The sequence below is a fragment of the Streptomyces sp. WG7 genome (assembly GCF_049975785.1).
Lineage (GTDB): Bacteria > Actinomycetota > Actinomycetes > Streptomycetales > Streptomycetaceae > Streptomyces.
Window position 1 is genome coordinate 111,464 of record NZ_JBNGGE010000011.1, and the last position, 57,671, is coordinate 169,134.

At 70.6% G+C, this 57,671-nt stretch carries 47 protein-coding genes and 1 pseudogene (2 of these 48 running past the window's edge); 25 read left to right on the top strand and 23 right to left on the bottom strand.

Annotation, left to right across the window (positions count from 1 at the left end; all coding sequences use genetic code 11):
- The 4 genes from ACP4J0_RS14550 to ACP4J0_RS14565 form a co-directional block, all read left to right on the top strand.
- Positions 1–293, top strand: partial view of an ABC transporter substrate-binding protein gene (locus ACP4J0_RS14550; protein WP_426599083.1) — the final stretch only. The gene continues 1,018 nt to the left of window position 1, outside the view; the window shows 293 of its 1,311 coding nt (coding positions 1,019–1,311); its start codon lies off the left edge, out of view; it ends in the stop codon at positions 291–293.
- 90 nt (positions 294–383) lie between these two features.
- A complete protein-coding gene (locus ACP4J0_RS14555) occupies positions 384–1,379 on the top strand; it encodes a carbohydrate ABC transporter permease (protein WP_426599084.1) in 996 nt (331 codons plus the stop codon).
- Between the two features lie 12 nt (positions 1,380–1,391).
- On the top strand, positions 1,392–2,315 hold the full coding sequence (locus tag ACP4J0_RS14560) for a carbohydrate ABC transporter permease (protein ID WP_426520276.1): 924 nt from the start codon (positions 1,392–1,394) through the stop codon (positions 2,313–2,315).
- Positions 2,316–2,422: 107 nt separating this feature from the next.
- Positions 2,423–3,862, top strand: coding sequence for a GH1 family beta-glucosidase (locus tag ACP4J0_RS14565; protein ID WP_426599085.1), 1,440 nt, complete (start codon positions 2,423–2,425; stop codon positions 3,860–3,862).
- A gap of 114 nt (positions 3,863–3,976) precedes the next feature.
- On the opposite strand, the gene ACP4J0_RS14570 is transcribed toward ACP4J0_RS14565, so the two are convergent.
- The 9 genes from ACP4J0_RS14570 to ACP4J0_RS14610 form a co-directional block, all read right to left on the bottom strand.
- Complete coding sequence (locus ACP4J0_RS14570) at positions 3,977–5,173, bottom strand: glycoside hydrolase family 64 protein (protein WP_426599086.1); 1,197 nt, start codon at positions 5,171–5,173, stop codon at positions 3,977–3,979.
- Positions 5,174–5,446: 273 nt separating this feature from the next.
- The gene (locus tag ACP4J0_RS14575; RefSeq protein ID WP_426599087.1) at positions 5,447–7,420 is read right to left on the bottom strand and encodes a TOMM precursor leader peptide-binding protein; all 1,974 of its coding nucleotides are present in this window, start codon (positions 7,418–7,420) and stop codon (positions 5,447–5,449) included.
- Entirely contained in the window at positions 7,413–9,317 is a 1,905-nt protein-coding gene (locus tag ACP4J0_RS14580) for a hypothetical protein (protein ID WP_426599088.1), read from the bottom strand. The genes ACP4J0_RS14575 and ACP4J0_RS14580 overlap by 8 nt, the downstream gene beginning before the upstream one ends.
- The gene (locus ACP4J0_RS14585; protein WP_426599089.1) at positions 9,314–10,693 is read right to left on the bottom strand and encodes a SagB family peptide dehydrogenase; all 1,380 of its coding nucleotides are present in this window, start codon (positions 10,691–10,693) and stop codon (positions 9,314–9,316) included. Before ACP4J0_RS14585 ends, ACP4J0_RS14580 begins: the two co-directional genes overlap by 4 nt.
- Positions 10,690–11,808, bottom strand: coding sequence for a thiopeptide maturation pyridine synthase (locus ACP4J0_RS14590; RefSeq protein WP_426599090.1), 1,119 nt, complete (start codon positions 11,806–11,808; stop codon positions 10,690–10,692). The genes ACP4J0_RS14585 and ACP4J0_RS14590 overlap by 4 nt, the downstream gene beginning before the upstream one ends.
- Positions 11,805–12,710: a thiopeptide-type bacteriocin biosynthesis protein gene (locus tag ACP4J0_RS14595; RefSeq protein WP_426599091.1), complete on the bottom strand. Its 906-nt coding sequence runs from the start codon at positions 12,708–12,710 to the stop codon at positions 11,805–11,807. Before ACP4J0_RS14595 ends, ACP4J0_RS14590 begins: the two co-directional genes overlap by 4 nt.
- Entirely contained in the window at positions 12,707–15,211 is a 2,505-nt protein-coding gene (locus tag ACP4J0_RS14600) for a lantibiotic dehydratase (protein ID WP_426599092.1), read from the bottom strand. Before ACP4J0_RS14600 ends, ACP4J0_RS14595 begins: the two co-directional genes overlap by 4 nt.
- Before the next feature lie 222 nt (positions 15,212–15,433).
- Positions 15,434–15,589 carry a thiomuracin/GE37468 family thiazolyl RiPP peptide gene (locus ACP4J0_RS14605; protein ID WP_426599093.1) on the bottom strand — a complete coding sequence of 52 codons (156 nt, stop codon included), beginning with the start codon at positions 15,587–15,589 and terminating at the stop codon, positions 15,434–15,436.
- An 806-nt stretch (positions 15,590–16,395) separates the two neighbouring features.
- Positions 16,396–16,902: a nucleotide triphosphate diphosphatase NUDT15 gene (locus ACP4J0_RS14610; protein WP_426599094.1), complete on the bottom strand. Its 507-nt coding sequence runs from the start codon at positions 16,900–16,902 to the stop codon at positions 16,396–16,398.
- 122 nt (positions 16,903–17,024) lie between these two features.
- Here ACP4J0_RS14610 and ACP4J0_RS14615 point away from each other — a divergent pair, with 122 nt between their 5' ends.
- From ACP4J0_RS14615 to ACP4J0_RS14625, 3 genes and pseudogenes are all read left to right on the top strand, one after another.
- Positions 17,025–18,098 carry a MerR family transcriptional regulator gene (locus ACP4J0_RS14615; RefSeq protein ID WP_426599095.1) on the top strand — a complete coding sequence of 358 codons (1,074 nt, stop codon included), beginning with the start codon at positions 17,025–17,027 and terminating at the stop codon, positions 18,096–18,098.
- Positions 18,099–18,119: 21 nt separating this feature from the next.
- Complete coding sequence (locus ACP4J0_RS14620) at positions 18,120–18,629, top strand: hypothetical protein (protein ID WP_426599096.1); 510 nt, start codon at positions 18,120–18,122, stop codon at positions 18,627–18,629.
- Positions 18,630–18,703: 74 nt separating this feature from the next.
- Positions 18,704–19,121: pseudogene (locus ACP4J0_RS14625) on the top strand (integrase core domain-containing protein); the annotation flags it as partial.
- Here the strand turns inward: ACP4J0_RS14625 and ACP4J0_RS14630 are convergent.
- The 3 genes from ACP4J0_RS14630 to ACP4J0_RS14640 all read right to left on the bottom strand — a co-directional run bounded on the left by ACP4J0_RS14630 (position 19,118) and on the right by ACP4J0_RS14640 (position 23,089).
- The gene (locus ACP4J0_RS14630) at positions 19,118–21,163 is read right to left on the bottom strand and encodes a CocE/NonD family hydrolase (protein ID WP_426599097.1); all 2,046 of its coding nucleotides are present in this window, start codon (positions 21,161–21,163) and stop codon (positions 19,118–19,120) included. The pseudogene ACP4J0_RS14625 and the gene ACP4J0_RS14630 overlap by 4 nt on opposite strands.
- A gap of 12 nt (positions 21,164–21,175) precedes the next feature.
- Positions 21,176–22,480 (bottom strand): ATP-grasp domain-containing protein, encoded by a 1,305-nt coding sequence (locus ACP4J0_RS14635; protein ID WP_426599098.1) that lies wholly within the window; start codon positions 22,478–22,480, stop codon positions 21,176–21,178.
- 138 nt (positions 22,481–22,618) lie between these two features.
- Entirely contained in the window at positions 22,619–23,089 is a 471-nt protein-coding gene (locus ACP4J0_RS14640) for a hypothetical protein (RefSeq protein ID WP_426599099.1), read from the bottom strand.
- A gap of 349 nt (positions 23,090–23,438) precedes the next feature.
- Between ACP4J0_RS14640 and ACP4J0_RS14645 the strand changes: the two genes are divergently transcribed.
- Both ACP4J0_RS14645 and ACP4J0_RS14650 read left to right on the top strand, forming a co-directional pair.
- The gene (locus ACP4J0_RS14645; protein WP_426599100.1) at positions 23,439–24,314 is read left to right on the top strand and encodes a helix-turn-helix domain-containing protein; all 876 of its coding nucleotides are present in this window, start codon (positions 23,439–23,441) and stop codon (positions 24,312–24,314) included.
- Between the two features lie 41 nt (positions 24,315–24,355).
- Positions 24,356–25,171 (top strand): SAM-dependent methyltransferase, encoded by an 816-nt coding sequence (locus ACP4J0_RS14650; protein WP_426599101.1) that lies wholly within the window; start codon positions 24,356–24,358, stop codon positions 25,169–25,171.
- Positions 25,172–25,264: 93 nt separating this feature from the next.
- Here ACP4J0_RS14650 and ACP4J0_RS14655 read toward each other — a convergent pair whose 3' ends face one another.
- From ACP4J0_RS14655 to ACP4J0_RS14675, 5 genes are all read right to left on the bottom strand, one after another.
- A complete protein-coding gene (locus tag ACP4J0_RS14655) occupies positions 25,265–26,887 on the bottom strand; it encodes a VWA domain-containing protein (protein WP_426599102.1) in 1,623 nt (540 codons plus the stop codon).
- A 17-nt stretch (positions 26,888–26,904) separates the two neighbouring features.
- Positions 26,905–28,140, bottom strand: a complete 1,236-nt coding sequence (locus ACP4J0_RS14660; RefSeq protein ID WP_426599103.1) for an AAA family ATPase — start codon at positions 28,138–28,140, stop codon at positions 26,905–26,907.
- Positions 28,141–28,379: 239 nt separating this feature from the next.
- Positions 28,380–29,237, bottom strand: coding sequence for a biotin-dependent carboxyltransferase family protein (locus ACP4J0_RS14665; RefSeq protein ID WP_426599104.1), 858 nt, complete (start codon positions 29,235–29,237; stop codon positions 28,380–28,382).
- Positions 29,234–29,893: a 5-oxoprolinase subunit B family protein gene (locus ACP4J0_RS14670; protein WP_426599105.1), complete on the bottom strand. Its 660-nt coding sequence runs from the start codon at positions 29,891–29,893 to the stop codon at positions 29,234–29,236. The genes ACP4J0_RS14665 and ACP4J0_RS14670 overlap by 4 nt, the downstream gene beginning before the upstream one ends.
- On the bottom strand, positions 29,890–30,642 hold the full coding sequence (locus ACP4J0_RS14675) for a LamB/YcsF family protein (protein WP_426599106.1): 753 nt from the start codon (positions 30,640–30,642) through the stop codon (positions 29,890–29,892). Before ACP4J0_RS14675 ends, ACP4J0_RS14670 begins: the two co-directional genes overlap by 4 nt.
- 216 nt (positions 30,643–30,858) lie before the next feature.
- Here ACP4J0_RS14675 and ACP4J0_RS14680 point away from each other — a divergent pair, with 216 nt between their 5' ends.
- The 5 genes from ACP4J0_RS14680 (at position 30,859) to ACP4J0_RS14700 (ending at position 35,087) form a co-directional block, all read left to right on the top strand.
- Entirely contained in the window at positions 30,859–31,578 is a 720-nt protein-coding gene (locus ACP4J0_RS14680) for a DUF969 domain-containing protein (protein ID WP_426599107.1), read from the top strand.
- Entirely contained in the window at positions 31,575–32,549 is a 975-nt protein-coding gene (locus ACP4J0_RS14685; protein WP_426599108.1) for a DUF979 domain-containing protein, read from the top strand. The genes ACP4J0_RS14680 and ACP4J0_RS14685 overlap by 4 nt, the downstream gene beginning before the upstream one ends.
- Before the next feature lie 52 nt (positions 32,550–32,601).
- The gene (pcp, locus tag ACP4J0_RS14690) at positions 32,602–33,252 is read left to right on the top strand and encodes a pyroglutamyl-peptidase I (RefSeq protein ID WP_426599109.1); all 651 of its coding nucleotides are present in this window, start codon (positions 32,602–32,604) and stop codon (positions 33,250–33,252) included.
- Positions 33,252–34,265 (top strand): DUF2891 domain-containing protein, encoded by a 1,014-nt coding sequence (locus ACP4J0_RS14695; RefSeq protein WP_426599110.1) that lies wholly within the window; start codon positions 33,252–33,254, stop codon positions 34,263–34,265. Before pcp ends, ACP4J0_RS14695 begins: the two co-directional genes overlap by 1 nt.
- A gap of 489 nt (positions 34,266–34,754) precedes the next feature.
- A complete protein-coding gene (locus ACP4J0_RS14700) occupies positions 34,755–35,087 on the top strand; it encodes a putative quinol monooxygenase (RefSeq protein ID WP_426599111.1) in 333 nt (110 codons plus the stop codon).
- A 98-nt stretch (positions 35,088–35,185) separates the two neighbouring features.
- Here ACP4J0_RS14700 and ACP4J0_RS14705 read toward each other — a convergent pair whose 3' ends face one another.
- Both ACP4J0_RS14705 and ACP4J0_RS14710 read right to left on the bottom strand, forming a co-directional pair.
- Positions 35,186–36,445: a hypothetical protein gene (locus tag ACP4J0_RS14705; RefSeq protein WP_426599112.1), complete on the bottom strand. Its 1,260-nt coding sequence runs from the start codon at positions 36,443–36,445 to the stop codon at positions 35,186–35,188.
- 1 nt (position 36,446) lies between these two features.
- On the bottom strand, positions 36,447–37,289 hold the full coding sequence (locus tag ACP4J0_RS14710; protein ID WP_426599113.1) for an alpha/beta fold hydrolase: 843 nt from the start codon (positions 37,287–37,289) through the stop codon (positions 36,447–36,449).
- Positions 37,290–37,635: 346 nt separating this feature from the next.
- Between ACP4J0_RS14710 and ACP4J0_RS14715 the strand changes: the two genes are divergently transcribed.
- The 3 genes from ACP4J0_RS14715 (at position 37,636) to ACP4J0_RS14725 (ending at position 40,298) form a co-directional block, all read left to right on the top strand.
- The gene (locus tag ACP4J0_RS14715) at positions 37,636–39,468 is read left to right on the top strand and encodes an AMP-binding protein (RefSeq protein ID WP_426599114.1); all 1,833 of its coding nucleotides are present in this window, start codon (positions 37,636–37,638) and stop codon (positions 39,466–39,468) included.
- Between the two features lie 138 nt (positions 39,469–39,606).
- Positions 39,607–39,909, top strand: a complete 303-nt coding sequence (locus tag ACP4J0_RS14720; RefSeq protein ID WP_426526741.1) for an ArsR/SmtB family transcription factor — start codon at positions 39,607–39,609, stop codon at positions 39,907–39,909.
- Positions 39,906–40,298 (top strand): VOC family protein, encoded by a 393-nt coding sequence (locus tag ACP4J0_RS14725; RefSeq protein ID WP_426599115.1) that lies wholly within the window; start codon positions 39,906–39,908, stop codon positions 40,296–40,298. The genes ACP4J0_RS14720 and ACP4J0_RS14725 overlap by 4 nt, the downstream gene beginning before the upstream one ends.
- Before the next feature lie 134 nt (positions 40,299–40,432).
- On the opposite strand, the gene ACP4J0_RS14730 is transcribed toward ACP4J0_RS14725, so the two are convergent.
- Positions 40,433–41,251: a siderophore-interacting protein gene (locus tag ACP4J0_RS14730; RefSeq protein ID WP_426599116.1), complete on the bottom strand. Its 819-nt coding sequence runs from the start codon at positions 41,249–41,251 to the stop codon at positions 40,433–40,435.
- A 344-nt stretch (positions 41,252–41,595) separates the two neighbouring features.
- Here ACP4J0_RS14730 and ACP4J0_RS14735 point away from each other — a divergent pair, with 344 nt between their 5' ends.
- From ACP4J0_RS14735 to ACP4J0_RS14765, 7 genes are all read left to right on the top strand, one after another.
- A complete protein-coding gene (locus ACP4J0_RS14735) occupies positions 41,596–42,453 on the top strand; it encodes an endonuclease/exonuclease/phosphatase family protein (RefSeq protein ID WP_426599117.1) in 858 nt (285 codons plus the stop codon).
- 340 nt (positions 42,454–42,793) lie between these two features.
- Positions 42,794–43,660: a GNAT family N-acetyltransferase gene (locus ACP4J0_RS14740; RefSeq protein ID WP_426599118.1), complete on the top strand. Its 867-nt coding sequence runs from the start codon at positions 42,794–42,796 to the stop codon at positions 43,658–43,660.
- Positions 43,661–44,447: 787 nt separating this feature from the next.
- Positions 44,448–45,362 carry a YceI family protein gene (locus tag ACP4J0_RS14745; protein ID WP_426599119.1) on the top strand — a complete coding sequence of 305 codons (915 nt, stop codon included), beginning with the start codon at positions 44,448–44,450 and terminating at the stop codon, positions 45,360–45,362.
- Positions 45,363–45,598: 236 nt separating this feature from the next.
- A complete protein-coding gene (locus tag ACP4J0_RS14750; RefSeq protein WP_426599120.1) occupies positions 45,599–46,252 on the top strand; it encodes a YceI family protein in 654 nt (217 codons plus the stop codon).
- Between the two features lie 138 nt (positions 46,253–46,390).
- Positions 46,391–46,792, top strand: a complete 402-nt coding sequence (locus tag ACP4J0_RS14755) for a hypothetical protein (RefSeq protein ID WP_426599121.1) — start codon at positions 46,391–46,393, stop codon at positions 46,790–46,792.
- 196 nt (positions 46,793–46,988) lie between these two features.
- Entirely contained in the window at positions 46,989–47,780 is a 792-nt protein-coding gene (locus ACP4J0_RS14760; RefSeq protein WP_426599122.1) for a VOC family protein, read from the top strand.
- Positions 47,781–48,268: 488 nt separating this feature from the next.
- Positions 48,269–49,720 (top strand): aldehyde dehydrogenase family protein, encoded by a 1,452-nt coding sequence (locus ACP4J0_RS14765; protein WP_426599123.1) that lies wholly within the window; start codon positions 48,269–48,271, stop codon positions 49,718–49,720.
- 54 nt (positions 49,721–49,774) lie between these two features.
- On the opposite strand, the gene ACP4J0_RS14770 is transcribed toward ACP4J0_RS14765, so the two are convergent.
- From ACP4J0_RS14770 to lanKC, 3 genes are all read right to left on the bottom strand, one after another.
- Positions 49,775–51,763: an FAD/NAD(P)-binding protein gene (locus ACP4J0_RS14770; protein ID WP_426599124.1), complete on the bottom strand. Its 1,989-nt coding sequence runs from the start codon at positions 51,761–51,763 to the stop codon at positions 49,775–49,777.
- Between the two features lie 11 nt (positions 51,764–51,774).
- Complete coding sequence (locus ACP4J0_RS14775; RefSeq protein ID WP_426599125.1) at positions 51,775–53,496, bottom strand: ABC transporter ATP-binding protein; 1,722 nt, start codon at positions 53,494–53,496, stop codon at positions 51,775–51,777.
- 360 nt (positions 53,497–53,856) lie between these two features.
- Positions 53,857–56,550: a class III lanthionine synthetase LanKC gene (lanKC, locus tag ACP4J0_RS14780; protein WP_426599126.1), complete on the bottom strand. Its 2,694-nt coding sequence runs from the start codon at positions 56,548–56,550 to the stop codon at positions 53,857–53,859.
- Between the two features lie 175 nt (positions 56,551–56,725).
- Between lanKC and ACP4J0_RS14785 the strand changes: the two genes are divergently transcribed.
- Positions 56,726–57,671, top strand: the 5' portion of a protein-coding gene (locus ACP4J0_RS14785; protein ID WP_426599127.1) for a helix-turn-helix domain-containing protein. The gene runs 59 nt beyond the window's last position; the window shows 946 of its 1,005 coding nt (coding positions 1–946); it begins with the start codon at positions 56,726–56,728; the stop codon falls past the right edge of the window.

Consider the following 57,671-nt stretch of genomic DNA (forward strand, 5'->3'; position numbering starts at 1 on the left):
CGGAGCAGCAGGCCCACATCTTCAAGGAGATCGGCAACATCCCGTCCTCGCTCCAGGCGCTGGACAACCCCGACGTGAAGAACGCCAAGTCGGAGTACTTCAGCGACGCGCCGATCGGCCAGATCTTCGGTGCCGCCGCCCAGGAGATCCCGGACAAGCAGATCCTCGGCCGCAAGGACGGCGCGATCAAGGACCTCTTCTCCCAGGGCCTGACTCTGATCGAGCAGCAGGACACCGCGCGTGACGAGGCGTGGGAGACCACCGCGGAGCGCATCGAGAAGGCGGTCGGCTGACCCACCGCCCCTGCGGCCGACGGGCCCGCCGGCGTTCTGCCGGCGGGCCCGGGGCCCGGCTCACACATCCGCTTTCAGGAAGGAAGTCCGGTGGCCACCTCCACCACCAAGGCCCTGGCCGGGGACGAGCCTCCCGGTCCGTCCCCCAGGACGGGCGGCGAGGGCACCGCCCGGCGGCGCGGCGCACTGCTGCACCGGCTGGACATCAAGGGCGCCCCGTACGCGTTCGTCGCGCCGTTCTTCATCGTCTTCGCCGCGTTCAGCTTCTACCCCCTCGTCTACACCTCGTGGATCTCCCTGCACGACGTGGAACTGGCCACCCTCGACGTCATGGAGTGGGTGGCTTTCGACAACTACGTCGAGCTCTGGGGCGACTCCCGGTTCTGGAACGCGCTGCAGAACACGATCACCATCGGCGTCATCTCCACGGTCCCGCAGCTGATGATGGCGCTCGGCATGGCGCACCTGCTCAACTACCGGATGCGCGCCTCGCTGTTCTTCCGCGTCGCCTCGCTGGTTCCCTACGCCACTTCGGTCGCCGCCGCCGCGCTCGTGTTCACCATGATCTTCGAACGCGACTTCGGCATGATCAACTGGGCGCTCGGCTCGGTCGGCATCGACCCGGTGAACTGGGAGGCCGACAAGTGGCCCGCCCAGGTCGCCATCTCCACCATCGTCATCTGGCGCTGGACCGGCTACAACGCGCTGCTCTACCTGGCCGCGATGCAGGCCATCCCCGCCGACCGGTACGAGGCCGCCTCCCTCGACGGCGCCTCCCGGTGGCAGCAGTTCATCCACGTCACCATCCCCGGCATCCGCTCCACCATCGTCTTCACCATCGTGCTCTCCACGATCGGCGCGACCCAGCTGTTCGGCGAGCCGCTGATCTTCGGCCAGGGACCCAACGGCATCACGGGCGGCGCGGACAACCAGTACCAGACGCTGGGGCTCCTGCTGTACGAGGAGGGCTGGAAGAACTACCAGATGGGACGCTCGGCGACCGTCGCCTGGGTGATGTTCATGGTCCTCGTCCTCGCCTTCGCCGTGCAGCGGCTGATCAAGCGCCTGCGTTCCCGTTCGTCCTGACCTGGAGTCGCCATGACCACTCAAAGCCTCCCGGCCCGGACGGACGCTCCGGCCCGGACCTCCGCCGAGAAGCCGGCCGGCCGCGGCGGTCGCCGGCTGCTGCGCCAGCGCGCCGGCCGCCAGCACCACGCGGGCCCGCTCGCCTACGTCCTGCTCGCCATCATGGCGCTGCTGTCGATCTTCCCGTTGTACTGGACGATGGTGGCCGCCTCCACCGACAACACCCGGGTCAGCCAGACGCCGCCACCTTTCCTGCCCGGCCCGAACCTGTTCAGCAACCTCGCCCGGGCCTGGGACGAGGCGGCGATGGGCAAGGCCATGATGAACAGCCTCATCGTGGCCGGGGTGATCGCCCTGTCCACGGTGATGTTCGCGACCCTGGCCGGGTTCGCCTTCGCCAAGCTGCGGTTCAAGGGGCGCAACGTCCTGCTCATGCTGGTGATCGGCACCATGATGGTGCCGCCGCAGCTCGCCGTCGTACCGCTGTTCATGATGATGTCCGAGCTGGGCTGGTCGCAGCAGCTGCCCGCCGTCATCTTCCCCACGCTGGTGAGCGCGGTGGGCGTCTTCTTCATGCGGCAGTACCTGACGGAGGCTCTGCCTGACGAGCTCGTCGAGGCGGGACGCGTGGACGGGGCGCACTCGTTGCGCATCTTCTGGAGCATCGTGCTGCCTATAGCACGGCCCGCGATGGCGGTGCTGTTCATGATCACCTTCGTGCACGCGTGGAACGACTTCTTCTGGCCCTTCGTGGTGCTCGACATGACCAACCCGACGGTCCCCGTCGCGCTCACCCAGCTCAGCGCGGGCTATGTCCGCGACCAGTCGCTGATCATGGCGGGCGCGCTGCTCGGCACGCTGCCGCTGCTGGCGATGTTCATCATCTTCGGCCGCCAGATCGTCAGCGGCATCATGGCGGGCGCCGTCAAGGGCTGACCCGCCGGCGTGCCGGCCCGGGCCCCCGCCGACGGGCCGTACCCCACCCCACCCCACCCCGCAGGCATGCGTGCGCTTGCGAACACGCCCACCTAGAAAGGACTTACGTGGTCACCGCAGCACAGCAGACCGCGTCCGCCCCGGACGCCGCCCGTACCTTCCCCAAGGGCTTCCTCTGGGGTTCCGCGACCGCCTCGTACCAGATCGAGGGGGCCGCCGCCGAGGACGGCCGCACGCCGTCCATCTGGGACACCTACGCCCGCACCCCCGGCCGGGTCCGCAACGGCGACACCGGCGACATCGCCACCGACCACTACCACCGTTGGCGCGAGGACGTCGCACTCATGGCCGAACTCGGCCTGGGCGCCTACCGCTTCTCCCTCGCCTGGACCCGCGTCCAGCCCACCGGCCGAGGTCCCGCCGTGCAGAAGGGCCTGGACTTCTACCGTCGCCTCGTCGACGACCTGCTGGAGAAGGGCATCCAGCCCGTCGCCACCCTCTACCACTGGGACCTGCCGCAGGAGCTGGAGGACGCGGGGGGCTGGCCGGAGCGTGCCACGGCGGAGAGGTTCGCCGAGTACGCCGCCCTCGCCGCGGACGCCCTCGGTGACCGGGTGAAGACCTGGACCACCCTGAACGAGCCCTGGTGCAGCGCCTTCCTCGGCTACGGATCCGGCGTGCACGCCCCTGGACGCACCGACCCGGTCGCCGCCCTGCGCGCCGCCCACCATCTCAACCTGGCGCACGGCCTGGCCGTCCAGGCGCTGCGCGACCGCCTCCGCGCCGACGCCCAGTGCTCGGTCACCCTCAACGTCCACCACGTCCGTCCGCTCACCGACAGCGACGCCGACGCCGACGCGGTCCGCCGGATCGACGCGCTCGCCAACCGGGTCTTCACCGGCCCGATGCTGCAGGGCGCCTACCCGGAGGACCTGTTCAAGGACACCGCGGCCCTGACCGACTGGTCCTTCGTGCAGGACGGCGACCTGCGGCAGATCCACCAGCCGCTGGACTTCCTCGGCGTCAACTACTACACACCCACCGTCGTCTCCGAGGCCGACGGCAGCGGCACCCACACCTCCGACGGACACGGCAGGAGTGCCCACACCCCCTGGCCGGGGGCCGACCGGGTCGCCTTCCACCAGCCGCCCGGCGAGACCACCGCCATGGGCTGGGCCGTCGACCCCACCGGCCTGTACGACCTGCTGCGCAGGCTGGCGTCCGACTTCCCGAAGCTGCCGCTGGTCATCACCGAGAACGGTGCGGCCTTCGACGACTACGCCGATCCGGCCGGCCAGGTCAACGATCCCGCGCGCATCGCCTACGTGCGCGGCCACCTGGCCGCCGTCCACCGGGCCATCCTGGACGGCGCGGACGTGCGCGGCTACTTCCTGTGGTCGCTGCTGGACAACTTCGAGTGGGCACACGGCTACGGCAAGCGCTTCGGTGCCGTCTACGTGGACTACCCGACCGGCACGCGCATCCCCAAGGCCAGCGCCCGCTGGTACTCCGAGGTCGCCCGCACCGGAGTCCTGCCCGGCGCCTGACCCGGCCCGACGCGGCGACCGCGCGGACGCCCCGCGCGGTGCCCCGGCACTGGCCCGCCCCCGGCCCCCGCTGATGCGGGAAGCCGGGGGCGGCCTGCTGCAGCCGGTACCGGATCAGTCGAGCGGATCGAGTGTCAGCCGCGCCTGGACCGGGTTGCCGTCGTGCACCAGCGACTCGTGGTGGCCGACGTCGTCGAAGGCGAAGGCGTACGCCTTGCCGTCGGCCATCCGGTCGTGGATGATCCGGGCGTAGTGGTTGGTCACGGGCTCCTTGTAGAAGTCCGCCGCCGAGGGGTCGGGCTGGTGGGGGTTGCTCAGCAGCGTCGAGCGGTTGAAGCCGGCGCACAGCGTGCGCGAGATCGGTCCGCGCACCTGGTCGTTGGGGGCGTCCAGGAGCCGGTGGCAACCGAAGACGCTGGAGGCGTCGGGCTTCTGGAAACTCGTGACGACCGTCCCGGCGCCGTTGGTGAAGTGCATGACGCCGCCCGAGACGCGCCCGGAGTACCTGGTGCCCGGCCGGTCCGCGAACGGGGTGACGGTGAGTGTGGACGTCGTGTACTTCTGCCAGACGCGGTTGATGTAGTCGTCCATGACGGAGGCGGGCAGTGCCCCGGTCTCCAGCCCGTACAGCGGCGACAGCGCCCGCAGGACGGTGCCGTCGGACCGGGTCTGGATCAGCCCGCCCCAGCCGGGCTGCGCCCGCAGCGCGCCGAACACGGCGTCGTAGCCGCCCGCCTCGAGCCGTCCGACGCTTCTCACGCCGCCGTCGGTCCCCTGCACACCGACCGTGTAGGGCGCGGAGAACATGTCCACCTGTGTGCTGTTCAGCCACAGTCCGGAGTCGTTGAGCGTGTACTCGGACCAGTTGAACAGGATGTCGCGGTTGGGGTCGCTCGGGTTCTGCACGGCCGGCTGCACCAGGCCGCCCGTGGTCAGCCGGAAGTCGAGCTTCTGGCCGTACGAGAAGTAGATGCGTCCCGACAGCTTGGGGATCCGGATCGTCTTGGTCTGTCCTGCGGCCGGGCCGGGGATGGAGGCGTCCGGCGCGGGGGTGGGGGGATTGCCGCCGGCGGGCCAGGCGTGGAAGGTGCCGTTCGCGTCGGCCCAGCCCTGCCGACCCGTCGTCAGGGAGGTGCCGAGGTTGTAGATGTGCACCGGCTCGCCGCGGCTGGAGTTGTTGGTGATCTTCAGGGGGACGGTGGCGGGTACCGCGGCGTCCGCGGGTGGTGAGGCACCGAACGTGAGCAGGGCGCCGGCCAGGACCGCGGCCGTGGCCGCGGCGAGCAGACGGTGTTTGAGGCTTGAGAGCACTCTCCACCTCCGTGCGGGTGTGGGGGGATTGGTCCGTACCGATTCTGAGAGCGCTCTCAGAGTTGCGCTAGGACGCGTCCATGTCAATAAGGAGCGGAGGGGCCGGAGCCGGTGACCGCGACGAGGACGCGCCGCACACCGTGCGACGATGCGGGCCCCGCGTGTCGATGACACCGGCGCCGCCGCCCGTCGATGACACGGCCCCGCCGCCGGGCCGGGCGGCGGCCTCCTCACAGGCCGCGCCGAACAGCCCGGGCCCACCGGATTCCCGGCTCAGGGAAAGGGATGGGGAAAGGGGTTGAGTCCGGCCACGGTCGAGGGCGGGGCCGGGTCGCCGAGGAGGCGCGGCACGTCGAGCAGCCGGGGCAGGCCGTCCACTCTGCGCATGTCGTGCCCGAAGGTCATCGGCGCGGTGCCCGGAACCACGACCTTGACGCAGGCCAGCCCGCCGGCTCGCTGCTCCGAGGTGGTCTGGTCGACGACCAGCACGTCCAGTCCCGTCCGCAGGTACCGGTCGACGGCGTGCTCGACGTCCCGGGTCAGGTCGTCGTCGCTGAGGGGGACGCTCCTGGCTGTCATCTCCTCCAGTGACCGCCGCTCGGGAGAGGAGAACAGGAACTCCAGCCGGGAGAAGACCGAGGGGTCGGCGTACAGCAGCGAGTGATCGCTCATGCTCCGCACGAGAGAGGAGTCGGCGGCCATCGCCCTCACCCGCCCGCGGTGCTCCGCGTACGAGTGGTCCACGCTGGCCAGGATCGGGCCCAGCTCGCACAGCGCGTTGAGCACGGCGCGCTCGGGGACGAGGTGGGAGCCGCCCGCGCACACGGCCCTGGCCCGGCCGGCGTCGCCCGTGCGGTCGACGGCGATGGCCCACACGCAGGGCAGCCCCTGTTCGACCGTGGTGTCCAGCACGGTGACGGTCCTCGACGTCTCTTCCTCGAGGTGCGCGGCGAGCAGGCGGACCCGCGGGTCGCGGGCCGAGGACAGATCGATCCTGGGCAGTGGGCGGCGCGCGTACCAGGCGGTCAGGAAGGCGTCGCGTTCCGCGACTTCGAGGAGACCGTAGAGGACGGCTTCCTCCGGACAGCCGCCCAGGGCGCAGCCGTTGGAGATCTCGTAGGCCAGCCGGGGTTCGTCCGGCCGCAGCAGGTGGGCCCCGTAGTACGCGTACGTCTCGGGCAGCAGCACGGGCCGGCGCCGGGCGAAGGAGTAGGCCCACACCCAGTGCATCGACAGGTCTTCGTGGAAGGGGGTGAAGGGGAAGCCGGGTACCCCGTAACGCTCCGGCGTGTAGAGCCCGAGGGTGCGAGGATCGACAGCCGTCTCACGGATGTCGCGGTACGGGGCGCGGACGGTCGTCCGTTTACCGCCCGCCTGCAGTCCTCCCCACCGCTCGACGGCCTCCAGCACGGCGGTCGCCTCACTGGCGCGATAGCTGTCACTGCGCCCCCACCCGGATTCCTCCGCCGTGTGTCCCCGCATCGGCAGCAGTGCCCTGGCGACGGGGAGACCGCCTTCGTCCCCTGTGCCGACGTCTCTGATCAGGCCCGTCTCACTGTCGACGAACAGGCTTACCAGCGCCCGGCGTTCCTCGGTCGCGTTGCGGGTCCGGAACGCTCCGGGCCGGGGCTTGCGCCTGTGACGCAGCGGGAGCAGGGCGTGCTCGGCGGTGTCCTCCGGCAGCTCTCCGCAGACCGGGCAGAGCGGTTCGGGCAGCACTCGGTGGGTGCGCACGGTCAGGTCCGCCAGGCAGACGCGGAGGAGGGCCGCCGCGGACCGGGGTGTGCGGCCGCGGGCCAGTGCCGTGATCTCGTCGGCGACCAGCGCCGCGATGCCGTCGGCGGAGAAGGGGGTCAGCCACGGTGCCGGGCTGCGGGCCAGGGCGGCACGGTTGCGGTCCAGCACCGCGTAGCGGCCGGGCTGGTTGCGGCGGCGCCGCAGGTCGGCACAGGTCCAGCAGCCGGATGTGCCGGGAGCCGTCAGTGGTCCCACGGCCACGTGGCCCAGTTCGGCGGTCACGGGAAGGACGGGAACCGGGACGGCGGGCACCGGGACGGCGGGCACCGCGCCGAGGGGAGTGTCCGTCCAGCTGTCCGAGACGGGCACGAGGGCCACGAGTCCGTCGTGCCCGTCTCGTCGCGGCTCCGCCGGGTCCCGCAGCCGGACCCTCCCGGCCAGGGCGTCCGCCACGGCCTCCCGCAGGAGGCCGTCCCCCAGCAGGCTCACCGCCGGTGTCATGTCAGACATCGAGCAGCACCACCCTTCCGGCCCAGGGCAGGACCCGGGCCATCGCCGGATCGTCGTCGAGGAGCGTGAGCACCGGCTCCCGGCCGGTGCGCCGGATCGCGTCGATCACCTCGGCCGGGGTGACGTCCGCGGGCGGCGTCCATCCGCGGTCGCAGACGGCCGGCTCGTCCAGGAGGGCGCCGGGGAGCGCTCTCGACTGCGCTGCCGCCAGCAGGTGTTCGAGACCACGGTACGCGGCCGCGGTCCAGCTCAGCGCGGTCTCCACGTGGCGGATGGCCCCTTCCACCGCGCACCCCACGGTCGGCACCCCGGCGAGACCCGTCAGGTCGTACAGACGGACGTCGTCGGCGAGTGCGCCGAGCAGCCGGTGGTACTTCCCAAGGACGGGGTCCGAGGCCAGCGCCTTCTCGTCGATCGGCGTACCGGACCGGTCGATCAGGGCGGATTGGCCGCCGGAGCCCGAGAAGCCGGACCGGCCGCCGGAGCCGGTGAACAGGTTGGCCCGGTAACCGGCGAGGAGGGCGGAGGTCACCATCTGCGCCCAGTCGAGACCGGTCCCGACACCGGCACCCGGGTCCGGCGCGTCCGGGTGCGTGGCGCCGCGAGCGGCATCGGCGTCGACCAGCAGCGGTGCGTCGTCGCGCAGGCGCAGTCCCCAGCGCGGGCGGCGCCCGGCGGAACGCGGCGCGGGCGGTCCGGAGGCGAGCACCCCGTACACGCCGACGGCCTTCAGGGCGGCCCGGTGCCTGGCCGAGGCGAAGTCAGGTCCGACCGCCGTCACCTCCACCCGGTTGCCGGAGAACGGGTCCGCGACGACGGCACGCATCTGCCGCAGCGGCACCTGGGGCAGGTCGGCCTCGTCCAGGTCCCTGATCGGCCCGAACCGCTCGTCGACGGCGGCCATCACACGGGTCGAGAACTCCTCCTCGGTCAGTCCTCTCCCGGCGCGCAGTCGTCGTACGGACGCCTCGAACCGTTCCCGCGACCGCTGCACCGGCCCCGCAGGCGGAGGGAGGGGCAGCACTCGGTGAGAGGACTGCTCCAGCGTGCCGGTGTCGAACACCTGGAGACGGGAGTCGGCGGCGGCTGATGCCCCGGTGACATCGCGGTAGAGCCGGAACACGAGGTGGTTGGCCAGTACGGGCAGACACGCGCCCGATGCCGGAGGCGTACGGGCGGTCGAGAAGGCCCGCCTGTCGTCAGGGGTGAACCGCCGCCACACCGTCTCCCAGTCCAGTGCGGGGCTCGGTCCGATGACGACCTCGGCCGCCGACAGGAGCGCCTGCACCAGGGGAACGCCGCGCCGCGCGCAGCGTGCAGCGAGCCGGCGGGCCGGAGCGATGCCTCCGCAGTCGAACAGGTGGAGTGCGAAGTCGATGCCCTCCAGGACGTCGTCCTTTGGACCGTCGCCCTCCGTACCGCCGTCGCACGGGTCGTCGGCGGCCTGGGCGGGGCTGTCGATCAGCGCCGTCACCTTCCGTACCCCGCCGCGGGACAGCGCCCGTACGCACGCGGAGACCATCGGTCCAGGACCGGCGACCAGCGCCCTGCCTCCCACGAAGCGCTCGTGGGCGGCGTCCCCGTCTCCGAGGAAGTACGTGGCGAACGCCCGCCCGGCGCCGCCGCCCGCAGGCGCGCCCCGTTCCTCGTCGGCGTCCCGGACCAGGCCCTTCGCAAGCAGTACGTCGATCAGCCCGACGACCAGGTCCCGGTGCCGGTCCGACAGGGCCGCGGTGAGTTCGTCCACGGTCCTGCGGCCGTCCAGGTGTGGGGCCAGCCGCTGTGTGACGGCCGCGATCGACGTCCCGTTGAGGGTGATCTCACCGGCGCTGCTCAGCCAGACCACCCCGTGTGCCACCGGTGCGTAGAAGGCGTCGTCACGGAGCCGGGGCCTCATACTCGGCCCCCGTCCGCCCCGTCCCGCGACGGGGCGGGCCGTCCCAGAGCGAATTCCCCGACGCCGGTCTCCTCCAGGGCGTCGAGTCCGGTGGCGGCGGCGAAGGCGTCCGCGTCCCCGACGCCCAGGGCGCACGGTGCCAGCCCCATCGCTGTCGCGGCGAGGTACATGGTCTGCTGGACCACGCCCACGTGCTTGAGGGTCAGTGCGTAGGCCATCGCCCGGTACTTCCAGGACAGCCGGCCGTACCTGGTCGCGATCACGAACAGCACCTGGGGTGTGGCGCCCCCGTTCATCCCGGACGCCGACGACATCATCAGCCAGCGCAGAGCGGTCGCGGTGGCCGGGACGCGGCTCAGCCCGTGCTGGTGCGGGTCGTAGTGGTACAGGCCGGGGCGCAGGCCGCGCACCGTGTGCACCAAGGGATACACCTCCAGTTCGTGTGCGGCGCCGCCCGCCGGCCACGGCCGGTCCGACACGTCCAGGCCGGTGTCCTGACCGGTCGCGCGTACCCGTGCGGTCCGGAACAGGAACTCGCCCAGTTCCTCGACGGTCAGTGGCCGGTCCTCGTCGTACGAGCGGATCGACCGGCGCCTCTCCATCACCGCCGACAGGGGCGGATCCTGTGCGTGCAGCCGTTCGAGGTCGGGGCGGGGGAGCGCGACGTCCGCCGTTCCCCAGACGGGGTGCGGGGCGGGCGGCGGGTCGAAGCGGCCCTTCGCCCAGTAGGTGCCGCCGAAATCCTCGCCCATCCGGTGATCGCGGCGCAGCCTGCTGTCGTGGTGGAAGGCGAGCTCGTGCGGGCTCCACTGGGCGCCCCGCAGCTCGTCGGTCTCCTCGGCGGTGGCCAGGAGCCCCGCGTCCGCCAGGTCGGTCGACAGCCACCGTGCCGTCTCGGCGGGCAGGCCGCTGGGGTCCCGCGCACCCGCCGTCATGACGGTTTCCAGGAGCCGGGTGTCGGCGATCCGCATGCTCCGTGCGGCGGTCGGCGACGTCACCAGCACCGTGTCCCCGTCCCGCCTGACCGATGCGAACCGGGAGAGCCGGCGCGGGCCCTCCGGCGCAGCAGGACGGCGTGGCGGCCACCGGGCGTGGGTGCTGTACAGCGTCTGCCCGCCGCGGACAACGGTGGCCACCGCCCACCCGCCCCGGGCCAGTGCCGTCACCAGGGCCGTGGCGTTCTCGGCCGGGCAGAGCGCGTCGAGTTCCTCGATCGACCGGTCCTCGACGAGCGCGCGCAGCACGGCGTGCTCCGCAGCGGTCAGCCTGCCGAACTCCTCGGCGTGGGGCCAGCGGAGGAGGGCGGTGACTCCTGATCCGGAGGTGACGGACCGCACGCCGTCCGTGAGCCGGTACAGCCTGCGCAGCGCGGTCACGACGGCTCCCGGAGCCGTGCGGGAACGGCCCTGGGCGACTGGCCGGGAGCGGGCAGCTGTACGTCGGTGGCGGACACCTGGAACAGGTCCTCGGCGGCGTTCGCCGCCAGATGGCACAGCAGGAACCGTTCGACGGGAGCCAGTCCGAGCCGGGTGAGGTGCAGATAGGTGTAGTTGAGGGTGAGCCGGTACCCGTCGAACCAGATCTTGTCGACCTCGGCGCCGGGCGGGCGCGGACGGTTGTGGAACGGGCTCTTCCGCAGCATGGCCCTGGCCAGTTCGTCGTTCTCGGCCGAGCGATGCGCCCACGGCGGGTCCATGCTCATGTCACCGGCCGCGATCAGTTCCGCGCCGCGTCGCACCACGTCACCTGCGGCATCCAGCCAGCCGCGCACGAAGCGGGGTTCCGCCGCCCGCGAGTCGACGGCGGCCAGCAGCACTTCCAGCCGCCGCACGAGCTGGTCGCGGTGGGCCGCGTAGTGCCGTTCCCATGCCTCGCGGAGTCCCTCGGCCTCCGGCCACCAGGACAGGAATGCCTCGGCATGGGAACGGAACGAGACGAATCCCTGGCGCAGTCCGGTGCCGGACAGTCCGTGGGCCGAGGCGACCATGGTGTCGAAGGCGAGCCCGGCGAGCCGGCCGCCGGCGCGCAGATGAGCGACCGTTTCGAAGGCGAGCGGTGTCGTCGCCGCGTAGAAGTCGGCGAGCAGATCGGCGGCCCGGTGGCTGCCGAGCACATGCAGCCGTCTGTCGTAGGGGATCTCCTGCACGGAGTTGTCGGGCAGCAGCGGAGTCAGCGGTCCGGGTTCGTGTTCGAGTTCGGCGAGCCGCTCGTGCCGGCGGGCCGTCTCCGCGGCGTCGACCGCCGCTGTTGACGGGTGCGCGGTCAGGTATGCCTTGACCAACTCGTCGGCCGCGGGACGGACGACGTCTTCGAACACCTCCGGCCGGGCGTCGACGTTGATGCGCACATGCGGGCCGCGGAGCCAGTGCGGCAGGTAGTGCACCGAGGACACGTGCGGCGAGATCCTCTCCACGAGGGGCTTCACGGCCTCCAGCAGCAGTCGGCCGCGGTCCTCGTCGTAATAGGTGACACGGAAAGTCCGCCACATCATTCCCCCTGGGATCCGTCCGGGTCGGTGACCGCACGTGCGGCCAGGTAGCGCAGCACCCCCTCGGCGTCGACGCGTACGCCGACCCGGTTGGCGAAGAGGTGCGCGCACAGGTCCGCCGCGGACTCGGCGGACGGGGCGGTGGCGTCCGCGTTCAGCGCGTCCACCACCTTCGTCAGCGACGCCGTCCACCGCCGCAGGGTGCCGTCGCCGTCGGACGTTTGACGCCATTGCCCCGCGGACCTGCGCATACTGGCCGCCAGGGCGAGCAAGCGGTCCCGCTGTCTCTCGTACAGGGACTCCTGCCCACCGCCCCGTGCGCCGGCCTTCGCGAGTTGGCGCCGGGCGAGCCCCGGTACGTCCTCGCTGCCGAGTGTCCAGGCGAGGAGGAGGCAGCACAGCACGGCTGTCTCACGTCGCTGCCGTCCGGCTCCGGAACGCAGCTGGGCGAGGGCCAGCGCGCTGGACTCGGCGAAGTGCTCCTCCACGGTCTCGATCGTGGAGCCGCTGCCGTAGCGCCCGTGTTCGCGGTGGTACGGCAGGAAGTGCACCGAGTTGTTGGCGTACATGTGCGCGCTGGGGACGACGCCCTCCCATGCGCCGATCTCCCGGGCGGAGGCGAGGTACTCCTCCTGGGTCAGTACGTCGGGAGCCCGGCAGCGCCCGAAGTACGCTGCCGCCCGGTGTTCGATCAGCTTGCGCACGTCCTCCCGCACCGCGTCGTCGCCGGGCAGGACGCGGAGCCTGACGTGCGGGCCGCCGTCCCAGTACCGCAGGAAGAAGCTCCGCTCCGCCCAGGCGCGCCCGCGCAGTTCCCCGGTGAGCGGGTCCACCAGTGAGGTCAGCAACTGGTCCTGGTCTCCGTGGTGGAACAGGTGCGCGCTGATCCATCCGCCGTCGCTCACGGTGAGCCGTCCGCGGTGAGTTCGAGGACGAGCTCGACGACCCGGGGGTCCGAGCCCGCCACCGGGCCGGCCCGGGTGGGGTCGGGCAGTGCCTCCTCGAAGGCCACAAGCCCGGTGAACGACCTGGTCATGTGCCGGAAGACGGCGAGCATCGACATGCTGGACAGGTCCAGGAACATGGGCTTGCGGGACTTGGCGAACACGTTGCTCACCCAGTCCCCGCCGGCCGTGTGCAGCCGTACGAAGGACCGCCGCGGGATGCCGTGGGCGCGCATCCAGCCCGCCAGGCGCAGGAGGTGTTCCGCGTCCGTCTCTCCGGCGCGCCGCACCGGGACGTGGTCGATCGGGGCCCGCCACTCCGCCCGTTGCACGACGAGCCGCCCCACTTCCACCCGGGGCAGGAACTCCACGTCCTGGACGTGGTCGCCGGGTGCGGGTTTGAGCAGGGACAGGCTCGGGTGCAGGAGGTACGACTGTCCGAAGGCGGCGAACAGCAGGCGCGCGGCGGGAGGCAGCAGCGGGTCGGCCATCATGCCCAGATGGGCGGGCTGAACGCGGCGGTCCGTCGGCCGGGCCACCAGCTCCAGTGTGCCGCTGCCGGGGTCGTGCCGGACGACGAGATCGCGCAGCGGGATGCGCTCGTGCGCGGGCCGGGTGGTCGTGGTGCAGGGATAGTCGATCTCGTACGGGGCCGTGGGCGCACGCAGATTCACGGACACCCCGAAGGTCCCCGACAGTTCGGCGAGTACCGGGCCGTGTTCCGCGCCCGGTGCGGGCCGGCCGGTGGGGAGCCGCGGCCCGCCCGCCTGGCGCAGCAGCCGGGACCAGCGCCCGCCGCCCTTGCCGTGTCCGCCGCTGATGGTGTTGACCACGGCCGTCAGCCGATCGCCGTCGTGCGCCGGCTGAACGTAGCAGGCGATCGAGCCGGGGGCGCGGACCCAGTTCGGCCAGCCCGCCGTCAGGTCCTCCAGCACGGCAGGGGCGGTCCTGAGCACCATGCCGTCACGTTCGCCGGACAGTACGGTCTCCAGCGACTTCCGGCGCAGCCGGTGCAGCAGTGCCAGTTCGGGCACCGGGCTGTGCTCCAGCACCTCGGCCGGGACGGGTCTGCCGAGTTGCAGGAAGGGACGCAGCGGGCGCAGCCAGTCGGGGCAGTCGGTGTCCTCGCGGGCGAGATCGAACTGGATCGCGGTGTGCACGTCCAGAAAGGCCGGCGCGGCTCCCGCGCCGAAGCGGTGCCCGACGTACACGCCGAGCGCCGTCCGGACGGGCAGCATGCGGTCGTGCAGGGCGAGCCAGCGGCGCAGTACGTCCAGGTCGTCGAGGACCGGGCGCCACTCGGCCGTCGAGGCGGTGAGTGAACCGTGGGGGAGGACCGCGTTCTCGTGAAAGGAGATCTTGCCGAGCACGTCCGGCGGCGGCCAGTCCAGCCCCAGGCGTCGGCCGATCGAGGTGAGCAGCCGCGCGATGGCGGTCTGCCGCGTGCGGTAGCCGTCGACCTCCGTCGGGCCCAGTTCCCCGGTGAGTTCGTCGCGCAGGGCGGTGAGCTCGGCCGTCAGGCCGCTGAGGCCGGGAGCCGTCGCGACGAGGTGTCCGATCAGGTCGTCCAGCGGGTTCTCGGACTGGTCGGGGACGGGGCCGACGTACTCGAGCGCGCCGATGGTCACCAGCCGGGCGCAGAACCGCGCCACCGCGTCGATGCGCTCGGGCGCCGCGTCGGCGAGTCTGTCGCGCAGGTGGGCCAGCGAGCACTGGTCTCCCACGATGCGCAGGCATGCGGCGATCTGGGGTGTCGCCGGCACGGAGACGAGCGGTTCGGCCGGCCGACGTCCGAGGAAGGTGTACCGGCCGTCCACCTCGCGCAGGCTGGGGTTGGGGCGTACCTGGAGGCCGTGGGCGACCTCCTCGCGCGCCAGCAGCGCGCCGGTGAGCTGTTCCAGGACCATCCGGTCCAGTTCCAGGACGCAGGCGATGGTGTTGTCCCCCGACGAGGACAGCACCGGGCCGTCGTCCGACCAGGTGCCCGCCGCCGTCGCCGTGAAGGTGCTGTACGGGCTTGTCTTCGTCGCGGCGCGAGAGACGAACTTCGTCAGTCCGACGACCGTACGAGGCTTGAGCCGGGCCTGGTGGCCGGGCCGGCTGCGCACCAGTTCGTCCAGAAGGGCGGGGCTCGCCTGGGACAGGGCGTGCCGGAACATCGGATCGGCAGCGCTCTTGAGCAGCCTGGCCGTCTCGTCCGCGCGGTCCTGATCCATCGTCGCGGCGAGTTCGTGACGGGCTTCGCGTTGTCGGCGCATGGTCTCCAGCCAGCGCCCGACGCGCTGCGAGGTCTCCGCGGGCAGCGCCCGGGCCAGTTCCTCGTTCCATTCCGTACGCGCCGGAAGTCTTTTGCCGTGGATGCCGCGGCGTAATGCCACCAGCTTCGGCTTCAAGGAGAGATCGCCGAGCCCGCCGATCGCCGTGTAGAGCAGATCGCTCAGCTCTTCGGCATCCTTCGTCAATTCGTCGTCGAGCGACAGGATATCCTGGGCCAGCTGCCAGGACCGACCGCCCGCCAATTCATCCGGCAGAGTCGCGGGAAGTCCGCAGAAACGGGCGAAGAAATGCGTTCCGAAGGAGGAGGAAGTCACCTGCAGCCCTTGACTGGAATCAGTTGGCGGATGTGCGTGGCGCCTGGCCGCGGCGCCGGGGAGGACTCCCTCTCCGGCGCCGCGGTTGTCAGGCTACGGCAGGGACGAGCAGGAGCTGCCGCAGCTCGGGAAGGAGGCGCCGTTCTCGACGAGGCCGTGACCGGCCGTCAGGGACTCCACCGTGAGCCCGCTGTCGGCCAGATCGAAGACATCCGCGGGGATGTCGTCGAGGTCGAATTCGATTTCCATACCGTTTTCCACTGAATCTCCTGTGGTTGCGGAAATTGGACTGCTGGCAAAAGGATGCCGGCACGTTTTCGAGCCTACAGCGGTGGGTGAGGCGGTTCCACCGACACGGTGAGGTTGGCCGATTGTGACGTCGCCACCCACGGAAAAGTCTCATTCGGAATTCCGAATTCGGAGTTTATTGTTCCAGTTGAATGCCCGTCCAGGTGTTCTCGGGCAGGGGGAAGCGCCCTCCGAGCAGTCGGCGCAGCGGTGCACCGAGCCGGGCTCCGAGAAGGAACCCGGTATCCGCGCTCCGGTCGGCAGTCGGTGAGGATCCCTTTCGCAAGGGGGAAAACAAGCCTCCAGGTGGCCGGCTGCCGACCGGGCGCGGCCAGTCTCCAAGACTCCGGCCTCGCGACGTACCTATGACTTGCCAGGTTGCGGTCGCCGCCGGAGGCCCGGGTGCACCCGCACGGCGGACCTGGCACGGCCCTTCGTGGACCGGCGGCCCCGGCCGGCAGCGCCGTCGCATGCCGGCGGCCGAGGCACTCCTCGACGGAGAAGACCGTGGGACGGGGACGCCGTGTCCCTGCACGTCGCCGAGTCGACGGCGCGGGAAGCCGGCGAGCCGGACCCCGGCTGCGGAGGTGAGCGGAGCCGTCACGAGGTGACGGCGGCGAGCAGGTGTTCGTGGGTCCGGTGGCGCCACGCCGGTGACGTTCCCGGTCAGTCACATCCACTTCGTCGTGCGGCCCGCGGGGGGAGCGGGACGTGAGCCGGTCCGGTGCCCTCGGTCCTGCGCGGGGACGGACCGAGGCGCACGCGATTCAGCGGGGCGGGGCGGCCGCGTCGTCGAGCACCCTGTAATGACGTACCGCGGCGGCCCCCCTTGGCACCGCCTCGGGCCACAGGCAGTCCAGGACCGAGGCGGACGGCGGGAAGAGTGAGGACGGCACCGCCCGGCGGCCGAACCACTCCCAGCGCACGATCTTGTCCGGCTCGGTGACCCGGGCCGTACCCGTCGCCCGCCGGGTGACGGCCGCGGCCGTCACCCGGGTCAGCCCGTTGAGGCCGTCGACGAGGACCGTCACTACCCGTACGTCCGCCGCGGACACCGTGAGCCCGGTCTCCTCCGTCAGTTCGCGCGCGGCGGCCGTCTCGAAATCCTCTCCGGCATCGACCTTGCCACCCGGGAGTTCCCATCGGCCGTCGTGGCCGAGGCCGAGCAGGACCCGCCCGTCGGGATCGAGGACGGCGAGGCCGACACCGGTGAGACTGTGGGAGGCGGGACGGGCGCGTTCGGGGCGCTCGGGGCCGGGGGTACGAGAGTTCACGCGCCCATTCCACATCGTCGAGGCCGCCGGACGCCACACCCCTGGGTGTTGCCGGCCATGACGTCGGTGACGCCCGACGTCGATGTTGACCTTCGAGTTGGTTGAAGCTCAATGATGGTGAGGTGCCGAATTCTGAACTGATGCCCATCGGGGTCTTTGCCCGGCGCAGTGGTCTGACCTCCAGCGCGTTGCGGTTCTACGCCGACTCCGGGCTGCTGCCCCCTGCCGAAGTGGACGCGGTCTCGGGCTACCGCTACTACGGCGCCGACCAGGTGGCACGGGCGACCGTGCTGCGTCAGCTCCGCGAGATCGCCATGCCCCTCGCTGCGGTCGAGGCGGTCCTCGACGCCCGGGCCGACGAGGCGGCGCGGCTGCTCGACGAGCATGTTGCCAAGATCGTCGATGATGCGGCGACGGCACGTCAGAAGGCCGCTGTCATCAAGTCCGCACTCGGCGGCAGCGTGCCCGGTGTGCTGATCGCCATACTGAAGGGGCCCGTGCTTGCGGATGCGGTGGAGCAGGTTCTGACCGCGACTGCGCACGAGCCGGGGTTGGCGGTGCTGTCCGGCTTGCACATCGAGGCGAGTCATGAGGCGATCGCCTTGACGGCGACCGACCGGTACCGGCTCTCCACCCGGACCCTGGTGCCGGCGCGGCCGGCGGAGCAGACGTGGGCCGGCACGATCGACGGCGATGACCTGCGGGCCGCTGTCGCCACGGTCCGGCGCAGTGCGCTGGTCCGTATCGAAGCGGTGCCGCACGGGCTCTGGCTGCGTATGCCCGCGCGGGACGACCGGCACTGCCGGCTGCTGTCCGAGGACTTCCCCGATCACCGGCTGATGCTCGCCTCCCTGGACGAGATCAGCACCCGCGCGACAGTCTCGAAGGATCTTCTGCTGCGTGCCCTGGAAGAACACCCCGGCGAACGCGTCGCGCTGAACGTCTCCAGTCACGGAGTGAACGTCCGGCCGCCGAACGACGAGGGCCCCGGTGCTCAGCTCCCCGCCACCGTGACGGGCGAGGCCCTCCGGATCCGGTTCGAGATGACCACGCTCTATCCCGCAGTGAGCACAGCCATCGGTCCCGACGTGATGCTCGACCTGAGGGGACACGACGGGCCCGTCACGATCCGCTCCGCCGACCGCGGCGATCTCACCACCCTGGCCATGCCCGTCAAGTCCGACCACTCAGCCTGAGACGACAACGAGGAACACGTCATGTCCACCGCACCCGCCGGCCCCGACCCGACCATGGAAGCCATCGGGCAAGCCGTTACCGAAGGCCGAACGGGCAACACTCTCTCCGCCCGCCAAAAGCTCTTGGACCTGTGGCCGGTGATCGGCGTCACAGGCGACCCGCTGCACCGTTGCTCACTCGCCCACTACCTGGCGGACCTCTATGAAGATCCTGCCCAGGCCCTCGCCTGGGACGTCCGGGCCCTGGACGCTGCCGACGCCGTGACCGAGCAGCGCGTCCAGGAGCACCACGCCGGCCTCCACATCGCCGGGTTCTACCCCTCCCTCCACCTCAACCTGGCCGACAACTACCGCCGACTCGGGTCCTTCGATGCGGCCACCGAGCACATCAACGCGGCCAAGGAGCACGCCCCCAACCTGCCACAGGACGCATATGGTGCCCTCCTGCGCACCGCCCTCGACGAGGTGGCAGAGGCCGTCTCCCGGCGGGACACCACCAAGCGGCCCTCCGCACCTGGCCCCACTGCATGACGCACCGGAACGCGTCGCTCCCCGTCGGGGGACGCCGTCGACCCCATCGGGGTCGATGAACCGGCGCCGGTCGGGGCCGCATCCGTGCCGGCGGAGGCCGGCGCGCACACGGACGCGGCAGTGACAAGGCCAAAGCCGTCAACCGGAGAAAGAAGCGGGAGCGCGGTGGCTACGTCTGTCTGCACTCGGCCATAGACGGATACAGCCGTCTCGCCTCTACCGAGCCGAACGCTTCACCCGGGCCCTCCTCGGCGCCAGGCACCAGCGCATCGCGCCCCGCACCCCACGCCACAACGGCAAAGTGGAGCGATACAACCGCATCCTGGCCGAAGAGTTCCTGCATGCCCGGACGTGGACGTCGGAAGCCCGACGCACCCACCTCCTGGGCCGCTGGATTGTCCACTACCACTACCACCGACCGCACATCGTGCTCGGCAACCAGCCACCGCAGCACGAGTACCGGGCGGCGTCACCAACGTCCCGGCCTTCTAGAGCAGATCGCGTGGCACCGACTCGTTCCAGGTGCGGGAGAACACCCGGCGGCCGCCTTCGTAGCCGTCCAGCGTGGCATCGACGCAGAAGCTGCTCTCGTCACAGGTGAGGCGTGTGTGGGTGACCACGCGTACGTCCCAGTCCCCGCGCCGGAAGTCCATGGTCCAGGTGGACTCGCCGCTGACGGAGGTGAAGTCGTCGGCGACGGACGTGTAGCGTTCGTGGGCGCGGCGGCCGACGTCCAGGCCGATCTCCTCGAAGCGGACCGTGCCCCGGTCCTTCACGGTCTCCAGCTCGGCGTGGTAGCCGACCAGGTCGCGTTTCACGTCCCAGCGTTCCTCGGGAGGGGTCAGCGTGGTGGTGACGATGGGCGGGGTGCCCTCCGGCTCGCCGAACGGCGCGGCCTGTGTGTCGTCGGCCCGCTCCGGGGGACGGACCGGAAGGGTGAGCGTGCTCGAGCCGTCGTGGACACTGAGCATGGCCGGCTTCGGCGGTGGCCAGGCGAGCGGCCAGTAGGAGGTGGACAGGGAGAGACGGATGCGGTGGCCGGGCGGAAAGCTCTGCGCCACTCCGTTGAGGTGGACGGTGGCGCGGTAGCGGCGGCCGGGCTCCAGCGGTTCCGGCCGCTCCGCGCTGTCCAGCCGGGTGAGGTTCAGCAGGCCGTAGGTGACCCGGGTGGCGGCTCCGTCCGGGTGGACGTCCGACAGGCGCGCGGCCACCATGGCGACCGGTTCGTCGACGGACAGATCGAGGTCGACGGTCGGTGACCCGAGGATCTCCAGCCGCTCGGTGAGGGGTTCGGTCTCGAAGACGAGGGAGCCGCCGTCCTCCTCGCGCTGGTCGTAGGGCAGGTCGGGCGGTGCGTTGTAGGAGGCCCACTTGCCCGCGAACTGACCGACGGACAACGGCGACCGCACGGTCAGCGCGTCGCCGTCCTCGTCCCCTGCCGTTTCCTCCCGCCGCTCGCCGGGCGGCGCGATCCGGTGCCGGGTGAGCGCGTGCGTGGCCGGATGGACGTGCGGGGAGGGCCAGCACGGTTCCGCCACCCAGCGTCCCGGCCGCTCCTCGTACGACGTGGACGGCGGAACGCTGTCCTGCATCCACGTCCGCAGCATCGGGCCGTCCATGACGCCGTTGTCGACGCCCTTGAGCCAGTGGTCCCACCAGCGCACCACTTCCTGGAGGTAGCCGATGGCGGGGCCGGGTTCGCCGAGGTGGGGGAACTTGTGCGACCAGGGGCCGATGAGCCCCTTGCGCGGCACGTCCAGGTGGGCGAGCAGCCGTGTGACGGCGTTGGAGTAGCCGTCCGCCCAGCCGCTGGACGCGAGGACCGGGCACTGCACGTCCTGGTAGTTCTCGGCGACCGAGGCGTGCCGCCAGTAGTCGTCGAGGCGCTGGTGGCGCAGCCACTGAAGAACCCAGGGCCGGGAGTGCTCCAGGCGTTCGTGCCACATGTCGCGCCAGCCGTCGCCGACCACGGCCGGATCCGGCGGACAGGTGGCGTACGCGAACATGGTGCCCGCCTCGGCCAGGTTGTCCGACAGCATGGCTCCGCCCATGTAGTGCATGTCGTCGGCGTGCCGGTCGTCGGTGAAGGACGCGATGACGACGGCCTTCAGGCTCGGTGGCCGCCTGGCCGCCACCTGGAGGGCCGCGAACGCCCCCCAGGACAGGCCCATCATCCCCGTGCTGCCGTCGCACCAGGGCTGCTCGGCCAGCCAGGCCAGCACCTCCTCGGCGTCGCTCTGCTCCACCTCCAGGTACTCGTCCCGCAGCACCCCCTCGGACTCGCCGGTGCCCCGCAGGTCGACACGGACACAGGCGTAGCCGTGCCCGGCGATGTAGGGGTGGTGGACGGAATCACGTACGGCGGTGAGGTCCCGTTTGCGGTACGGGATGTACTCCAGCACCGCGGGCACGGGCTCGTGGTCCGACGACGTGGGACGCCAGATGCGCGCCGACAGGCGGACGCCGTCCGGCATCGGGATGACGACGTGCTCCTCTTCCTTCGTCGCGCAGGGCAGGTGGGTCACGTGACGCATGGCCGGCGCTCCTTATCCTCGCTCTTCTTCCGGGGGCCCCTCGAAGGTGAGGCCCAGGGCGGCGACGCACTGGTCGTACTTCCCGCGCATGTCCTCCTCGTCGTCGCCGCCGGTGAAGATGTGCGCGATCTCGTAGCTGTAACTGTCCTGCTGGGACAGGTCGGACAGCCGCTGTCCCCGCTCGGGCAGGATCTCTATCCGGACGCCCGGAATCTCGCGCTCGATGCGGGCGATGTCCTCGGCGGAGGGGACACGGCGCACGACGCCGTCCGTGAACCACCGGTGGTACCACTTCGCCGCCATCGCGTACCGGCCCTGCCGGAACGGCATGCGCGGTTCCTCACCGAGGGCGAGGGCGAGCATGCAGTGGTGGTTGGGCGCACCGTCCACGTACTCGAACAGCTCGGCGTGCGACTGCGAGTGGCGCGGATTGATCTCCAGCAGGCTGATGTCCTGGCTTCCCGGATCGTAGAAGTACTCGACGCTGAACGTCGCGGAGTCGAAGCCGATGCGGCGCATCACCCGCTGGGTGACCTCGTGCAGCCGGCCGATGACCTGCGGGGGCAGCATCGAGGGGTACTGGTGGCGCAGAAAGCAGGGCGAATCGGGGTAGTCGATGGAGTCGAGCGTGCCGTAGACGGTCACTTCGCCCCGGTGGACGTATCCCTCCACGGCGACCTGGACACCCGACAGCGCCTCTTCGGCGAGACAGACCCGGCCGCCGACGCCGTCCATTTCCGGCGGCAGGTCGACCTGGTCGAGGATGTGCTCGAAGGGGCGGCCGATGCGGGAGATACCTTCGCGTATCTCGGCGACGGCGGCGCCGAACTCCTTCTCGTCATCGACGCCGAAGGCGAGTTCGGAGGAGTAGGACAACGCCGGCTTGAGCCACATCGGGAACCGCACGTCCTCCGGGGGACGCGGTGGATCGGCCGCCAGGTCGACCCGGGCGAAGCGCGGATGCCGGTCCGTCACCTTCTGCTGCTCGAGCCTGCTCCAGTACTTGTGCTCGCACTTGACCACCGACTCCAGGCTGGTGGTGCGCGTGCCGTAGCGCGCTCCGAGGATCGGCACCAGGGTGCTGACCGGGAAGTCCCAGTAACCGACGATCGCGTCGATACTTCCGTCGAAGGCGTCCAGCACCTCCTGCGCCTTGTCCACCACCGCCGGCAGCGAGACCTCTCCGCCCTGTAGCTCCTCGACCGTCAGAAGGCCGTGGAAGCGCAGCGATTCGGCACCCGGCACGGCCTCCAGCGTCGGAAGATTGGTCTCGTCGAGACCGACCACGAAAACGTTCTTGACCTTGTCGTCAGACACGACTCCCCTTTCTCCTCCCAAGATCGACGGGGTACCCGCGTACGGCGGGGGAAACCACCGGCGCGACGCCGGACCGGTACGGATCAAGGGGAACGTTCCGCTGGTGGGGCTGGCACCCCGTGCAGCCGCGCCTGGAGGTCAGGCGTCCACGGACCAGTGCGGTGCCACGCCCGTGAGCCGGCAGGCGAGGAAGTACAGCGGGAGGGGCGCGGTGTAGGGCGAGTTGCCGTCGGGGCCGTGGACCAGGCGCGGACCGGTCGGCCGGGCGGCCGGTCGGGGGCGGGTCCAGGAGGGGTCGCCGATGACGTACTGGGTGCCGTGGGGCCACGTCACACCGATGTCGGACCCCGAGGGGACGATCCACCACCAGCGTCCCTGGTCGGCGAAGACGCAGCCCGCGCGGGGCAGGCCGGCCAGGATGCGTTCGCCGTGTTCCCGGGACGTGCTCACCGCATCGTGACCGAGGTCGGCACGCAGTCCGGCGGGAAGGGACAGCGAGGCCGGGCCGGGGCAGTGCCGCCGGGGTTCGCGGAGGGTGTCTGAGGGGCACGGGCGGTCGCGGGAGGTGGCCGCGGACGGACGCGGATCGCGGGTGTGCTGGAGGTCCATGGGGGGTGTCCTTTGGCCGGGCGGAGAGTGGGAGGCCCGGGTGCGTCGGCGAGGTTCCGGTCCTCCGCTTCGACACGCAGGCGCTCTGCGGACGTGCTCGACCCGGCAGATCGTCAGGAGAACGTTGTCAAGCGGGCGGCCGCACTCCGATTCTGCGCCTGAACAGCAAGTGGGGTGGTGGGTGCGGACATTGCGGTCAGTGGTGAAGTCACTCTGTCATCCGTCAACAACCGTGCGCAACCAGCAAGTTGAAATTTGCAGCTCTCTACGCCCATCCTCTTCGGCGACGGAACGCTCGTGACAGACTGCGCGCCTGAGCCTGGGCGCGGAGTGATGAAGGGGAGACGGTGTGACCGCGGAGACCGACTGGGGCGGCGCCCCCTCCGTGCTGCGCATGATCCTCGGCAGGCAGCTGGAGGAGTTGCGGACCCGCGCCGGCCTGACGTTCGAACAGGCCGGTGAGGCGATCGGGGTGAGCCACTCCACGATCCGCCGTCTGGAGGCGGCGAAAGTGGCCCGCCTGCGCCTGCCGGACGTGGAGAAGCTGCTTCAGGTCTACGGCGTCCGGGACCAGCAGGAGATCGACACCTTCCTCAAGGCGGCACGCGAGGCGAACAAGCGCGGCTGGTGGCACACCTACAGGGACGTCATGCCGGACTGGTTCGCGGCGTATCTGAGCCTGGAGCAGGCGGCCCTGCACATCCGCGCCTACGAGCCCGAGTTCGTGCACGGCCTGCTCCAGACCCCGGCCTACGCGCGGGCCCTGCTGAGCGCCGGCAACCCGCACGCTTCCTCGGTGGACACCGAGCGGAGGGTCGCCCTTCGCATGCGTCGCCAGGAGATCCTCACCCGTCCGTCCCCACCCCGCCTGTGGGTCGTCATGGACGAAACGGTGCTGCGTTGGCCCGTCGGCGGTTCCGAGGTGATGCGGCAGCAGGTGGACCACCTGATCGAGGTCGACCGGCTGCCCCACGTGACACTGCAGATCATGCCGTTCGCCTCCGGCCCGCACCCCGCCATGCGGGCGGGCGCGTTCCACCTCTTCCGCTTCCGCGCCCCCGAACTGCCCGACATCGTCTACCTCAGCGGCCTGGTGGGCGCCGTCTACCTGGACAAGGGCGACGACGTCGTGGTCTATCGCGAGGCCCTGGACCGGCTCGGCGCCCAGGCGGCGCCCGCCAGAAGCACCGGGGAAATCCTCGGCGCCCTGCGCAAGGACCTTTGAGCTCACTCGTACCGCACGACCCGAATGGAGAGGGGCGAACGTTGTCCGACAGCGGATGGCCGGCCGACCGGATCGACACCGAGCACGCGCACTCGGCCCGGATCTACGACTACATCCTGGGAGGGAAGGACTACTACCCCGCCGACCAGGAGGCGGGAGACGCGATGGCCCGGGAATGGCCCGCCCTGCCCGTGCACATGCGCGCCAACCGGGACTGGATGAACCGCGCGGTGCGCTGGCTGGCCGAGGAGGCGGGCATCCGTCAGTTCCTCGACATCGGTACCGGCATCCCCACCTCCCCCAACCTGCACGAGATCGCGCAGTCGGTGGCCCCCGAATCCCGGGTGGTCTACGTGGACAACGACCCGATCGTCCTCACTCTCTCCCAGGGCCTGCTGTCCAGCACGCCCGAAGGCCGGACGGCGTACATCGAGGCGGACTTCCAGCACCCGGAAGCGGTCCTCGAATCCGCCGAGTTCCGCAGGACCCTGGACCTGACCGAGCCCGTCGCGCTCACCGTCATCGCGATCGTGCACTTCGTCCTGGACGAGGACGACGCGGTCGGGATCGTCCGCCGCCTCCTGGAGCCCCTGCCCTCCGGGAGCTGTCTGGCCATGACCATCGGCACCGCCGAGTTCGCCCCGGACGAGGTGGGCCGCGTCGCGCGCGAGTACGCGGCCCGCGACATGCCGATGCGGCTGCGCACCATCGACGAGGCCCACGAGTTCTTCGAGGGCCTTGACCTGGCCGACCCGGGAATCGTCCAGGTCCACAAGTGGCGTCCGGACGGCACGGGCGAACAGGGCGTCCGGGACGAGGACATCGCGATGTACGGCGCCGTGGCCCGAAAGCCGTAACGACGCGGAAGGCCGCGGCTCACCCGGCCCGGGGCGGGTGAGCCGCGGCCCGCCAACCGTGTGTCCCGGGCCGAACGGGCGTACGCCCCCTCGTCAGATCATGCGGAACAGGTCGGCGGCGGAGTGGACGTCGGTGAGGTCCTCGACGGAGCGCAGGTTGTCGCACAGGGCCTCCAGGACGGAGCCCTCCTCGGCGACGCGCGGGGCTCCGACGGCCACGCCGAAGACCCGGAAGCCCAACAGGCGCTTGGCGTCGTTCCAGCCGCGCATCCACTCCTCGGTGACGCCGCAGTCGTCGTCGGTGAGCATCACGATGTCGCCGCGGGAACGGGCGGCGTCGTTGAACTCCTCCTCGAGCACTTCGCTCGCCGCTGTCAGCGGGCTCTGGTAGCTGGTGCCGCCGCCCAGGAAGGTCTCCGCGAAGTCGAGGGTCCGCGCGATGCCGGCGGGCCGGTCGGCCGGGAAGCGGTGGATCCGCAGCCTGCCGGCGGCGGAGAACAGGATGCCGACGAAGTCGCGCCCCGCGTGGCGGGCCTGGTCCAGCAGCGCCAGGGCGCACGCCTTGGCCCACGCCTCCCGGGTGATGCCGCCGGGCCCCGCCTCGTACATGGAGTGCGAGGTGTCCACGCACGCGATGATGGCGCCCCGGCCGGTGTCCTGCTCACCCTGGCTGTCGTAGAGCATCAGCTCCCCGGCGGCGTAGCGCGCGGCGAACACCGCGCGCAGCTCGGGCAGGCCGAGGGCGGCCAGCTCGGAGGGGACGACGCGGGAGAGGTCGTCCCCGAGCGTGACGCCGACCAGCTCGCCGGTGGCGTTCTCCACCTTCCGGGCGCGCTCGCCGCCGGCCATCTGCCGGAAGCGGCCGATCAGTTCGGCCCACTGTGCGAGCCGGCTGGTGCGCAGCCGCTCGGCGAGCCGCGCCCGCTGATCGAACGGCATCCGCTCCAGTTCGCCGGGGCCGACGCCCCATGCCCGCATCAGCGCGGCCTCCTGCCGGGCCGCCGCGGCAGCCTTCGCCAGCGCGTTCCGCACGGTGGCACGAGTGCCGGGGACCGCCGTCGCGAGGGCCTGCGTGGCGTCCTGGGCGGCCTGCTGAGCGGCGGCCTCCGCGGTCTTGACCGCCTGGTGTACGGCGTCGGCCGCCGGAGCCGGCACCGTACCGTCCTCGGTGGTCTCGTCGGCGGCCCGCTGGAGCACTTCGGACACGGCGGTCGCCGCGGCCTCGGCCTCACGCCGGCGCTTCCGCGCCCGCTCGGCCTGTTCCCGGGCGGCCCGGGAGCCGTCCAGGAGCCGGCGCAGCGCGGGGGCCTGGGCCAGTACGGCCATGGCGGCCGCGTAGGGGTCGCCGGCCGTCTCACGGTGCAGCCCGGTGAACTCCGGGGACTCCAGCAGCGATGCGATGATCTGGTGGTTGACCAGCCGCGAGGCGTCCATCTCCATGGGCTCGCGCAACCGCGGGCCGACCTTGTAGGCGGCCAGGAACACGTCGGCCAGGAGGTCGGAGGCGTGGTGGTGGCGCTCGTTCAGTTCCTCGGCCAGCTCGCGGAGTGCGGCCGCCTGCTCGTAGGTGTCGCGCCACGCCATCCGGTCGAACCGGTCCGCGACCACGGCCGCCGTGTGCCGTTCGGGAGCGGGGGACAGGGCCGGCCACTCACCGGCCCGGCCCGCCGGCTCCTCGAGTCCGCCCGGTGTCGTCTCGCCCGTCGTCCTGGTCATCCTGGTCGTCCTGGTGTTCAGGGCTGGGCCTGCACCATGCTCGCGTCCACGCCGAGGGCCTCGGTGAGGACGCGGGCGCGCACCGCGCGCTGACGGCCGGTGACCCGGTCGATGGTGGCGGTGGAGCGACCGGCGCCCGCCGCCTCCTCGCGGAGCTTCTCCAGCCGCCTGCCCGCCATGGCCAGCTGGTTGTGGGCCTTCTTGATGACCCACTCGCTCAGCGCCTCGCGGGACTGCCCGGCCATCGCGTCGAGCTGGGCCTCCAGCTCCTCGACGGTGTCGGCGAGGTCGAGCGCCTCCTTGGCGTCCGGGTTGACCAGCTGCAGCACCTCGCGTTCGACGGTCGGGCGTTCGGCGGGGGAGTCCCACAGCACGTGGGTCAGCACCGACAGGTCGGTCTCGGCGACCGTCGGGCGGCCGTCGAGGTACGCGGACGCCTGGAGCAGGCCGACCGCCTGCCGCCAGCGGCGGTCGGAGGCGACGAGCTCCTTGCGGCGCAGCGCCGCCCGCAGCGTACAGATCGCGTCCACGATCGCGTCGGGCACGGCCACGGCCGGGACCGCCTCGGTCACCGCGTGCCGCAACGCGGCCAGCTCGACCGTGGTCCGTGCCGGCGTCGCCGGGCGGCTGACGGCGGAGCGGACGAGCGCGGCGAAGTTCGAGGGGTCCTCCAGGTACTTGACCTCGATCCGCACGAGCAGCCGGTCGTAGATCGCGGCGGAGTCCTCTCCGCTCGGCAGTTCGTTGCTCGCCGTGATGGCGCCTATCAGCGGGCAGCGGATCGGTTCGCCACCGCTCTCCGGGTGGTAGATCCGTTCGTTGAGGTAGCCCAGCGTCTCGTTCAGGGCCGCCGTCGAGCACTTGAAGATCTCGTCGATGAACGCGACGTGCGCCGTCGTGGCACGGCCGTCGTAGACCTGCCGGTACTCGCCCCGGGCCAGCGCGGCCACGTCGATGGGACCGAACATCTTCGTCGGCGCGGTGAACTTCGACAGGAGGATCTCCCAGTAGGACGCCCCCTCGATCCTGCCCGTGAGTTCCCGGGCCATCTCGGACTTCGCCGTACCGGGCGGGCCGAGTACCAGCGAGTGCTGACCGGCCAGCAGGGTCACCACCAGCGTCCGCACCACGTCTGCCCGCTCGTAGAAGCGGTCCGACAGCTCGTCGCTGATCGCTCGCAGCCGTTCAGCCGTGTCCTGCGAGAGCTGTGCCCCCTGCGAGACCTGTGCTCCCTGTGCGTCCTGCGGCCCCATGGCCAACTCCTTGCCTCTGGCGTCCGGCTGGGCTGGTGAGACGCAGCCTATCCCGCGGCATTGCCCGTCCCGGCGGTCGAAGCCACCCGGGCCTCAGCGCACCGGGGACGGCGTCATGGGTGCGGGGCAGCCTCCTGGGCACGGTCGAGCCGGGCGGTCGGCCGGACCGGCCAGGACGTCACCGACGTCGCTTCGGCCGCGTGTGCGGCCCTCGGCCTCGTGAACCTCGTGAACGGTCCTCAGCCGAGCGTGAAGCGCACCGGCGTCCCGACCACGGCCTGGGCCGCCGCCGCGAGGGCGGGTTCCGCGACGACCGCGACGACCGGGTAGCCCCCTGTCGTCGGGTGGTCGTGCAGGAAGATCACGGGGCGTCCGTCCGGCGGAACCTGCACGGCGCCCAGCACCATGCCCTCACTGGGCAGTTCGCCGGTCGACGCCCGCTCGAGCGGCGGCCCCTCGGTGCGCAGCCCGATCCGGTTGCTGTGCGGGGAGACGTGGTAGGTGGCCGAGGCGAGGGTGCGCAGGGCGGCCGGGGTGAACCAGTCGGCGCGCGGACCCAGGCGCACCGGCAGGACCAGTTCGGTGGGCGGCCCGGGCCACGGGGCGGCGACGGGCAGTGCCATCGGCCGTGCCGGAACACCCACCGGCACGACGTCCCCGTCCCGCAGGGGTGCCGGGCCCAGGCCCGAGAGCAGGTCCGTCGAGCGGCTGCCCAGGACGGGGTCGGTGACGATGCCCCCTCGCACCGCCACGTACGAGCGCACGCCCGCGGTCGCCGTCCCCACGTTCAGGACCGCGCCCGCCGGCACCCGCACCGGAGCCCCCCAGGCCGCGGGCCGCCCGTCCACGGTGACCGGGCAGTGCGCACCGCCGACCACGGCGGTGACGGCGCGGTCGGGCTGGAGGGCGCACCCGGTCAGGGTGGTTTCCAGTACGGCGGCGCCCGGGTCGTTGCCCAGCAGCCGGTTGGCGAGCCGCATCGCGGGGGCGTCCAGGGCGCCCGAGCGGGGCACTCCCAGGTGGGCATGGCCGCGCCGGCCCGCGTCCTGCACCGTGGTGAGCGCGCCGGAGCGCACCGTGGTGAGCTTGGCCGTCATCCCGTGGCCTCCGAGGCGGCGGTCGCCGTGGTGAAGCGCACACGGGTCCCCGGGGCGAGGAGCGCCGCCCGGTCCCGGGCGGGGTCCCACAGCGGTCCCGGGTCCGGCATGGTGCCGATCAACTGCCAGCCTCCCGGCGTGGAACGTGGGTAGACGGCGCTGTAGGGGCCGGCGAGTGCGACCGCGCCGGCCGGAACCCGGGTCCTGGGGGTGGCCCTGCGGGGCACGTGCAGCTCCGCGGGAAGCCCGGTGAGGTAGGCGAAGCCCGGCGCGAAACCGCAGAACGCGACGCGGTAGGTGCGGGAAGCGTGGCGCGCGGCGACCTCCTCGGGGGCGACCCCCCACAGCGCCGCGACGTCGGCCAGGTCCGGCCCGTCGTAGCGCACGGCGATCTCCACGACGTCCCCGTCGTCGTCGGCGGCCGGCGGCACCTCCCAGCCGGCGATCCCGCGGGCCAGCGCCTCCGGGTCCGGCACGCCGTCCAGCAGGACGGTCCGCGCCCCGGGCACGATCTCCTCCACGGGCGGCAGGATCCCGGCGGCGCGCCGGCGCAGCACTTCGGCGTGGAAGGCCGCGGTGCGTTCGGCGTCGGGCAGTTCGACGAGCAGTGCGCGGCGACCGGCGGGACGCGCCGTGAGGGAGCGGCTCCCCGTCATGCGAACGCCCCGATCCCGACCCCCGACGTCTCCAGCGCCTCGCGCACCCGTACCGCGATCCTGGCCGCGTTCGGGGTGTCGCCGTGCACGCACAGGGACCGGGCGGCGACCGCGACGGTCGTTCCGTCCACGGCCTCGACCGCCCCTCGCACAGCGAACGCCAGCGCGCGCCGTACCACCGCCTCCTCGTCCGTGACCACGGAGTTCGGCTCCCGGCGGGGGACGAGTGTGCCCCGCGCGGTGTAGGCGCGGTCCGCGAAGGCCTCGGGTACGCCGGCGAGTCCCGCCTCCCCGGCGGCGGCGAGCAGCCGTGAGCCGGGGAGGCCGAGCACGGGCAGTGCCCCGCCCGCGAGCCGTACCCCGGCCACGACGGCACCGGCCTGCTCGGCGTCGTGGACGGTGCGGTTGTAGAGCGCGCCGTGCGGCTTCACGTAGGCCACGTCGGCCCCGGCGGCCTGGGCGAACACCCTGAGCGCGCCGATCTGGTAAGCCACCTCGGCCGCCAGTTCGTCGGCGGGCACGTCCATGGCACGCCGTCCGAACCCGGCCAGGTCGCGGTAGGACACCTGGGCGCCGATCCGCACCCCGCGCTCGGCGGCGAGGTCGCAGACGCGGCGCATCACCGAGGGGTCGCCCGCGTGGAAACCGCAGGCGACGTTGGCGCTGGTGACGACGGAGAGCAGGGCGTCGTCGTCGGTGAGGGTCCAGCGGCCGAAGCCTTCACCGAGGTCTGCGTTGAGGTCGATCACGCTCTGAACGTAAACGATTGTTGAACGATCCGACAAGGGGTCGATGAGAGTGCGTGACGGGCGACCCGAAATCCACCTCTTGTTAGATCGTTCAACGATCGCTAGTGTCCGTGCATCTGCCACGTATCTGGAGCTATGGTCCGAGGACCGATGAAGCCGCGGCTCCGAAGCTCCGGATCCGTGCCCTGCCCCCTCATGCCTGAAGAAGGCCACCGAATGATCGTTCTCCTCGGTGTGGTCGTGGTGATCCTCGGATTCGTCACGCGCCGCAACCCCGTCCTCGTGGTGGGCGTCGCCGGTATCGTCACCGGACTGCTCGGCAAGATGGACCCGCTGGAGGTCCTCGCGGCCTTCGGCCGGTCCTTCGCCGACAGCCGCTCGGTCACCGTCTACGCCATCGTGCTCCCCGTGATCGGGCTGCTCGAGCGCTACGGCCTGCGCGAACAGGCCCGCAACCTCATCGGCCGCCTGGGCAGGCTCAGCGCCGGCCGGTTCCTCACCGTCTACCTGCTGGTCCGGCAGGTCACCGCGGCCTTCGGCCTGAACAGCATCGGCGGCCCGGCGCAGACCGTGCGCCCCCTGGTGGCGCCCATGGCCGAGGCCGCCGCCGAACGCTCCACGGGGGCCAAGCTGCCCGACCGGCTGCGCGAGAAGGTGCGCTCCTACTCGGCGTCGGCCGACACCGTGGGCGTCTTCTTCGGCGAGGACTGCTTCATCGCCATCGGCTCCATCCTGCTGATCACCGGCTTCGTGAACTCCACGTACCACCAGGAGATCGAACCGACCCAGCTGGCCCTGTGGGCGATCCCGCTCGCGGTCTGCGCCTTCGTCATCCACGGTGCCCGGCTGCTGCTCATGGACAAGCAGCTGGAGCGCGAGATGGCGCTGGCCGCCGCCGAGCACGACCTGCCGCTTCCCGAGGGGGCCGACAAGTGATCAAAGTCGAATGGCTGTACTGGCTGATAGGCCTCGTCTTCGTCGTCATGGCCGTCCAGATGGCCACCGACCGCAGCAATCCCAAGCGCTGGACGTCCGCCGCGTTCTGGGGCCTGCTCGGGCTCACCTTCCCCTACGGCACCGGCGTCGCCAACGCCACGGCCGGCAACGGCGGCTGGACCCTGCCCGCCGAACCGCTCGGCGTCGCCGTCCTGACCCTGATCGTGCTCGCCGGGTTCAACTTCCTCGGCAAGGGCGTCCCGGTCACCACCACCGGCGAGCAGCGCGAGGCGTCCGCCGCCCGGCTCGGCAACAAGATCTTCGTCCCCGCGCTGACCATCCCGCTCGTCGCCATCGTCTGCGCCTCCGTGCTGGACGAGTCCGGCCTGTTCGAATCGGGCAAGGCCACACTCCTCGGGCTCGGCCTCGGATGCGTCGCCGCGCTCGTCGTCGGCATGCTGATCACCGGCGAGAAGAAGGTGACCGTCCCGCTCCACTCCGGCCGCTCCATGCTGGAGGCGATGGGCTCCGCCCTGCTGCTGCCCCAGCTCCTGGCCGTGCTCGGCTCGATCTTCGCCGCCGCGGGCGTGGGCGACCAGGTCGGCAAGATCGTCAACGACGTCCTGCCGGAGGATTCCAAGTACCTCGCGGTGATCGCGTACTGCGTCGGCATGTTCCTGTTCACCGTGATCATGGGCAACGCCTTCGCCGCGTTCCCCGTGATGACCGCGGCGATCGGCTGGCCCATCCTCATCCAGCAGATGCACGGCAACGAGCCCGCCGTCCTCGCGATCGGCATGCTGGCCGGTTTCGCCGGCACGCTGTGCACCCCGATGGCAGCCAACTTCAACATCGTCCCGGCCACCCTGCTCGAGCTCAAGGACCAGTACGGGCCGATCAAGGCACAGCTGCCGACGGGCATCGCGCTGCTCGGCTGCTGCACCGTCATCATGGCGCTCTTCGCCTTCTGAGCCCCCGGCTCCCGGTTCCGGCCGGCGCCCGCCCCACCCGCAAGGAATGCCCATGACCCGCGTCCTCATCACCGGCTTCGCCCCCTTCGGCGGCGAGCGCGTGAACCCCTCCTGGCAGGCGGCCTCCCTGGTGGCCGCCGAACCGCCCGCCGGACTCGACGTCACCGCCGCCGAACTGCCCTGCGTCTTCGGGAAGTCCCTCGACGTCCTGCGCGACGCCGTCCACGCCCACACCCCCGACCTGGTGCTCTGCCTGGGCCAGGCGGGCGGACGCCCCGGCGTCACCGTCGAACGCCTCGGCATCAACGCCGACGACGCGCGCATCCCCGACAACGCCGGCCGGCAGCCCATCGACGAACCGGTCGTCCAGGGCGGCCCCGCCGCCTACTTCTCCACCCTCCCCATCAAGGCGTGCGTCGCCGCGATGCGCGAGGCCGGCGTCCCGGCCGCCGTCTCCAACACGGCCGGCACCTTCGTCTGCAACCACGTGGCCTACGGCCTCGGCCACCTCATCGCCACCGAGTTCCCGCACGTCAGAGGCGGTTTCGTGCACGTGCCCTGGGCGCCGGAACAGGTCACCGACGGCACCGCGCCGTCCCTGCCGCCCGCCAACGTCGCCCACGGCCTGCGCGCCCTGCTGGTCACCGCCGCCCGCACCCCGGCCGAGCGGGACCTCAAGGTCACGGAAGGAGCCACCCACTGATGCCGCTCAGCGCCTACGCGGCCCCCTTCGCCGGGCTCGCCCTCGCCAACATCACCCGCGAGTACCCCAACTTCCCCGCCCACCTGATCACCTCTCCCGACGAGCACCTCGCCCCCCGCTCACTGCACCCGGCCTTCTACGGCGCCTACGACTGGCACTCCTCGGTCCACATGCACTGGCTGCTCGTCCGCCTGCTGCGCCGCCACGGCGGGACGCCCGCACTGCCGGACACCGAGCAGGCCGTCGCCGTACTCGACCGGCACCTCACTCCCGGCAACCTGGCCGTCGAAGCCGCCTACCTCCGCGACCGGCCCTCCTTCGAGCGGCCCTACGGCTGGGCGTGGCTGCTCGCGCTCGCCGCCGAGTGCCGGGCGCTGCCGGGTGAGGCCGGCGCCCGCTGGGCCGTCGCGCTGGAGCCGGCCGTCGCCGCCGTCGACGGGCTGCTGACCGACTGGCTGCCCAAGGCCACCTATCCCGTACGCCACGGCAACCACCCCAACAGCGCCTTCGCGCTGAGCCTCGCCCTCGACTCGGGACAACTGTCGGCCGCGACCGACCGCGCCGTGCGCGAGCGCCTTCTCACCTGGTTCGCCGACGACCACGACGCACCCGCACACTGGGAACCGTCCGGGCAGGACTTCCTGTCCCCGGCACTGAGCGAGGCCGACGCCATGCGCCGGGTGCTCCCGAGGGAGACGTTCGCGGCGTGGCTCGACCGCTTCCTGCCCGCGCTGCGCTCCGGTGCCCCCTGCCCCCTGCTGGACGTACCGGTCGTCTCCGACCACGCCGACCCGCAGATCGGCCATCTGCTCGGCCTGACCCTCAGCAGGGCGGCCGCGCTGCGCTCCCTCGCGGACGCCCTGCCGGACGGACCGGCCCGCACCCGCCTGGGCGAGGCGGCCGACGCGCACCTCGCGGCGGGCCTGCCGGCCGTGGAACGCGGTGACTTCACCACCGACCACTGGCTGGCCACGTTCGCCGCGCTGGCACTCGACCCTGTTGCCTGTGGCTGAACAGGTGGTCACCGGCGACGGCGGGCACACGGTGGGCACGACCGCCCAAGACGCCACCCGGGCGTTCGCGTCGACCCGGTCGCCGCACCGGGTGAGGCCGGTCGCCGCGGCGGAGCCCTCGCCCCGACAGGCGGGCGCGGGGCCGAAGCGGTGACCGACTTCGCGGGTGAGGGCCGCGACGCCCGGGAGGCGTGCGCAAGCTGGGCCGTGTCGGCGATTACCATGTGGTCGGTTACGGCGAGAAGAGCGACGTATCCGCCATCGACAACATCCCCCGATCAACTTCATCGGCAGCCTCGTCGGCTCCCACAGCGAGCTGTGCGAACTCGTGGTGCCGGCAGTCAGGGCAAGGTCCGGCTGCTCACCACCCCCACCCCTGGACCGCTACCAGGAGGCCGTGGACGACCTCGAGGCAGGACGCGTCCGAGGGCGCGATCCCGTTCCCTGAGTGTCGGACCGGCCATCCCCTGAACGCCCGAAAGGCTCTCCATGATCTTCATCACCGCAAGGTTCCGCGTCCGGCCCGAGCACGCCGACGCGTGGCCCGACATCACCCGTGCCTTCACCGAGGCGACCCGCGGCGAGCCCGGGTGCCTGTGGTTCGACTGGTCCCGCAGCGTCGACGACCCGACCGAATACGTGCTGGTCGAGGCGTTCCGTGACGACGAGGCCGGCGCCGCGCACGTCGGTTCCGACCACTTCGCCGAGGCCCGTAGGACGCTGCCACCCCACCTGGTGGAAACGCCGCGGATCGTCAACGCGACGGTCCCGCAGGAGGACTGGTCCCTCCTCGGCGAGATGGCGGTCCCGGACGAGGGCTGAGCAGGCGCCGGCGCACCGGTCTGCGGGCCTCCCGCGAACGGAGGCCCACAGCCGGTAGCCGCCTCGGAAAGGACACCTGGACCAAGGGGCGCCGTGAGCTACGCGGCGTGCGAGGTGTTCAGGGTGCGGGTCAGGACCGAGCCGACCGGCTCACCTTCGAGCAGCCCGCCGAGCTCCTCGACGCCCTGCCGGCGCCGAGGTGCGGCGAGCGAGACGTACTGCTCGATACGTTCGTTGAAAGTTCGCCGATACCTCGCGTAGAGCCCGTCGTCTTCCCGGATACGGCCTGCCAGCTCGACGAGGGCCACAGTCCCGGCGAAGTCGTCCTCCGGCAACGCGTGAGACGGCACCACGTCCGCGAACCGGCCGCCGCTACGGCCGAACAGCGTGCCGTGCAGCGCTCGCATGGTGAAGACATGGGCGTAGTGCTGCTCGTGGATCGCCAGGGGCAACCGCCCCAGGGCGATCGTTTCGTGGAGCGCCGTGAGCCCGGGAGCCAACAGGCAGTCCGCGGTACTCGCCGTGACCTGGAGCAGCTCCCGCTGGCGCAGGAAACAGCAGTCGGCCTGTCTGCCCATCACCGTGACGGTCCGCTCCCGACCCCTGCCGAACGGGCCGCCGCAGACAAGGACACGGCGGAAGCGCGGCCAGTCACGCAGCAGGTCCGGAATCCACCGGCGCAGCAGGAGCAAGTAGTCGTTGTTCACGTCGAAGTCCAGGAAGAAGTTCTTGAACCCACCGACGTTGATCAGCAGGTCGTACGCCGGCTCGGTGGTGCGTACGACGTTCCGGAGCCCTTCGACGTCGATGATCGGTCCGGTCCGGTGTATCTCGGGACCGGTGGCCAGAGCGCCGAGCTCGGCTGCGCGCTCGGCAACGCCGGGGAAGTTCTGTACGACGCTGTGCGTGGCGAGCAGGTGAGCCGCGACAACCCGCTCGTGTGGTGAAAGGCGTGTCAGATGGCGGTCGGCGGACCTGTAGCAGGAACGTGGCATGGAACGGCAGAGTCCGTGGATTCCGGCCGGCGAGTGTGCGAGCCGCCAGAAACTGAACAGGGAGTCCACCATGGTCACCGGCCGCCGCGCCACGACCGACCGGAACACCAACTCGGCGTCCATGACGGAGACCACGTGATCGCAGCCTCGCAGCAGATCCTCGATCACCGCCGCCCCGGCCTGCTCCGGCATTCCGCTGGTGTCGTACACGTAGTCGAAAGCATCGGGGTTGCGCCGGGCGAAGACGGCGGCGACGCCGTCGCCGACGAACACCCGCTCGTGCCCGGGAAGCTGCCGGGAAACCGCGACGAGCTCGGATGCCGGACCGAAGCCGCAGTTCTGCGCCCCCATCACGATCCGCACGTCACAGCCTTCCGCCGGTGGTCCCCTGCGGACAGTCCGCCCCGCCGGCAGCGGCGGTGAGAACCTCGACGAGCCGCTCGGCGAAGTCGGCCGGATATCTGGCGTAGCCGACGTGCCCGCCGGGGAACAGCTCCAGTTCGCGGCCGAGCCGCTCGGCGAGGACGAGGGCGGGGCGGTGCACGAGGTCCCCCCGTGAGGCATGCCCACCGGCCCACACCACCTTGTGCGCCACGCCTTCGAGTGCCGCCGGATCGGGCACGAAACGCGTGAAGGGCCGGACGAAGTGGGTCAGGAAGAAGTCGGTGTTGTTGTGCACCTCCGGCAGGGCCGGCGCGGGCCGGCCACCGTGGAGGGCCTGCAGTTTGACCAGCGCCGGTGCCATGCCCTCCCGGCGATACGTCCGGCAGACGTCGTCGAGGAGCGCCAAGTGCCGGCCGGCGTCGGGAAGAACGCTCAGAACAGGCGGTTCGTGGGCGACGGTCAACCGGATCCTGTCCGGGTGGCGGATCGTGAGTTCCAGGGCTATGAGTCCGCCCGAGCAGCTTCCGAAGACGCACACGCGCTCGTCCGGACCGGCGAGGTGCCGGATCAGCCGGTACGCGTCGTCGGCGTGCTCCTCGACACTCTGGTCCACCGGGTCGCCGTCGAGCGCGCTGCGTGAATTCCCGCGCGGGTCATAGGTGACGACACGATGGTCCGCGGCCAGGACGGAAGCCAGGCGCTTGTACACGGCCGCATCGGAGTTACCTCCTCCGATGAGCAGCAGAAAGGGCCCCGCGCCCCGCACTTCGTAATAGATCTTCGCGCCCGGCACCGCGAGCGTCCCGCTGTTCAGTGGGTTCATCACGCTCCAATAGCACAGCCTGTGTGACAACACAGCGTGTCACATCAACCACGGACAGTGCAGGGCGTGCGGGAGCCCGCAGGGCCCAACTCATCACACTCCGCGGTCACATGCGCTTCTCACTGCTCCCGCGCGCCGGTCTTGTCGCAACCCGCCCCGGGCATACCCACCATGGCGCCCGCCTCGAAGGAGGTCCCATGGCCGACAACGGACCGCGGACACACGCGCCCGCCCTGAACACCGGCACACGACCAGTGCGAGCGTGACCGCCTCTGCCTGTGAATACGGCAGTGGGCAGCGGGTGATGACCAGTCGTTGCGATGTGTCTCGAGGCAAGGAGGCCCGGGTGGCGGGCATCGAAGAAGTGCGAAAGATCCTCCGTGACCTCGGAATCGAGGAAGAACTGCTGCGTGACGACGCACAGCTGCGTACACATCTCGCGCTCGACTCCGTAGATCTCACGCAGATCCAGGTGGAGCTGGCCGATCGGTTCGCCACACGCGTCGATCTCTGGACCGAGCACGACTACACCGTGCGGCAACTCGCCGACATCGTCGGCGAACGCCTGCCTGGCGCAGGGGCTCACCGGGAGTACCGGGACCGCGGCTGGTGGCGCCCGGAGTTCCTCGACGACCTCGCGGTGAGCACCCGTGTGCACGCGGGTCACCGTGTGGCGCTGGTCGGCGCAGACCGCACCTTCACCAGAACCGAGCTCGAAGCGGCGGTGTCCGGCTGCGCTGCCAGGTTGGCGCACACCGGCGTCCGGCCCGGCGAGACCGTGATCGTGCAACTACCGAACCAGGTGCAGATCGTCATCCTCGTACTCGCGCTGATCAGGCTCGGCGCACGCCCGGCTCTCGTCCTCCCCGCCCTGCGCGAACACGAACTCGAGTCGGTGCTCACCGCGTTGACGCCGACCGTGCTGGCCGTGCCGGCCCGGCACCAGCGCTTCGACCACCTGCGGCTCGCCGAGAAGCTCCGCGAGCGGCATCCGTCCGTACGGACCCTGCTCGTCTCGGGGATCACCGGGTCGGCGGGTGGCCGTGTGAGCATCGACGAGCTCATCGAGGCCGGCCCTCCGGCTCCCGAGGACGTGGTTCGGCATCCCTCGGACACCGCTCTCTTCCTGCTCTCGAGCGGGACCACGGGCGCGCCCAAACCCATCGCCCGCACCCACGAGGCGCTCGGACACGTGATCCGCACCTCGGCGGCGGTCTCCGGACTCACACCGCATTCGGTGTTCCTCGCCGTCCTGCCCGTGACACACGCGTTCGCCTTCTCCGGCCCAGGGATCCTCGGCACCCTCGCCGGCGGCGGAAAGGTGGTACTCGCCGCACCGGAGGACGCCGCCGTGGCCATGGCGCTGATCGAGCGAGAACGCGTCACACACTGCGCGCTCACTCCCGCGCTCGCCCGGCAGTGGCTCACCGCGAGTGCCGCCCTCGGCAGCCACGACCTGTCGAGTCTGCAGGTCCTGCAGATCGGCGGGGCGCGCCTGGACGAATCCACGGCCACCCGACTGGCCGAGGCTTTCGGCTGCCGGATCCAGCAGGTGTACGGCATGAGCGAGGGCCAGCTGAACTTCACCCGGCTCGAAGACCCGCCCGAGGTGGCGTTCACGACACAGGGGCGCCCCTCCTCGCCGGGCGACGAAACCCTCGTAGTGGACGGCGAGGGGCGACGGGTCACCGATGGAGAAATCGGTGAACTCCTGGTCAGGGGCCCGGGAGTCATCACGGAGTACCACGGGAGCGTGGCAGCCGCGTCGTTCACCCCCGACGGCTTCTACCGCACCGGCGACCTCGTTCGGCGTCACGAGTCCGGGAACTTCGTCGTCGCCGGGCGTGTGAAAGACGTGATCAATCGCGGCGGAGAGAAGATTCCGGCAGACGAACTGGAAGCGCTGGTACTGGCGCACCCGGGTGTACGGGCCGCCGCGGCTGTCGCGATGCCGCACCGTGTGCTGGGGGAAGCCGTCTGCCTGTACGTCGTGGGCAGCGACGACGCAGTGCCGTCCCTGCGGGAGATGCGCACGCATCTGGAGGACGGCGGACTGGCCCGGTTCAAGCTCCCCGAACGGCTCATCGAGGTGCCGGAACTTCCGTTGACCGCGGTCGGCAAGACGGACAAGGCGCGGCTGCGCGACGACATCAGGGCTCGATTGCACACCGAAGGCTGACGTATCCGGCTCCAGGCGCCGACGCTGCGCTGCGCGAACGGCACGAGGAAGGGGTCGTCGAGCGGCCGCGGCGCAGGTCGAGCTGGGTGGAGGGCCCTCGACTTGATAGGCAAGTGACTGCTTGCCTATCCTGTGGTTGTGGCCGACGACCTTTTCAAAGCCCTGGCCGACCCCACCCGTCGAACCATCCTCGACGAGCTCGCGGAGAAATCAGGACAGACACTGTTCGAGATCTGCTCGAGACTGAGCATGAAGCATCAGCTCGGTCTCTCGCGTCAGGCGGTTTCCCAGCACCTCGCCGTGCTGGAGGGTGCTGGGCTTGTCGAGACGAGGCGGGAGGGTCGGTACAAGTTCCACGACCTGAACACAGTCCCGCTGCGGCGGATCACCGAGCGCTGGCTCGTGCCCGACGCGCACCGATCGGAAGAGAGCATCCCATGAAGATCAATATGACCAGCGTGTTCGTCGACGACCAGGCCAAAGCCCTGAGCTTCTACACCGACATTCTCGGCTTCGTGAAGAAGCACGACGTGCCGGTGGGCGAGAAGGACCGGTGGCTGACCGTCGTCTCGCCCGACGAGCCCGCCGGTACCGAGCTCCTCCTGGAGCCCGCCGGTCACCCGGCCGTCAAGACCTACCGCGACACCCTCGTCCGGGACGGCATCCCGCTCGCCCAGTTCGCCGTCGACGACGTGAAGGCGGAATACGAGCGCCTGCTCGAGCTGGGGGTTCGCTTCACCCAGGAGCCCGTGGAGATGGGCCCCGTCACCACCGCGGTCTTCGACGACACCTGCGGCAACCTCATCCAGATCGCGACCCAGGCGGAGTAGACGGCTGGTCTCGACCTTGACGGGCCGGCTCCGGCTTGCACCGCGCCCGCCGAGGACATGCGTTTCCGGTGTCGAGCGGGCCGGCTGATCGGCGGAGGTCCTCGGCCTGTCGACCTGCTCGCACGCAGCTCTGGTCAGGCGGCCCGCGTCTTCTCGTGCTTCCAGAAGCCCGAGAAGGTGATGCGGTCCTTCGGCAGACCCGCACGGTGCAGATGCCTGCGGCCTTCGGTGGCGAGGGTCGACTCCCCGACCACGAAGGCGTATCCCGTCGGGTCGGGGGAGGGGAGCCGTCGAAGCTCACGGAGCGCGGCGACGCCGGGAACGGAGGTGCTGTCCTGGCGTACGACCCAGGAGACGGTCACTCCGGCCGGACCGGTCAGCGCGCGCCTGTCCTCCGCGGTGGGGATCTCCTGGATGAGCCGGCCGACCGTCCCGCCGGGCAGCGAGCGGAGAATGCCCGCCGCGGCGGGCAGTCCGGTCTCGTCGGCCACGACGGTGACCTCGGAGGCGTCGCGCGGGCAGTCGAACAGGATGCCCTGGTCGAGCAGGGCGAGCGCGTCTCCCGGGGCGGCACGGCAGGCCCAGATCGCGGCTCTGCCCTCGATGTCGCCCCCGGGGCCGCGGTGTACGACGAAGTCGATGTCCATCTCCGCCGCCTGCCGACGGAAGTCGGCCACGGAGTAGTTGGCGCAGTGCGGCCGTTCACGCTCGGGAATCGCGAGGTAGGGCTGCCACCACTGGGTGCCAGAGAACTCCGGGAGGCGGAGACGGGGTTGATGAGGGAGCTGGAGGAACAGCCGGAACCAGTGGTCGTACCCCAGCCATGGAAACTCGGCAAGATCCGGGCCGGTGACGGTTACACGCTGCATGGACGGGGAGACACGTTCGGTGCCCACGACGCGGGCGCGGAACAACCTGGGCTGCTGTGGCATGAGCCGATGGACCTTCGCCATGCAGGACAGGCTAACCTAAGTTGAAGGTTGCATCACCCGTCGCGCCACTGCCCTCGACAGCCTGACAGCGCGCGCAGAGACCGTCGGCGCCGAGATCCTCCAGCCGCCGACAGACTTCATGGTGACCGCACGGCCGTCCTCAGGGATCCTTCGGGTCACATGTGGGTGTTTCTGGCCCGTCTGGAGGACGTCTCGGAGGAAGAACTTCGGCGTCGGCCGACCACCGCCGGGTGATCGCCCGTAGCTGCGCGCGGTGACCGGACGGGCCGACCCGGTAGACGGGCAGAGGCGTGTGGTGCCGACAACCGCGTCCCATAACCTTGTGCACGGAGACGTCAGATGCCATGTGGATCCACATCGAGGAGGCTACGGTGCTCGGACGGGGCACGCGGTTGCTCGCGGGCGCCATGACTTTGGCCTGCATGGTGCTCGTCGGCGCCAGTGCGCCCAGCGGATTTCTCTCCGTCAGGTCCCTGCCCGCAGACGCCGCCACGGACGTCGTACCGAACCGGGTCATGACGTGGAACATCTGCAACCCCTGCGAGGTGAGCAACGTGGACCGGGCGGCGGAGATCGCCACGTACGCGCCCCAGGTCATCGGTCTGCAAGAAGCGTGCGTGCGCGACGTCGAGAGGATCCGGGACTACCTGGAGAGCCTCTACGGGCTGGTCTACCACGTCGAGTACGGAACGGTGCTCCGTCATCGCGGCCGCTGCGGGGGAGTGCCCTGGAATCCGGGAGCCTTCGGCCAGGCCCTCCTCTCGGCGGCACCGATGACGGACCGCGTCAACGTGGAATATCCCGACGGCGGGTCCGAAGACCGTGGGTACATGGCAGTCACCACCTTGGTGGACGGGCAGTCCGTCCGGGTCTTCAACACCCACCTCGCCCACCGACGTCAAGAAGCGGTCCGAGCGGACCAGTCCGGTGTACTCGCCGCAGATGTCGCCCGGTACGACCGCGCAGTCGTTCTCGGCGACTTCAACGCCGTGCCGGACGCCCCCGAGCTCGACCGGATATGGGCACTGGCCACGGACACGGACCCCCGGTGTCATCCTTCGCCCGCCGGTACCTGCGAGCCGACCACCGACTGGCACAGCAAGTTCGACTACATATTCCTGCGAGGCTTCGCCCCGCTCGAGCACCGCGTGCAACCCAGCCCGTACTCGGACCACCACCTGGTCCACACCGACCTGGCCTGATGGCGAGCATGCGGTGGTCGCGGGTTCACGGCGCGGCGACCGTCCGTCGGCGCTCCGGCCGCATGAGGCCGATGCCGGCCCGCCGGCCGCGGTCACCGGCCCGGTCGTCTTCACCGCCCGCTCGAAGCGGTGGTCCCTGCGGTCCGATGAAGCCGAGGTGGCGGTCCTGCGTGAGGTGGCGGTCCGCTGCCCGGAGCAGACCGTGAGGTACGGGCGGGCCGTCCGGGCAGTGACTTCGAGGTTCCTGTGAGCGAGGGCGCCACGCACACGGCCGGCAGTCCACGCCGTCCGTTCGGAAACCGGGTGCGGACCGCCGACCCGATGGTGTCTGATCGGGGGCATGGTCACTGTGTTGAGCGAGCCGGGAGTCGACGGGCTGGGCGAGGCTGTGGGCGTGCTGCGGGAATGGCAGCACGAGGGGGCACCGATGCAACTGCATCCGGGGGACCTGGGATGGTTCTGGAGGTGGGGAGCGGAAGCGACCGCCGCGGCGGTCAGGACCTGGAGCCGAGGCGGACAGATCCTCGCCGTCGGGCTGCTGGACGGTCCGGGGCTGCTCCGGCTGACGATCGCGCCAGACGCTCAGCTGGACGAGGAACTGGCGTGGCAGTTGGTCGCAGACGTGACCGAGCCGGAGCGCGGCGTGCTGCCCGAGGGGAAGGCGAACATCGAGGCCCCGAAGGGCGCCCTGGTCCAGGATCTGCTGTCCGAGGAGGGCTGGGACACCGACGAGCCGTGGACGCCGCTGCGCCGAGACCTCACGAAGCCGGTGAACGACCCGGCCGTGCGGATCGAGGTGATCGGACCGGAGCAGGCGCACGTGTTCACCGCCGTCCATCGGTCGGCGTTCGACGGGTCGGGATTCACCCACGAGCACTGGCACGCGATGGCGGCCGGCCTGCCGTACGCCGACGCCCGGTGTCTCGTCGCGTACGACGACCGAGGCAACGCGGTGGCGGCGGTGACGGTCTGGTCGGCCGGTCCCGGCAGACCCGGGCTGCTCGAGCCGATGGGGGTACACCGGGAACACCGCCGTCAAGGCTACGGTGAGGCGATCAGCGTGGCTGCGGCGGCCGCTCTTCGGGAACGGGGCTCATCCAGCGCGATCGTCTGCACCCCGAGCTCCAACGTCGGCGCCGTCGCCACCTACAAGTCAGCCGGCTTCCAGCAACGTGACGAGGTACGGGACCGACACCGGCAAGCCTAGTGTCCCGCGCCAATGATGCCCCGTCAGTGGTCGCGCGACTTCGGCTGCCGATGCGTGAGTTCCGCGTCAACGTTCGAAGCCGGAACCGTTGCCCTCTCTGATGACGGGCGGAGGGTCGCCGGACGCGCTGCGAAGGCGACGGCTCAACTGCCGTACCTGGACGGCCGGCCGGACACGCCCGCCGCGTCGCAGACGACGTCGTAGGCCGTCAAAGCCCGCCGTGCCCGGGCGGAACGGCTCGCCGTCTGCGGCCGCCACCCCCGCGAACATCCTGGTCCGAGGCCGGGCCGGAGCGGTGACCGACTGCGGTGCCGTCTCCGCAGGATATGTGGACCACCGATCCGTGGCCTGGCTGCCGCTGCCGCTGCCGCTGCCCCTGCCGCGACGCCGGGATCCCTGAACTCCTCGACCCTTGGACCTTCTGACCTCCTGCCAGGGGAAGCGCCGCTCGTTCACCTGTGTCGGGCCGGTGGTGAAACCGCAGATCGCTGGTGAACATAGTGGTCCCTTTCCGTGTCCTTCACCACGGCATTGCTGCAAAGAAGCGAAGTCGAGGTGTGGCGTTATGGCCGGTTGATGTACTGATTTGCGACCCCACATCCATCGACGGAGGGTCGGTACAGCTCGTCCGCGGTGGCGAGTGACCCGCACGCGACCGGCTTTATGATCGTCAACGAAGTGCTGTCTCCGCGCCCGCCCTCCTGTCGTCGATGAAACTTGGCGACCGCGAACGCAGTTGGCTGAGCGGGTCGTGCGACGGTGACGAATGTGAGGAAAGGTGAACTCCATGGCCCTCGGGCTGCTCCGCCGTCGGCGTTCCCGTGGCACCTCCGGTGCCGGACCGAGCCTCTCGGTCCCCCTGCCGCCTGATGCCGGGGCCTTCGGCTTCGAGGTCGTCGATCCCATGGGGCAGCCCATAGGCGGAGCCGAGGTCACCGTGACCTCGCCGGACAGCCACCGGGTGGTGACGCGTGGCACCACGGACCCTCACGGCTACTTCATAGCGACGCTCCCACCGGGCGCCTACAGCGTGATGACCGTGGCCGAGAGCCTGTCACCCGCCCGCGAGGATCTCGACATCGCCGCCGGGGTGGCTCTGCCCCCGGTACGTGTCGAGCTCCAGCCCGCACGCCGGCTGGAACTTCCGACAGCCGGAACATGGCTGTTCGATCCTCCGCACACCGCGATCCGGTTCATCGCCAAGCATGTGGGCATGGCCCACGTCCATGGCCGGTTCACCCGCTTCCAGGGCGGTATCCGCGTCGCACCGAACATGGCCGACTCGCACGTGTCGGTGCGCATCGACGCCGCCAGCATCACCACGGGCAACAACACCCGTGACAACCATCTGCGTTCCGCCGACTTCCTGGACGTCGAACGCTACCCGTACATCGACTTCACCAGTACCCGGTTCTCCCACCGCGGCGGCTCCAAGTGGACCCTGCACGGCACACTCACCATGCACGGCACCAGCAGGTCCGTCGGCCTCGACACCACCTATCTCGGGACGGTCAACGGGGGTTACGACCAGGAGCTGCGCTGCGCGGCCCTCGCGAAGGCGGAACTCCACCGGGAGGACTTCACCCTCAACTGGCGCTCCATGCTGGCCCGAGGTATCGCAGTCGTCGGTCCGACCGTCCAACTGGAACTGGACGTACAGGCGATGTACCGCACCCACGACACGCCTACGCCGCCGGACTAGCCACTGGAAAAGGGGAGACGCGCCTGGCGTGGGCCGCGGCCCACACCAGGCGCCTTCCCGGCGTCGAGGGTGCGGATCGGGCGTCATCCGGCAGCGCACCCCCCACATCGTGTTGATCTTGTGCAGCTTTGCAGTCGACCGCATGGAAGCACCCGGACGAGGCCACCCGTCTTGTTAGGCCTGCCCGGCGACACCGTGACAGCACGGAGCAATCAGATGGGAAAGGGCTCACGATCATGGGTATCTTCAGCCGTCGCCAGACCGACGTCATCGAGCCGGCCCCGGCCGTCGACACCGGCACCTCCGTCCCGGAGACCGCGACCGTGGGTGCCGCGCTCGACCCGGCACTTCGCGCACTGACCGGGCGATGGACCATCGACCGACCCCACAGCCGCATCGGATTCTCCGTCCGGCACGCGATGGTCACCACGGTGCGGGGATCTTTCCTCGACTACGACAGCACGTTGTACTTCGACGGAGCCCGGCCCTCGCAGTCGCGGGCCGACCTCGTCATCCGGGTCGCCAGCGTCGACACCGGCGTGGAACAACGGGACGCGCACCTCGTCGGCCGCGACTTCTTCGACGTGCGCCGCTACCCGGAGATGATCTTCCGCAGTACCTCCACCCTCCACGAGGGCGGAGAGAGCTTCCGCATGACCGGGGACCTGACCATCCGCGACGTCACCCGGCCCGTCGACCTGCAACTCGACTACCTCGGTTCGGTCCTGGACCCGTTCGGCTTCGAACGAGCCGGTTTCGACGGCACCACCACCATCGACCGCAGGGACTGGGGCCTGGTCTACAACCAGCGCTTGAAGGCGGGCGGCACCATGGTGAGCGAGAAGGTCCGACTCCAGTTCGACATCTCCGCGGTCCGGTCGATGTCATAGAGGGTCTTGGTGTGCCGCTCGGGCCGGCCGGCCGCCGGCCCCTCCCCCGAGGACGCGGCCGCGGAGCGGTGGACCGCAGGACCCACCTGGTCGTTCCCGAGGTCTACCTGCCCGGCACTGCGCCGCCCTGCGAGAGCCGTGCCGGGCCTGTCGGCCGCAGCCGCGCCGGAAGGACTGAACGGCCGCTCCCCGTACGCGCCGCCGCTCGACCTCGCCGGCCCCGGCATCCGTTCCCTCCTGACCACCGTCCTCACCGACACGGGCGGGCCGACCGACCGGCTCCTATGCGCCCATCGGCGGCGACGAGGCGGTCGGCACGACCGCGGACGGCTTCGCCCCACCGACGACGACCTCGCCCGCACCCTGAACGGCGGTGGACGGGTCCTGCTCTCCCCGCAGTCTCACCCGTACCTCGACCGCCGCTTCGCCCCGGGCGTCACTCCGCCCGGTCGGACCGAAGCCACCACCAGCCTGGGCTTCGCCGTCTACCGGCCGCGCGGCCCGGACTCCACCGTCGCCGCCAGGACCCCCTGGGCGTGACCGGAGCTGCCCGCACATCCTGGAAGCGGCGCGCCCCTCCCCTCCCGAGGTGGCGCCGCGTCGGCGCGAAGGAAACGGACGAGACGCGGAGTCCGCGCGGTGGGGGTGAGGGCCACAGGGCGGCCCAGGACAACGGGCAAGTGTCAGCGAGAGGTGTCACGCTGAGTTCACACAGGACCTGCGAAAGGGAATCGCCGTGATCACCAACGAGTTCGTCCCGGGCTCACCCTGCTGGCTCGACCTCGGCACCCCCGACGTCGGCGGCGCCGCGGCCTTCTACAGCGCCGTGCTCGGCTGGGACTACGAGTCCATGGGACAGGACGTGGAAGGCGGCATGTTCCGCAGGGACGGCAAGACCGTCGCCGGGCTCGGCAAGCTCACCGAAGAAGGCGCGCGCTCCGCCTGGATGATCTACTACTGCGTCTCCGACGCGGACGCCACGACCCAGGCCGTGCGGAGCGCGGGCGGAACGGTGCGCGTGGCGCCGACGGACCTCGACGACTGGGGGCGGATGGCCCAGTACAGCGACCCTTCGGGTGGCCAGTTCGCCGTATGGCAGCCGGGCACGAACAAAGGCCTCGAACTGGTGGACGAACCCGGCTCGCTGTCCTGGACCGAGCTGTACACGAGCGACGCGGCGGCGGCCAAGGAGTTCTACGGCGGTGTCCTCGGCTGGCGGTTCGGCGACATGGAACTGCCGGGCGGCGGGGGCACGTACTCTCTCATCACTCCCGCCGGCCTCCCCGAGGAGCGCATGCACGGCGGCCTCATGGAGGTCCGCGAGCAGGACCTCGCCCTGGCGAACGGGCGATCGTACTGGCACCCGGTCTTCGCCGTCACCGACTGCGACGCCGCCGTCGCCGCGGTTACCGAGCACGGCGGCAGCGTACAGATGGGTCCGGAGGACGCGGAGGGCATCGGCCGGCTGGCCGTGTGCGTCGATCCGTCGAACGCGGACTTCGTGGTGCTCGCGCCGGCCCAGGCGTGACCGGACCACGCGCCGGGCCGGTGACCCACCTCAGGGTGATCCGCTGATCGCCGCTGTCGTAGCGGCCGACCACCCGCGGCATGACCGCACGCTGGGGGATCACCGGGGGCCGGCCGGCGTGGTCGGTGCGGCGTTCTTCGACACGGGCGCGTCGAACGCTTGGTGAAGCCGCGCGGCCCCGGCCTTCCCGGGCCGCCACCCGCGGCGGTCCGGCGGTGGGGTGCTGAGCCGTCACAGTGCACGCTTCGCGATCCCTGGCCATGCGGGATCCGCGGCGGTGGAATGAGGTGGAGCCCCGGCCTTGGCCACAGCATCGGGACTCCACCACCAGCGGCACGCCGACCTGCGGAACCGGCAAGAACCTGGTGTCAAGGCTGCCGCACAGGCGATCGCCGATGACGAACGTGGCCGTATCGCGTGTCTTGACGGCCAAATGGCGCTGACGTTTGATCTGCCGCAACGTCCGTCGCGCTGAGAGGACCCCTTCCATGGCCATGGCCGTCCCTCCCCTGTCCCAGCAGTTGTTCATCGGCGGCGTCTTCCGTGACGGGGCCGGCAGCGACACCTGCGACGTGATCAGCCCTGCCACCGGCGAGCACGTCGGCACGGTCCCGCTGCCCGTGGCGGCCGACCTGGACGCGGCCGTCTCCGCCGCACACGCCGCCCAGGCCGAGTGGGCCAAGGTCAACGTCTGGGAGCGCGCGGCGCTGTGCCGCCGGATCGCGGACGAGATCGACCGGCGCCGTGACGACCTCGCCCGGCTGCAGACGCTGGAGCAGGGCAAGCCGCTGGCGGAGTCGGTCGCCGACGTGACGGAGGCCGCCGAGCTGTTCCGCCTGCACGCCGAGGACGCGGTCCGCCTGCACGGCGAGACGCTGCCCTCTCGCGACGCCTCCAAGCGGATGTTCACCTTCCACCGTCCGGTGGGCACCTGGGCGGTCATCACGCCCTGGAACTTCCCGCTGCTGATGTTCACCGAGTTCGCCGCCCCGGGCCTGGCCACGGGCAACGCACTGGTGGTCAAGCCCCCGACGAACACACCACTGACCGTGCTCAAGGCCATGGAGGCCCTCACCGCCGCCGGGGTCCCCGAGGGCCTGGTGAGTGTCCTGCCCGGCGACGGCGCCTTCGGTGACGCCCTCGTCCGCCACCCCGGCATCCATGCCATCGGTTTCATCGGCTCCTCCGCCACCGGCGCGAAGATCCAGTCCGCGGCCGGGCTGAAGCGGTCGCTGATGGAGTGCTCCGGCAACGGCCCTCTGGTCGTCCTCGCCGACGCCGACGTCGAGGCCGCCGCCAAGGCCGCGGTCGACGGTGCCTACCCCTGCGCCGGACAGGTCTGCTGCGCCACTGAGCGCGTCGTCGTGCACACCGACGTCCACGACGCGTTCGTCGAGGCCGTCCTGCGCGAGGCCGAGCGCGTCCACCTCGGCGACCCCCTCGACGACAAGACCGTCCTCGGCCCCCTCAACAACGAGGGCGTCGCGGCCAAGATGGACCGCCACATCCAGGACGCCCGTGCCCGCGGCGCGCGGATCCTCACCGGCGGCCGGCGCCGCGAGGGCATGCCCACCGACCTCTACTACGAGTTCACGGTGGTCGACGGCGTCCCCGAGGACAGCCTGCTGTCCAAGGAGGAGTCCTTCGGCCCGGTCGTCCCGATCATCACCGGCCGCGACGAGGACGACCTGCTGCGCATCGCCAACGACGACGCCCTCGGTCTCCAGGGGGCCGTCTTCACCCGCAGTATGACCTCCGCGTTCCGCTTCATGGAGGAGATGGAGGTCGGCCAGGTCCTCGTCAACGAGTCCAACAACTGGTGGGACATCAACATGCCGTTCGGCGGCGCCGGTTCCCGTGGCACCGGCTGGGGCCGCATCGGCGGCAAGTGGACCCTGATGGACATGACCGACACGCGCACCGGGGTGATCAGCCTCTGACCCCGGCAGGCGTGTCCCGGCCCGGCCGCCCATGAGCCGATGCCGCGGGCGCGCTCATGACGGGTGTCGGGCAGTACCGTGCGCAGGTGGGATCGGAGACGGTGCCGAAGCGTGACCGAAGGAACCGCTGTGCGCCTCGACAAGTGCCTGGAGCGCCTCCCTGGCCACCGCGTCGCTCTGGTGCAGGAACGGGTCGTTGGTCTGCGGCCGGGGGAAGTCGCCCGGGCTGGTGACGAAGCGTCTCGGGTGCGGAGAGCCGTCGAGCCCCAGTGGGCGGGCACGCAGTGTGTCGATGAGGCCCGTGGGCTGCCGCCGGCCGGTGGTGGGGTCGGTCTGCACTTGTTCCCTGATCGCACGCTCGCCGATGAGGTGGAGGAGCAGGGGGTCGGCCACGCGCGTGAGAGCGCGTCCCGGCAAGCGCGCCTCGATCAGAGCCCGGGCCTGTACGACCCTGTCCAGACTGCTGGTGCGCGCCTCGAACACGCCGCCTCGGCAGGTCACCTTCATGTTCGCGCCGACGAAGTCGACCACGCCCGCTCGGGCGAGGGCCAGCAGCTGTTCGAGACGTGGTCCCGGCGGGCCACTGGTACGGAACCGGCAGAAGTCGAAGAATGCCGTCATGCTGTGGCTTCCACTGCCGGGCTCGACCTCTCCCCGCTGGACCACGGCCCACAGCGCCTGCGAGATCGAGAAGATGGCGTGGTAGACGGCCAGATGAGCGCTGTACCGCGGGTTCCGCCCTCGCTCCAGGTCGTCGGCGAGGTAGTTCAGCATCCACGTGCGCAGGGCCGCAGGCTCGGAGAAGCGGCGGGTCGCCAGCGGTCTGTCCAGCCCGTCGACATCGATGTGGTCACGGCTGTCGGGCACCGCCTGCTCGATCAGGTCCTTGAACTCAGGGCTCTGCCACTGCGCGGCGTCCAACCGGTCGAGGAACTCCCCGGCGTCGACTCCGAGGCGGTGGGGATGGGAGTGGGCCAGCTCCCGGTATCCGGCCACGGTCAGTTCCCGTGCGAGGGCGGGCCACAGGTCGGAGGCGAAATCCAGGGAGTGGTCGGCGAAGTCGGCGGGGGAGAAGTAGCGGGGTATACGGGGCGGCGGCCCCGGCAGGACGTAGGCGAACTTCGAGCGGTACGGCACACCTCGGCGTGAGCCCACGTACAGCGTGGGTTCACGGCCCGACGGCAGGTAGCACAACTCGCCCGACGGCTCCCGCCGGAAGCGGCCGCCGCGTCCCTCGGTGAGGAGCACCATGATGTCGATGAAGGTGAGCCCGAATCCGCGCATCAGTACGGGCTCGCCCGCGGGGAACGCGTCCAGTGAGATGTCGGAGGTGTAGGCCGTCGGCTGGTAGGTGAGGCGGTGGGCCGCCGCGTGCTGGGCTAGCCGGGGCTCCGGACCCTGCGGTTTCACCTGGAAGTGGCCCTGCGCCAGGATCACCAGGTCCACGTCAACGGTCTCGCCGTCGTCGAGTCGAATGCGCTGACGGCCGTCAGGCAGATCGCCCAGGGACACAGCGAGCGCCTGATGCGTCCGGACGCGGGCTCGGGACGCCACGGCAGCGGCGGTCCGCCAGAAGGACCAGGCGAGGTAGTCACCCGTGAGCTTCCGTGTGGCGAACCAGCCGGCGTGGACGCGCGCGGCCTCCTCCCGCACCCCTGGGGCCGGCTGGTAGCCCGGCGGAAGGGGAAGACGTCCCGCGGCGAGATCCCGCGCCCACTGTTCCAGCGTGGGGCCTTCGACGGCAGGGCCCTGGCAGGTGACCGTGTCGTCGGTGAAGAGCGTGCACTCGTCGGCCCGGGTGTTCGACCAGAGCAGCGGGGACTGGTCGTGGCGCCATACCCGTCCGGCACCGGCTGGATACGGGTCGATGACGTGGATGTCCAGGCGTTCGTCAGGGGCGAGGAGATGCATGTTGGCGGCGATGCGTTCGAGTACGGATGTCCCGCGTGGTCCGCATCCGACGACCGCGATGCCCGGATTCTTCGCCCGGTACGGGTCCGGGCCGCTGTCGTCGGCTCCGGTGGCGCGGCGGATCTCGCTCATCGGTCCTCCCTTCAGGCCACGAGCAGTTGATGGGAGGCCAGGTCGCGGTAGAGCGTGCTGGACTCGATGAGCTCGCCGTGGGTACCCGCGCCGACCACCCTTCCGCGGTCGACGACGACGATCTGGTCGGCGTCGACCACGGTGGCGAGTCGATGGGCGACGATCAGCAGCGTGTGGCCGGTGGGGACGGCGTCGATCGCCGCGCGGAACGCCTGCTCGTTCTTGGCGTCGAGATTGCTGGTCGGCTCGTCCAGCAGCAGGATCGGAGGCGCGGCGAGGAGCGTACGCGCTATGGCCAAGCGCTGGCGTTCACCGCCGGACAGCAGGACGCCGCCTTCGCCCACCTGCGCGTCCAGTCCGAGCGGAGACCGCTTCACGATCCCGTCGAGGTTGACGCTGCGCAGGACGGCTGTCAGGTCGTCGTCGGACATGCCCGGCGCGGACAGGCACAGGTTCTCCCGGAGGGTTCCGGCGAGAATCGGTGCCTCCTGCTCCACGTAGCCGAGCCGACTGCGCAGTTCGTCGCGCGACACCTCGCGGATGTCGGTCCCGTGCAGCCGTATCGCGCCGGACCGTACGTCGTAGAAGCGCTCGGCCAGCGCCAGCAGGGTCGACTTGCCGGCGCCCGACGGGCCGACCAGGGCCGTGCGGGTGCCCGTAGGGACGGTGAAGCTGATGTCCTCCACGACCGTCTCGCCCTTTCCGTAACCGAACGTCACACGGTCGAAGGCGAGCGCGGGGACGGAACCGACGCCGAAGAGCGCAGCAGCCCTTCCGTCCTCTCGCGGCGGCTGCACGCCTACGACGTCCGCGTCCGTCTCGGTCGGCACGCGCAGCACGTCCTCGATGCGTTGCAGCGCACCGAGACCGGTCTGCAACTGCGAGTAGGCGCCGATGAGCTGACCTACCGGCATGATCAGGAAGAACAGGAAGAGCACGAACGCCACCAGGTCACCGACCGAAAGCCCGCCGGAGGCGACCCTGGCACCTCCCACACCCAGGACCAGCAGGAACACTCCCTGCGTCGCGATGTGCGCCACGGGCAGTGTGAGCGCCTGCAGTCGGGCGAGCCGCAGCCCCATCCCGTAAGCACGGCGGGCGCTGTGCGCGATCGCCTCGGTCTCCCGCTGCTCCGCCCGCGCGGCGCGGATCGTCCGTACGCCGCCGATCGCGCGCTCCAGTCCGGACGTCATTTCTCCGAGCAGCACCTGGGCCTGCTCGGAGGCCGGGCGAGTCCGGTGCGCGATCACCGCTGCTCCCGCGAAACCGGCGACGAGGCCCCCCGCGGTGACCGCGAACAGCAGAGGGTCGACCAGGAACGCGGCGACCGCCGCGCCAATGATCATCAGCGTCCCGGTGAAGATCTCGAACAACCCCGAGGTGACGACGGACCGCAGCATCGAGCTGTCCGCCCCGATGCGGGAGAGCAGATCCCCGGTACGGCGGCTGTCGTACTCGGCGACGGGGAGCCTCAGCACATGCCCCGCGAGCCGCTCTCGTATCCGCAGCACGACGCCCTCACCGACGCGCCGCAGCATGTAGTCCCGGAACCCGTTGATCACGGCCGCTCCCACCAGCAGCGAGACCAGCGCGACCGTGGAAGCCATGGTCGACCGCGACGCGGAGATGGCGTCGATGACCGACCGCACCAGCACGGGCTGGAGGAGCGTCCCGCCGGCGGCGACGAGGGAGAGCACCGCCGCGAGGGACATGGCGAGCGCGTGCCCACGCATGTAGCGCACGAGATCACGAGTTCTCACCCGTCCGGCCTGCTTCATCGTCGTCCTTCCGGAAGGAAGGGCATGGCGCTCCACCCGCTCTCTCGTACGTTCCACCGATGTCCCGGCCGGCCACGCCGAGGGCTCGGAGCCAGTGGGCCCGCCCCCGACGCGGCCGAGTCGGGTCAGCAGCTCGTGCTGACCCAGCTGCACTTGCAGCAGACCGACGTCCAGCTGCTCGCGAGGACGTCCTGGTTGTTCGCCTCGGACTCCATTCCCTGAAGCCCCAGTACGAAGTTCGCCATGATGTTCACCTCCCTCCCTGATCGAACTGCGGTGCTCTCGGCCGTGTGCGGCAAGGGCCGCGAGGTGCGGTCAGCGCTGCCCGGAGGTGGTGATTCCGGCGCCGGCCGCGGTGGCCGAGGGGTCACGGTGGGGAGGCGTCCACGGCTCTGGGCCGAGGAACGGCAGCAGTTCGCTGGTCCTCCCCGCGAGTACGTTGATGAGCTGGAGCACGCCGGCCGATCCCGTACCCAGGTCTGTGGAGGCGCGGAGATTCTGCTCACCGGGGAAGACGAGGCCGAACTCGTCGCACAGCGCGTGGAGGTTGAGGGACGCCACGCCCTCGTCGACGCGCTTGTCCGCATCGGGCCAGTCGAGGCGGTGCTTCACCTGGTGCAGCGCGCCGATCAGCCCGGCTCTCCCGTTGAACAGTCCCGCGCCGATGCTGAACTCGGTGACACAGGCGAGGCTCAGCTCCGGCAGGGCACCCTCGATGCGCTCATCGCTCACGTGATGCAGGAGCAGGTCACCCACCATGGCCACACCCGCGCTGCCCGTCGCGAGATAGGGCAGCACCCGGGCTCCGTTCTTGACCTGGAGGGTGCCGTCCGGCATGGCGTCGCATTCGTCCAGGTCCCGGTGGAGGGCGGTAACGGCCGCTCGTCGCCAGCGTTGTTCGCCGGTGACCTCGTACACCCGGATCATGAAGAGAGCCAGTCCCGACCAGCCGTACAGCAGTCCGCCCCAGAAGTTCTCGACGGCGTTTCCGTTCCGGTCCCTGAGCAGCGAGTCGGCGGAGAGGGAGCCCGCACCCACGGCGAACCTGCCGGAGTCGACGGCCTCCTCGACGACGCCCGCGGCGTGGACGGCGTGGTCGAGGAAGCGGGGCTCCGCCGAGCGACGATAGAAGTCCAGGCTGGTCAGTCCGATTCCGGACAGACCGTCGAACAACTTCGTCCCGAACAGCCCCGCGCTCTCCTCGGCCACCTTGTCGTAGATCGCGAACGCGGTGTCCGTACGGCCCATCCGGTGCAGGACCCGGCAGATTCCGGCCGCTCCGTCGTACAGCCCCAGCCGTGGGACACGGCTGGTGAAGATGTCGTGCTCCAGCCAGTCGACGTAGGGGTCGAGTTCGGTGCCTCCCGCGGTGTGCAGGGCGTCGATCACCCCGGCGGCACCGAAGGCGATTCCGCCGCCGCCGTGGAAGAACTGATTGATGTCGCCCGGGAAGAGCCGGTCCTGCCGATCCGGTGTGGCCGTACGGCGGATCGACGCCTGGAGCGCTCTCTCCTGGAGGTGCCAGGGGCCGGCCGCCGTGGTGAAGGCCAGCTCCGGGTCGGCGGGTCGCAGGCCTGACTGGGCCGGGCCGGGAGCCGCCAGGGAACGGCGCAGCTCCGTCACCACGTCCTCGTCCAGCTCCAGACGGTCCCGGGCCGTGTCGATGAACGTGGCCGCCTTGGCCGGGCAGAGCGCGAGGAGTGAGATCAGCGGAAAGTACAGGCACAGGCGGATGGCGCTGAGCGAGTAGCGATCGGCCTGAAATCCACGTAAGGAGTCGGGTGCGGCGAATCCGGGAACGCCGAGTGGCCGCGGACCGGCATCGCTTTGCCGTTGCACGGCTTCGAAATCGATCAACGAGATGTTGAGATCCTCGTCAATCATGACGTTACCGGGGTGCAAGTCGTTGAACACGTACCCCCTCTCGTGGACGTTCCGTACCGCCTGTTCCAGCTGATCCATGATGACGTCCACCGATTCCCGGTATTCCTGGGTCTCATTTCCGTCACCGGTTCCCGAAAGGAAGAGGTAGTTCTGTGCGACCCAGCTCTGCAAGGACTGGCCGTAGACATGCTCCATGGCCATGAAATCGTGCCCGCCGAGGGTGTGGTAATCGAAGACCTGCGGGATGCCGGGAAGTCCCTGCAGATCAGACAGGACCGCGTACTCCGTCCGCAGCCGCGCAGTCGCGTCCTCACCGGTGCGGTCCAGTCCTGCATAGGGCCTGCCTTCCTTGAGGACGAGTTCCGTTCCGTCCCGGAGTCGGCGGGCTCGGTAGACGCCGCCGCCGTTGGAGAAATGAAGAACTCCGAGTACGTCGTACGGAAATTCCGAGGGCTGCTCGCCGGACATTCGAGGATGGACGGTTTCCGCGAGGAAGTCCGGAACCTCGACCCATTCGGGCAGTACGAAGCGCGGCTCGCGGTGGTCGGCCACCAGCACTCCGTCGGGCCGTTCGATCGCAGCGACCTGGGTGCCGTCGTCCACGTGGGCGAACCGGAGCATGAAGGCCCCGTACCGGACGTACAGCGGCCCCTCGTTCCAGCGCAGGTCGCTGAGGATGTACGGTCCCGGCCAGCCGCCGATTTCCAGATCAAGGTCCTCCAGCGTTCTGCGCAGCTCCGCGGGGCTCCGGGTGTAGACGGTGATGAACTTTCCGCTGGCTTCACGGGGAGCGTACTTCGCGCTTCTCGCCTGCATGACCAGGGAGTGCGGAAGGAACTTGAAGTGAAGGGTGTGCCTGAAACAGTGGTCGGCCACCTTCTTCAAGGTTTCGACGGCATTCTCCGGAGTGCTGGAAACATGTATCTTCCAGCCCTGCACGGGAAGTTTCGGCGTTCCGGCCGGAGGCTGGATACGGGTCCACTGCTCTTCGACCGAGCGACGCCATCCGGGCGGCGTTTCAATGTGGCTTCCATAGTCCACCCGACCCTCATCCAGAGACACTCGTTCCGGGGTCTCGTAAAATCTTGGGTTGGCCACGCAGTAAGCCGGATAGCGGAGATCCATTGGATCACCCCCCGTTCCGTAGCAGCAGATTCCGGACTGCCTCCATCGGTGACGTCAGTGAGTCTGCCAAGGCGTCGAGACGTAGTCCTTAGCAGAACGGGACTTCTCCTTGACGGTATGCGCCAGGTACAGTCACCTGGTCTACGCCACCAATTCGGGGGAAGGTGTAAACCGCATGCAAGCCGAGCGATTGAGAGTCGAGGAGCTTCCCGCGGCCGAGCGGTTCGACCAGTGGGGCGACGAGATCGACTTGATGCCCTGGCCGTCCCACCTGGCCATCGACTCTCCCGAGCACCTCCATGAGCTGGCCGACAGGCTCGACCTCGGTGCCCTCCGACTCCTCCGATTAGCCCAGCCGCCGGCGGCAGCGGTGGGCACGCCGTTCCACGGGGCAGCGGTCGACCCGGACCAGTACCACCTCGTGCTCCCGCTGCAAGGCGAACTGAAGCTGGGGAACTCGGCCCGGTCCAGGGTCTTCACACCCGGCGACATGTTCCTGGCCGACACCTCCTGCCCCCATGTGTTCCACGCCGGAGGCCCTCGCGCCCACCAGCATCACGATGTCGTGACCTCGTCCCTGGTGGCGCTGCGGCTCCAGATCCCCAAGGAACTGGTCCCGCTGCCGACCGACCTGATGGACTCACTGTTGGTCACGCCCCTGCGGCAGCACAACGTGTTCGGCCTGACACTGTCGCGCCTGCTCGTCGATCTCCTACGCCACCCCGGCAGCTTCTCCGCCGCACAGGCGCACCGGCTCTCCGGCGTTCTGCTGGAACTCCTCGCCGGGGTGCTCGGTGCGCACACGCGCGAGGACGCCACGTCGGAGGAGGCCCACGGCAGCCTGTTCATCCGTGTCCAGGACTACATCCAGCGGCATCTGGAGGATCCCGAGCTGACTCCCGCGCAGATCGCCGCCGAACACCACATCTCGCGCCGTCACCTCCAACGCCTCTTCCAGCAGCGCGGCATCACGGTGGCCGCCTCGATACGGCAGCAGCGACTGGAACGCGCATGCTACGACCTGACCGCTCCTCACCTGGCCACGCACCCCATCAGCGCTATCGCTGCCCGGTGGGGTTTCCGCCACGCGGCTGACTTCAGCCGCGCCTTCCGCAAGGCGT

Coding starts and splice junctions, on each gene's coding strand:
- ACP4J0_RS14560 (WP_426520276.1), top strand. CDS start 1,392: ATGACCACTCAAAGCCTCCCGGCCCGGACGGACGCTCCGGCCCGGACC.
- ACP4J0_RS14575 (WP_426599087.1), bottom strand. CDS start 7,420: ATGTCTGACATGACACCGGCGGTGAGCCTGCTGGGGGACGGCCTCCTG.
- ACP4J0_RS14580 (WP_426599088.1), bottom strand. CDS start 9,317: ATGAGGCCCCGGCTCCGTGACGACGCCTTCTACGCACCGGTGGCACAC.
- ACP4J0_RS14590 (WP_426599090.1), bottom strand. CDS start 11,808: ATGATGTGGCGGACTTTCCGTGTCACCTATTACGACGAGGACCGCGGC.
- ACP4J0_RS14605 (WP_426599093.1), bottom strand. CDS start 15,589: ATGGAAATCGAATTCGACCTCGACGACATCCCCGCGGATGTCTTCGAT.
- ACP4J0_RS14620 (WP_426599096.1), top strand. CDS start 18,120: ATGTCCACCGCACCCGCCGGCCCCGACCCGACCATGGAAGCCATCGGG.
- ACP4J0_RS14630 (WP_426599097.1), bottom strand. CDS start 21,163: ATGCGTCACGTGACCCACCTGCCCTGCGCGACGAAGGAAGAGGAGCAC.
- ACP4J0_RS14640 (WP_426599099.1), bottom strand. CDS start 23,089: ATGGACCTCCAGCACACCCGCGATCCGCGTCCGTCCGCGGCCACCTCC.
- ACP4J0_RS14655 (WP_426599102.1), bottom strand. CDS start 26,887: ATGACCAGGACGACGGGCGAGACGACACCGGGCGGACTCGAGGAGCCG.
- ACP4J0_RS14660 (WP_426599103.1), bottom strand. CDS start 28,140: ATGGGGCCGCAGGACGCACAGGGAGCACAGGTCTCGCAGGGGGCACAG.
- ACP4J0_RS14665 (WP_426599104.1), bottom strand. CDS start 29,237: ATGACGGCCAAGCTCACCACGGTGCGCTCCGGCGCGCTCACCACGGTG.
- ACP4J0_RS14670 (WP_426599105.1), bottom strand. CDS start 29,893: ATGACGGGGAGCCGCTCCCTCACGGCGCGTCCCGCCGGTCGCCGCGCA.
- ACP4J0_RS14680 (WP_426599107.1), top strand. CDS start 30,859: ATGATCGTTCTCCTCGGTGTGGTCGTGGTGATCCTCGGATTCGTCACG.
- pcp (WP_426599109.1), top strand. CDS start 32,602: ATGACCCGCGTCCTCATCACCGGCTTCGCCCCCTTCGGCGGCGAGCGC.
- ACP4J0_RS14695 (WP_426599110.1), top strand. CDS start 33,252: ATGCCGCTCAGCGCCTACGCGGCCCCCTTCGCCGGGCTCGCCCTCGCC.
- ACP4J0_RS14700 (WP_426599111.1), top strand. CDS start 34,755: ATGATCTTCATCACCGCAAGGTTCCGCGTCCGGCCCGAGCACGCCGAC.
- ACP4J0_RS14710 (WP_426599113.1), bottom strand. CDS start 37,289: ATGAACCCACTGAACAGCGGGACGCTCGCGGTGCCGGGCGCGAAGATC.
- ACP4J0_RS14725 (WP_426599115.1), top strand. CDS start 39,906: ATGAAGATCAATATGACCAGCGTGTTCGTCGACGACCAGGCCAAAGCC.
- ACP4J0_RS14730 (WP_426599116.1), bottom strand. CDS start 41,251: ATGGCGAAGGTCCATCGGCTCATGCCACAGCAGCCCAGGTTGTTCCGC.
- ACP4J0_RS14735 (WP_426599117.1), top strand. CDS start 41,596: ATGTGGATCCACATCGAGGAGGCTACGGTGCTCGGACGGGGCACGCGG.
- ACP4J0_RS14740 (WP_426599118.1), top strand. CDS start 42,794: ATGGTCACTGTGTTGAGCGAGCCGGGAGTCGACGGGCTGGGCGAGGCT.
- ACP4J0_RS14745 (WP_426599119.1), top strand. CDS start 44,448: ATGGCCCTCGGGCTGCTCCGCCGTCGGCGTTCCCGTGGCACCTCCGGT.
- ACP4J0_RS14750 (WP_426599120.1), top strand. CDS start 45,599: ATGGGTATCTTCAGCCGTCGCCAGACCGACGTCATCGAGCCGGCCCCG.
- ACP4J0_RS14765 (WP_426599123.1), top strand. CDS start 48,269: ATGGCCATGGCCGTCCCTCCCCTGTCCCAGCAGTTGTTCATCGGCGGC.
- ACP4J0_RS14770 (WP_426599124.1), bottom strand. CDS start 51,763: ATGAGCGAGATCCGCCGCGCCACCGGAGCCGACGACAGCGGCCCGGAC.
- ACP4J0_RS14775 (WP_426599125.1), bottom strand. CDS start 53,496: ATGCGTGGGCACGCGCTCGCCATGTCCCTCGCGGCGGTGCTCTCCCTC.
- lanKC (WP_426599126.1), bottom strand. CDS start 56,550: ATGGATCTCCGCTATCCGGCTTACTGCGTGGCCAACCCAAGATTTTAC.